We start from the raw sequence: 56,609 nt of genomic DNA, 5'->3' as shown, positions 1-56,609 counted from the left end.
CTGGATGCGCTGGTGCGCGATCGCATCGCCGACCTGGCTTCGCAGATAGAGGCCGGCCGCCAGATGATGATGCACTGCGCCGAGCGCGTGGACGCGGGCGAGACGCCCCTGCACGACGCCGCCGCCAGCAAGGTGTATTCGGGCGAGCTGATGGAGCGATTTGGCGAAACGGCGCTCGACATTCTGGGCATGACCGGCACCTTGTCGGAAGGCGGCCCGGGGGCCGTGCTGCGCGGGCGCATCGAGCAGAACCTGCGCCATTCGCTGATGTGGGTCATCAGCATCGGCACCAACGAAATACAGCGCACGCTGATCGCGCAGCGCGGGCTGGGGCTGCCGCGCTGAACGCAGCTCAGCGCGGTTCAGAGTGGGGCAGAGTGGTTCAGCGCGCGGGCTTCTTGCGCTCCATGTCTTCCAGCAGCAGGTGCAGGGCGGTCAGGTGCTTGGCCAGCGCCGCACTGGCCTTGTCCGCGTCGCGCTCGCGCATCAGGCGCAGCACCTTGCGGCGCACCTGCACCACGTTGCTGTGCGGCGTTTGCAACTGCGCGATGAGGCCGCGCAATATTTCGGAGAGCGCGTCGATCAGCATCACGATCACCTCGTTGTGCGTCGCGCGGCCAATGAGCCGGTAGAACTCGGTGATGAGCCCGCTGTCGCGCACCGGCTTGCCCTGCTTCACCAGCTCGGCAAAGCGGTCGATGTCGGCCTCGATGGCGGCAAAGTCTTCCTCGGTGGCGCGCTCGCAGGCCAGCTTGATGGCCAGGCCGCACATGAGGATGCGCGCCTCGGTCACGTCGGACACGGGCACCTGGTTGAGCGCCACCATGTCGCGCACCGCCTGCGTGATGCCATCGGGGTGCGACTGCTTGATGTAGAAGCCGCCGTTGATGCCGGTGAGCGCCTCCACCATGCCCGCCATCTCCAGGCTGCGCAGCGCCTCGCGCACGCCGCTGCGGCTCACGCCGAACTGCTCCGACAGCTCTTTTTCGCTGGGCAGGCGGTCGCCCGCGGCCAGCAGGCCGTCGGCCACCTGGGCGCGAATCTGGTCGCAGATGGCCTCGAATGCGCGGCGCATGCGCACGGGCACAAACACAGGGGCAGCAGCGGGGGCAAGGGCGGGCGGGGTGTCGGACATGGCTTGTTTCCTCCTCTGGATCACGAACGGCCCGAACGGGTGGACCGGCGCCGGCATGGCGCCGGGGCCAGCGCCAGCAAGCAAGGGCCGCATTCGGTGCCGCTAGTGTGCCCGCCCCGGGCCGGCGCGGATTGACATTGTCTCAGCAATCGTTATGGTTCAACCAATGATAATTTGAAGAACCCCCTGCAGGAGACAAGCCGATGAACCCGACCCGCCGCCACACCCTTGCCACCGGTCTCGCACTGGCGGGCACCGCCGCCCTGCCCGCGCTGCTGATGCAAGCGCACGCCGACCCGGCCTACCCGAGCAACCTCATCAAGTTCGTCATTCCAACGCCGCCCGGCGGCGGGCACGACACCATGATGCGGGTCATCGGCCAGAAGCTCACCGAGGCCTGGGGGCAGCCCGCCATCGTGGAGTCGAAGGCGGGCGCGAGCGGCGCCATTGCGGCCGCCACGGTGGCCAAGGCCGCGCCAGACGGCTACACGCTGCTGGTGAACTACAGCGCCCTCATCAGCAACCTGGTGCTGCAGCCCACGCAGACCTACAAGATGTCGGAGCTGGCGCCCATCAGCATGCTGGCGCTCACGCCCATCGCCATTGGCGTGCGCGAGTCGCTGAACGTGAAAACGCTCAAGCAGCTGGTCGAGCTGGCCCGCAGCAAGCCGGGGCGCATCTCCTACGGCTCTTACGGGCCGGGCTCGGGCGGCAACTTTGTGGGCGAGCTGCTCAACATGGCGGCGGGCATCGACACCGTGCACGTGCCCTACAAGGGCGAGGCGCCCGCGCTGCAGGACCTGATTGGCGGGCAGATCGACACGGCCGTGGTGTCGCTGGGCGGCGTGTCGCGCTACCCCGGCAAGATCCGCGCGCTGGCGGTGGCCAGCCCGACCCGCTTTGCGCTGTACCCCGACGTTCCCACCTTCGCCGAGGCCGGCTTTCCGGAGGTCAACATGCCGGGCTTCGGCGCGCTGTTTGCGCCGGCGGGCACGCCCAAGCCCATTCTGGACAAGCTCACGGTGGAGATGGCGCGCATCGTGAAGCTGCCCGACGTGTCGACCAAGCTGCTGGAGCTGGGCTTCGAGCCCGCGGGCTGGGGGCCGGAGAAGCTCTCTGCCTTTCTTGCGGAGCAGCTCACGCTGACGCAGAAGCTGGTGGCCACCGGCCGCATCAAGCTCTGAGAGCTTCGCGCGACAAGCACCGCGCGCAGATGGGAGGTTGCGCCGATATGATTTGCGCAGCCCGCCGACGGACCTCCCGCGCTTGAACAACAAAAACAACCCCGCCGCCCCCGCAACTTCCAAAGCTCCCCCGCCTTCCATCTGGCGCCCGCTCGAGCACCCGCCCTTTCGCGGCCTGTGGACCGCCGGCAGCCTGTTCTTCGTGGGCAACGCCATGCAGAACATGGCGGCCTCGTGGCTGATGATCGAGCTCACGGCCTCCTCGTTTCTGGCGGCGCTGGTGCAGACGGCCTCGTTCCTGCCGATGTTTCTGCTGTCGTTGCCCGCCGGCGTGCTGGCCGACACCACCGACCGCCGCAAGCTGATGCTGCGCATCCAGGGGGTGTACGCGGTGGCGGCGCTGGTGCTCACCGGGCTGGCGCTGGCCGGCTGGGTGGGGCCGGGCACGCTGCTGTTCTTCACCTTTTTGCTGGGCGTGTGCACGGCGCTGCAGTCGCCTTCGTGGAACTCCGCGGTCAGCGACACGGTCGAGCGCAAGGAGCTGCCCCAGGCCATCACGCTGGTGTCGATGGCCTTCAACGGTGCGCGTGCCGTGGGGCCGGCGCTGGCGGGGTTGATGTTTGCGTTGACCGGCGCCAGCGCGGTGTTCGCTGCGGCCGTGCTCACCGCCATCGGCATGAGCTACGCCACCCGGCGCTGGCCGCCGCGCCCGCCCCTGCCGGCCCGGCTGCCGGCCGAGCGGCTGTGGGGCGGCATGCTGAGCGCGCTGCGCTACGCGCGGCATTCGCCGGCCATCTTCGCGCAGCTGATTCGCACGGCCGGCTTCAGCGGGCTGGGCTCCGCGCTGTGGGCGCTGCTGCCCGTCATTGCGCAGCAGCGGCTGGGCCTGGGCGCGGCGGGCTACGGCCTGCTGATGGCGTGCCTGGGCACGGGCGCGGTGTCGGCGGGCTTCTTCGTCGGGCGCATCCGCTCGCGCTTCGGGCTCGACGCGCTGGCCGCCTGCTGCTGCCTGGTGTTTGCCGGCGCCATGCTGGTGGGCGCGCTGTCGACCTGGCGCCCGCTGGTGTACCTGAGCTTCGTGCTGGGCGGCGCGGCATGGATGACGATGATGTCGACCTTCAACGCCGCCACCCAAACCAGCGCCCCGCCGTGGGTGCGGGCGCGCGCCGCGTCGCTGCACACGCTGTGCTCGCTGGGCGCTTTCGCGCTGGGGTCGGCGCTGTGGGGGGCGGTGTCCAGCCTGCTGGGCCTGCCGGCGGCGCTGTGCCTGTCGGCCGCGCTCATGGTGGCCAGCGTGGGCCTGGCGCGGCCGTACCCGTTGCGCATGGGCGCGGACGACGAGGTGACGCTGGCAGCACACGGCGACGAGTTGCTGCTGGTGAACGAGCCCGAGTTCGAGGCCGGCCCGGTGGCGGTCGAGGTGGTGTATTGCATTCACGAGACGGACGCGCGGCGCTTTCTGGACACGGTGCAGCTGCTGGCCGTGGCCCGTCGGCGCGACGGCGCCACCTTCTGGCGCGTGTACCGCGACCTGGGCGATGCGAGCCGCTATGTGGAGCGCTTCATCGTCACCTCCTGGGCCGACTACCTGCGCCAGCGCTCGCGCGCCACGGTGGCCAGCAACGAGCTGGAGGCGAATGCGCGCAGCTTTCAGCTGGTCGGCGTGCCGGTGGTCACGCGGCACTACCTGGCCGAGCGCAGCCCCTGAACGCAGCCCCTGAAGCGCGGTCGGCTCAGCCCGCTCTGTCGGTCGTCAGTCCACCCAGCGCGAGGCCTCGGCCACCGTGGCGCGCGTGGTGCGGAAGCGGTTGGCCGGATGCGCCGGGTCTTCATAGCCGAACGAAATGCCGCACACCACCTGGCGGTCGTCAGGAATATCGAACCAGCGGTGCAGCAACTTCGCGCGCGACGCAATGGCCGCCTGCGCAATGCTCGCCACGCCGCGCGCCCTGGCGGCCAGCATGAAGTTGCTGACATATGCGCCGCAGTCGAGCACGCCGTAGGTGCCCAGCACCGCCTCGGTGGTGACCAGCGCCATGTGCGGCGCGCCGAAGAAGCTGAAGTTCAGCTGCGCCTGACGCGCCGACGCCTCGCGGTCGCCGTGCGCAATGCCCACGCTGTCGTACAGCTGAAAGCCGCATTCGCGCCGACGCTCGCGGTACACGCCGCGGTACTCGGCCGGCGGTGCGATGTCGAAGGCCTGCTCGGCCGATGCCTCGGGTGCGGCCATGGCCTGGCGCAGCCGCTCGGTGGCCTCGGCGCTGGTGACTGCCACCTGCCAGGGCTGCGAGTTGCACCACGAGGCGGTGCGCTGCGCGGCCTGCAGGATGGCGTCGATCACTTCGCGCGGCACGGCCTGCGGCAGGTAGCCACGGCAGCTGTAGCGTGCGCCTAACACCGCGTCGAAGGCGGTGGCCTGAGGGGTGTCGGAAATGGATGGATTCATGTCGGCTTCAACAGGGGTTGCATGGGTTCGGCGCGCGTGCGCAGAAAGCCCTGAGCGGGCGCGATCCAGTCGATGGGTTCTGGCAGCCGTGCGATGTCGGCGCGCGTGGCATTGCCGCTGAACAGCATTCGCTCCTCTTCGAGCAGCCACGCGTTCACGCCTGACGACTGCACGGCTTTCAACGTCGAGCCGCCAAGGTCAAGCACGTCGCTCGCGCCCTGTGCCGCATCGCCGGTGCGCAGCGTCCAGCGGATTTCTCCGGGCGCCGCCGCATGCACGGCGGCCAAGGCCGCTGCGTCCGCGGGCGGATCGATCAGCGCCCACGCGTTGCCCTCGCCGCCGCCCACCAGGTAGCTGTTGCATTCGGCCTGCGCGCCGGTCGTCACGCGCAGCACATGCGGCGACAGGCGCACCACCAGGCCGGGTTCCAGCGTGTGGTGGCACTGGCCGTGCCCGTCAGGGTCCAGCCGGCCGACCTCCTCATACGCCGGCTCCCACGGGTTGACCGGCTGCCGCCCGGTCTTTCCGTTGGCCACGCGCGGCATGATCATCGGCACCTCGCGCAGCGCCTGCGCGGCGTCGATGCAGGCCTGCGCGGTATCGAAGGACCGCAGCTGCTCCAGGATGCGGCGCGTCACGTTCATGAGCTTCAGCGCGCGCTGCTCGCTCAGCGCCTCGACGGGCGTGAGCCACAGGCATTCGACCGTCTCGCGCGTGTCGGCGCTCGGGGTTTGCGCCTGGGGCGCGAGCGCGACGAAGAAGCGCGTGTCGAAGCGCCGCGGCATGCCCGGCGGCGTGAGCCAGTGGCTGAAGTAGCGCAGCCGGTCGACCGCCAGTTGCCAGCCGCGCTCGCGGCACATGTGCAGCAGCGCGTCGGAGCCCTGCTCGGCGGCGTGGCGCAGGGCGGCGCGCTCGCTGTCGGGCAGCGCGTCCAGCGGCACCAGCGCGCCGGGCACGTCGGACACGTCGGAAGCGAACAGCAGGCCCGCCTCCTCGAAGCACTCGCGCACGGCGGCCACGTAGTAGTCGAGCCCGTTGGCGGGCACGGCCAGGCGCAGGCTCGCGGCCGCGTCGTCCAGGCCGCAGCAACTCGCATGCATGGCGGGGTCGTGCGTGTCGACCGTGCCGCCGGGGAACACGCTGGCGCCGCTGTTCTGGTCGGCCTCTTTCTCGGCCCTGCGCAGCATGAGCACTTCGAGGCCCCGGCCGCTGGCCGCGCCGTCGCGCAGCACGATGAGCGAGGCGGCGGTGCGCACCGGCCGCACGCCCGGCACTGCCGCAGTTTTTGATTGCACCGGCGCTTTCGAACCTGGGTTCATCGTCGTACTTGTCACTGTTGTCGCACTTGTCGAATCGGACATCTATGGTTGATCCATTCTAAAGGTTATTGGCGCGAACGCTTTACACCGCGGCGTGCGCGGCCATAGCATTGGTCCTACCAATCTGGTCATCCAGATTGGCCACACCACATTCTGTGTCCGCGCACACCCACGACCCATCAAGGAAAACGCGCCCATGCTCTCCCACGAAGACAACGAAACCCTGGTCCGCGTCGGCCCCGGCACCCCCATGGGCCAGTTGATGCGGCTCTACTGGATTCCCTTTCTGCCCAGCCGCGACCTGGTGGCCGACGGCCAGCCGCAGCGCGTGCGCCTGCTGGGCGAAGAGCTGCTGGCGTTTCGCGACACCGAGGGCCGCATCGGCTTGATCGACCATGCCTGCCCGCACCGCGGCGCGCCGCTGGTGTTCGGGCGCAACGAAGACTGCGGCGTGCGCTGCATCTACCACGGCTGGAAGTTCGGCGTGAACGGCCATGTGCTCGACACCCCGGCCGAGCCCGCGCAGAGCCGGCTCAAAGACACGGTGCAGATCAAGAACTACCCCTGCCGCGAGCGCAACGGCATCGCCTGGACCTACATGGGCCCCGACCGCGACGCCCTGCCGCCGCTGCCCAACCTCGAATGGAACCTGGTGCCCGAAGAAAACGTGTACCTGAGCTTTCGCGTGCAGGAGTGCAACTGGCTGCAGGCGGTGGAGGGCGAGATCGACTCGGCGCACGCGCCCATCCTGCACGGGCGCATCGACCAGCAGGGCGCCATCAGCGACTGGACCGCCAAGAAAGACCTGCGCCCCACCTTCGAGTGCAAGCGGCAGGACTTCGGCATGAGCGTGGCCTCACGGCGCGTGCTGGACGAGCACACGCACTACTGGCGCGTGAACCAGTTCATGCTGCCCTTCTATACGCTGGTGCCGCCGCAGTCGCAATACCCGGAGCTCAGCGGCCACGCCTGGGTGCCGCTGGACGACCAGCACACGCTGTGCATCATGTTCTCGTACCACCCGACGCAGCCCTTCTACGAGAAGACACGCAAGATCTTCGACAACGGCCATGCGGGGCGCGAGACCGGCCACCCGAGCGTGAACGCCTATGCACCGCGCCCGCCGACCGAGCCCTACGCGAAGTACTGGACCAAGTTCAACCTGCAGAGCGCGTTTCTCTTCAACTACGACGCGCAGACCAAGACGTGGTTCTCCGGCCTGCCCGGCCTGTGGGTGCAGGACGCGGCCTGCCAGTCCGGCGTGGCGCCCATCTACGACCGATCAAAGGAGCACCTGGGCATGAGCGACACCGGCATCGCCATGACACGCCGGTTGCTGCTGGAGACCGTGCGCAACCTCTCCGTGCGCCAGCAGCGCCCGCCACGCATCGACGACCCCGACCTGCCGATGGTGCGCGCGGTGTCGCTCACGCTGCCGGCCAGCGCGGCGTGGAACGAGGCAGGGCGCGAGGCCATGACCGCGCGGCTGGGCGCCGACTTCGGCTACACGCCATGAGCCTGCCCGCCCCCATCGCGCTGCGGCTGCGGCAGATCCGGCTGGAGGCCGATGGCATCGCGTCGTACGAGTTCGTTTCGGCCGACGACGCCGCCCTGCCCGCCTTCACCGCCGGTTCGCACATCGACCTGCACCTGCCGCACGGCATGGTGCGCAGCTACTCGCTGGTGAACGCGCCTTCCGACGGCGGGCGCTACGTGGTGGCGGTGCAGCACGACACCCAGGGCCAGGGCAGCTCAGCGTGGATGCACACCGCGCCGCGCGTGGGCGACCGCATGCAAGCGGCGCCGCCGAGCAACGACTTCGCGCTGGTGGAAGACGCGGCGCAGTCGGTGTTCATTGCAGGCGGCATCGGCATCACGCCGGTGCTGTCGATGCTGCGCCGGCTGCGCGAGCTGGGCCGGCCGTGGCGGCTGCAGTATGCGAGCCGCTCGCCGCGCGAGACCGCCTACGCCGACACACTGCGCGCCATGGCCGGCGATGGCCGCGAGGTCGATTTCTGCTTCGGCTCTTCGCGCACGGACCGGCTCGACATTGCAGCCCTCGTGCGCGATGCACCGGCGCACGCGCACCTGTATTGCTGCGGCCCGGCCCGCATGATCGATGCCTTCATCGCCGCCTGCGCCATGCGGCCGGCGCACACCGTGCACTTCGAGCGCTTCGCCGCCACCAGCGAGGCGGCCACCGAAGGCGGCTACGAGGTGGTGCTCAACCGCAGCGGCGCGCGCTACACCGTGGCCCCCGGCAAGACCATTCTGGACACGCTGCTCGACCATGCGGTCGACGTGCCCTACGCCTGCACCGCCGGCGTGTGCGGCACCTGCCGCACGACGGTGGTGTCCGGCGAGCCCGACCACCGCGACGACTTTCTGAGCGCGCAAGAAAAGCAGGCCAACGACAGCATCATGGTCTGCTGCTCCGGCGCGCGCTCGAAGACGCTGGTGCTCGACCTCTGAGCCGAATGCATGCCATGACGACCACCACCGAAGCGCATCAGGCCCAGGACGGGCACCGGAACGGCCACGGCGCCATCGCCGGCATCCTGGCCTACCTGCGCGACCGCAGCCTGCAGCCCGGCGACCGACTGCCGTCGGAGCGCGACCTGGCCGAGCGGCTGGGCGTGGGACGCAACGCGGTGCGCGAGGCGCTGGCCACGCTGGTCACGCTGCGCATCGTGGAGTCGCGCCCCAACTCGGGCATCTACCTGCGGCATGTGGCGCGCGAGGCCAGCTTCGAGGCGCTGGTGATGCTCACCGACATGGGCGGCACGCCCACGCCGGTCGAGGTGGCGGAGACGATGGAAGTGCGCGGCCATCTCGAAGTGCTGGCCGCGGGCCTGGCCTGCCAGCGCCGCACCGACGCCGACCTGGCGCGCATGGAGGCCGTGCTGCGCCACACCGAAGAAGTGCTCGCGCAGAGCGGCAACATCGCCACGGCCGACACCGACTTTCACATCGCGCTGGTCGATGCCACCCACAACACGGTGCTGGTGCGCGTGCTGCACGCGTTCTACCGTTTCACCGGACGGCGCCGCGAGGCGATGTTCGCGGACACGGTGCAGGGCACGGCCTCGCTGCGCGACCACCAACGGTTGTTCGAGCACATTCGCGCGCGCGATTCGGCCAAGGCGCAGCTGCTCATATTGCGGCACATGGACCGCGCGCGCAGCTACTGGTCGAGCGTGCTCGGCGACTGAGCGAGTGCCAAAAATTAACCCACGCATCCCTACAAGACAACGGAGACAACGCCCCATGAAACGCACGCTCTTGCCTACTCTTCATCGTCGCGCCCTGCTGTGCGCCGCCTGCCTTTCGCTCGCCGCCGGCGCGCTGCCCGCCTTTGCGCAGGGCGGCTACCCGAGCAAGCCGATCCGCATGATCGTTCCCTACGCGGCCGGCGGCAGCACCGACCAGCTCGCGCGCGCCATCCAGCAGTCGATGAGCGAAACGCTGGGGCAGACCGTCATCGTCGAGAACAAGCCAGGCGCGGGCGGCACCATCGGCGTCGACTACGTGGCCAAGGCCGCACCCGACGGCTACACGCTGGTGTTCGGCAACACGGGGCCCAACGCGGTGGTCGGGCTGATGCGCAAGGTGCCCTACGACGAGCTGAAAGACCTGCGGCCCGTGTCCACGGTGGCCATCACGCCGATGATCCTCGCGGTGCCGGCCGAGAGCCCGGCCAGGACGATGAAGGAGTTTCTCGCGTACGCGAAGAAGAACGGCACGTCGCTGAACATCGGCTCGGTCGGCAACGGCTCGCTGTCGCACCTGACGGCCGAATATTTCAACGAGGCGGCGGGGCTCAAGCTGCAGCACATTCCCTACAACGGCGGCGCGCCGATGATGACCGCCTTTGCCGGCGGCCAGCTGCAGGCCGCCTTCGTTACCGGGCTGGACGGCGCCACGCTCGTCAACTCCGGCAAGGTGCGCTACCTGGCGGTGGGCACGCTCAAGCCCACCGACACGGTGCCGGGCCTGCCCGCCATTGCCGACGACGTGGCGGGCTTTCGCAGCTCGGCATGGTTCGGCGTGCTCGCGCCCAAGGACACGCCGCAAGAAGTGGTCGACAAGCTGCACGCCGCCGTGGTCGCCGCGGTGGCACGGCCCGAAGTGCGCAAGATGTTTTCGGACCGCAACGTGGAGGCGCGCAGCAGCACGCCGCAAGAGCTCGAGAAGCTCATTCGCGACGAGATGGCGCAGTGGGGCCCGGTGGTGCGCAAAGCCAACATCCAGATGTGAGAACACGTTCCATGCTCGACAACATTGCAAGCGACTTTCCCGAACACACACCCCGCCCCACCGGCGCGCCCCAGGCGCTCGCAGGCATCAAGGTGGTGGACTTCACGCACTTCATCGCAGGCCCGTTCGCCACAATGATGCTGGCCGACATGGGCGCCGATGTGCTGAAGATAGAAGCCCCCGGGCGCGGCGACGACTTTCGCCAGTACCCGCCGGTGCACCCCGACCTGGCGCAGGGCGCGCCCTTTCTCTGGTCGAACCGCAACAAGCGCAGCGTGGCGCTCGACCTGAAAACGCCCGAAGGCCTGGAGGTGGCGCGCGCGTTGGCCGCCACGGCCGACGTGGTGGTCGAGAACTTTTCCAGCGGCGTGATGGCGCGCTTCGGGCTCGACTACGACAACATCCGCAAGACCAACCCAGAGGTCGTGTACTGCTCGGTGTCGGCCTATGGCCGCGAAGGCGCGTTTGCCGACCGACTGGGCTTCGACCCCATTGCGCAGGCCGAAAGCGGCTTCGTGTCGATGAACGGCTATGCCGACCGCCAAGGCGTGCGCGCGCTGTCGCCGGTGATGGACATCAGCACGGCCATGATGGCGTGCAACGCGATCCTTGGCGCGCTGGTGGCGCGCGAGCGCACCGGCCATGGCCAGTCGATGGAGGTGGCGCTGTTCGACAACGCGGTGCTCATGACCGGCTACGCGACGCTGCAGCATGTGTTCAGCGGTGCCGAGCCCCAGCGGCACGGCAACACCAGCCCCGACACCTGCCCTTCGAGCGTGTTCGAGGCGCAAGACCGCTCGTTCTATATCAACAGCGGCAACAACAAGATCTTTCAGCGGCTGATGGCGCAGGTGGTCGAACGGCCCGACGTGGCGAACGACCCGGCCTTTGCGACGGGCCGCGACCGCTCGGCAAGGCGCGAGGAACTGTTCGCGCTGCTGGGCGAAGCCTTTGCGAAGCAACCGTGGGCGCACTGGCAAGCGCGCATGCGGGCAGCCGGCGTGCCGTGCGGTGAGGTGCGCACGGTGGGCGAGGCCATTCGATCGCCCGAGGCGCGCGAGCGCCAACTGGTCACGCGCATTCCGCACCCCGCGGTGGGCTGGGTGCCCAACATGGCACTGCCCATTCGCTACGCGCGTACGCCCATCGCCGACCCGGTGGCGGCACCCACCGTGGGGCAGCACACGCACGAGGTGCTGCGCGAAGCACTCGGCTACGGCGACGAGCGGCTCGCCGCGCTCGCGCAGGCCGGTGCCTTCGGCCCGCCCGCAGTGCGGCAAGAAACTGCCGGCACGCCCGCATGACCCAACGATCGCTCCGGGGCCGCGTGGCCGTCGCCGGCATCGGCGAGACCACGTACTACAAGCACGGCCAGTCGCCCGACGCGGAGTTCAAGCTCGCGCTGAAAGCCATCCTGGCGGCGTGCGCGGACGCCGGCCTCGATGCGCGCGAGATCGACGGCTTTGCGTCGTACAGCGACGACCGCAACGACGCCTCGCGGCTGGCCGCCGCGCTGGGCACGCACCGCCTGCGCAGCGCCACCATGCAATGGGGTGGCGGTGGTGGCGGTTGCTGCGCGGCAGTGGCCAATGGCGCGGCGGCCATCGCGGCGGGGCTGGCCGATTGCGTGGTGGTGTTCCGCGCGCTGGCGCAGGGTCAGCACGGGCGCTTCGGCCAGGTGACGGGCATCGACACCGTGTCGGGCGAAAAGGCCTACCTGATGCCCTACGGCGTGCTCTCTCCGCCGCAGCGCTTTGCCATGCGCGTGCGCCGCTTCATGCATGAGCACGGCGTGCGGCAAGAAGCACTGCGCGCCATCGCGCTGGCCTCCTACCACCATGCGCAGGCCAACCCGCGCGCGGTGATGCACGGCAAGCCGCTGGACGCCGCGACCTACGACGCCTCGCGCTGGATCGCCGAGCCCTTTCATCTGTACGACTGCTGCATGGAGAACGACGGCGCCGCGGCCATCGTGCTGGTGGCCGCGGAGCGCGCGAAAGACTTCGCGCACAAGCCCGCCTATCTGCTGGGCGCGGCCAGCGGCGCGGGCCACCGCGCGGGTGCCGGCCCCCACAATGCGCCGCGCTATGGCAGCGCGAACTTCGACACCGTGGCGCCCGACCTGTACGCCATGGCCGGCATCGCGCCCGCCGACGTGGGTGTGGTGCAGAGCTACGAAAACTTCACCGGCGGCGTGGCGATGGCGCTGGCCGAGCACGGCTTCTTCAAGCCTGAGGAAGCGAACGACTTCCTCACGCTCGACAACCTCATCGCGCCCTCTGGCCGGTTGCCGCTGAACACCAGCGGCGGCAACCTGGCCGAGTGCTACATCCACGGCTTCGAGCTGGTGCTGGAGGCCGTGCGGCAAGTGCGCGGCACCTCCACCAGCCAGGCGGTGCGCAGCGACGTGGCCCTGGTGATCGGCGGGCCGATGGTGTCGCCGGTGAGCAGTCTCTTGCTGGCATCGGAGAACGTGCTGTGAACGACACGACTGCAACACCCTACCTTCCGACGGGCCTGCCGATTCCGGTACCGGAACCAGATGGCCTGTCCGCGCCTTACTGGTCGGGCCTGCGCGAGGGCCGCCTGCGCGTGCAGCATTGCGCCACATGCGGCACCTGGCAGTTCGGCCCTGAATGGCTCTGCCACCACTGCCATGCCTTCGACCCCGCATGGGAAGACGTGGTGCCGCGCGGCCGCATCTTCAGCTGGGAGCGCGTGTGGCATCCGGCGCATGCGGCGCTGAAAGGGCACGGCGCGTACCTTGTGGTGCTGGTGGAGTTGCCGCACGCCGGCGATGTGCGCATGGTCGGCAACCTGCTGGGCGACCCGATGCAGGAGGTGCGCATCGGAGCGCAGGTCGAAGGCGTGTACGAACACCATGCCGATGCGCAGCCGCCGTGCTCTCTGCTGCAGTGGCGCCTGCACGAGGAGAGCGCGGCATGAACGGACCGCTGAGCGGCCTGAAGGTGGTCGAGTTCGCCGGCCTGGGCCCCGGCCCCTTCGCCTGCATGCTGCTGTCCGACATGGGCGCCGACGTGGTCACCATCGACCGGCCGGGCCGCAAGCTCGGCGACCGCACCGACATCACCGGGCGCGGGCGCAGCGTGGTGCTGGCCGACCTGAAGCAGCCGGCATCGCGCGAAGAGGTGCTGCAACTGCTGGCCAGCGCCGATGTGCTGGTCGAGGGCTTCCGCCCCGGCGTGATGGAGCGCCTGGGCCTGGGCCCCGACGTGGTGGCGGCGCGCAACCCGCGCCTGGTCTATGGGCGCATGACGGGCTGGGGCCAGCACGGGCCGCTTGCGCAGGCGGCCGGCCACGACATCAACTACATCGCGCTGACCGGCGCGCTGCACGCCATTGGCCCTGCGGGTGGCGCGCCGGTGCCACCGCTCAATCTGGTGGGCGATTACGGCGGCGGCAGCCTCTATCTGGTCGTCGGCATCCTCGCGGCCTTGCACGAGGCACGGCAGTCGGGCCGCGGCCAGGTGGTCGATGCGGCGATCACCGACGGCGTGAACTCGCTGATGAGCCTGTGCGCGACCAGCGCGATGCGCGGCACTTTCACCGAGGTGCGAGGCAGCAATGCGCTGGACGGCGGCGCGCCGTACTACGGCACGTACGAAACGGCGGATGCACGGCACGTGTGCATCGGGCCGATCGAGCCGCAGTTCTTTGCCGACCTGTGCAAGCGGGTGGGTGTGGCGCCGGCGCTGCGTGGTGCGCAGCATGACCGCGCGCAGTGGCCCGCGCTGCGCGCCGAGTTGGAGCGCATCTTCCACATGCGCACGCGCGACGAATGGACTGCGTTGCTCGAAGGCAGCGATGTGTGCTTTGCGCCGGTGCTGGCGTTGAGCGAGGCGGCGGCGCATCCGCATCAGCTTGCGCGTGAAGCCTTTGTCGATGTCGAAGGCGTGAAGCATCCGGCGCCCGCGCCGCGCTTCTCGCGCACGCCATCGGCGATTCAGGGGGCGGCGCCTTCGCATGCGCAAGCGGTGGCGGATGTGCTCGGGCGTTGGGGTGGGGTCAGCGGCGCTTGAGCGTGACCGTTTCAAGCACCGGACGAGTTGGCAAATTTGCGGTGTTCGACGGACAGGCCATCCTGACTTCTATCGGATCCGAAAAAATTTGCAGCCAAAGCTCCATTTTTTGCCGTATCCAATAAAACCGGCTTGCGATTCATCCCCCCGAATGGTCAGGCGAATGCGCCGCGAGAAGATCCGCGACCGACAACACGGGGGACGTTTTTACGGGCTGCATTGTTCTAGGCGCTGTTGTTCAGGGCGCGTGCACAGGCCGCCGGGTACTCCCCTCCGCGAATGTCCCCCGGCCTGCGGCCTCCTCCTTTATTTCGCTGCGGGGAGCACCCGACGCCCTGTGCACCTGGGCACGCTCTGGGTGATCGCACGATCAGCCACTGCTCTGTCCAACGCTCACGTCGATGGGGTGCCTTGCGCAGCGAAATAAAGGAGGAGGCCGCAGGCCGGGGGACATTCGCGGAGCAAGGTACCCCGTCGGCGTGGGCGTCGCCCTGAACAGTTCCCGAACAGCGCCCCTGAAAACGAACGAAGCTATGAGCGCTACCGCACAGACCCGAAGGCGCCAACCTGCGACAGTGCGCGCCACACCCCCGCTACCGAAAGATCTTCACGATGTCCGATGCTCCCTACTTTCATGACGCTTCAGGTTCTGTCCGCTTCTGGGTCGGCACCGACGGCGGCCAGGCGGTGAGCGCGAGCATCGGCAGGGAGGCGCTGCGCTACCACTTTCGCACCGCCGAGAGCGCCGACGCGCTGGAAACCTTCGGCCAGCACGTGGCCGAGATCGAGGCCGCGGTACTGCGGCGGCTGGCCACGGGTTCGACGGAACCCGTGATGCTGCGCGAACACGACATGCGCAGCCCCGCGGTCTAGCGCCGCGCCTGCGCACCAAGGCGCGCGGCAACGCCCTCGGCCGAAGGACAAGCAAAAGCTCAAATGCACAACTGGTGCGGCAGCAGCCGGTCGGTCTCGCGCTTGACCACTTCATAGCATTCGCACACCTGGCGCTCGAGCCCCGGCCGGTCGAGCACCGTGATGTGGCCGCGCGCGTACTTGATGAGGTTCAGGCGCTGCAGCTTGCCCGCCGCCTCGGTCACACCCTCGCGCCGCACACCCAGCATGTTGGCGATGAGCTCCTGCGTCATCACCAGCTCGTTGCCCGGCAGGCGGTCCAGGCTCAGCAACAGCCACCGGCAGAGTTGCTGCTCCAGCGAATGGTGCCGGTTGCACACGGCAGTTTGCGACATCTGCGTGATGAGCGACTGCGTGTAGCGCAGCAACAGGTGCAGCAGCGGCCCGCCCTTGTCCGTCAGCGCCTTGATGTGCGTGGCGCCCAGCCTGAAGGCGTGGCCAGCGCTCTGCACCACCGCACGGTTGGGCGTGCTGCCCCCGCCCATCAGCAGCGACACCCCCACCATGCCCTCGAAGCCGACCACCGCGATCTCGGCCGACTGCCCGTTCTCCAGCACATAGAGCAGCGACACGATGCTGTCGGTGGGGAAAAACACGTGCTGCTGCACCACGCCCGACTCATAGAGCACTTCGCCCAACTGCAGCGGCACCCGCTCCAGAAACGGCTGCATCCGGGCCATCACTTCGGGCGGAATGACGCTCAGGAGGCTGTTGCGTGCAACAGCCTCGGGCAAGGAAGACAAACGCGGAGGCAATGCCATGGCGGGGAGCAGTTTCAAAGTTTCCGTGATTCTGCGGCGCAAGCCGGCTTGCGCGCGCTGGCGCCTGGACATGTGTCAAAGTCCGGCCCAGACTCCTGCACCGCCCCCATGGCGAAACTGCCTCGTGCCCAAACGCCCCTCCATCACCTTCAGAACCATGGCCTTCGTGGCCATCGTGTGCCTGAGCCTGCTTGCCCTGGACGCATGGAACAGCTGGCATTCGCGCACCGTGCAGCTCGAGGAGATGCACACCGAGGCCTCCAACCTCGCGCGCGCCATGGCGCAGCAGGCGGACGACACGCTCAAGGAGGCCGACACGGTGCTGGTCGGCCTGGTCGAGCGCATCGAGCATGACGGCACCGGGCCGGACGCGGTGGCACGGCTTCGCACCGTGCTGTCCACGCGCGTGGCCGAACTGGCGCAGCTGGACGGTGTGCACGTGTACGACGAAGCCGGCGAATGGATCGCCAACTCGCGCCACACGACGGCGTCGGAGAACCTGAACAACGCGGACCGGGAGTATTTCGTCTTTCACCGCACCCACGAAGAACGCGGCCCGCACATCGGCATTCCGGTGAAAAGCCGCACCAACGGCAAGCTGCTGGTTCCGGTGTCGCGCCGGCTCAACCACCCGGACGGGAGCTTTGCGGGCGTGGCGCTCGCCACCATCGACCTGGACTTCTTCACCCGGTTCTACGACAGCCTGGACATTGGCGAGGCAGGCGCCGTGGCGCTGGTGCTCGACAACGGCACCATGCTGATCCGTCGCCCCAACACGCCCGGCACGGTGGGGCGGGACATGCGCGGCACCGACCTCTTTCGCGCCTACGCGACGCAGGGGCCGGTCGGCGCCGCCTACATCACGTCGGCGCAAGACGGTGTGACGCGGCTGAACAGCTTTCGCAACCTGGCGCACTACCCGCTGTTCGTGGCCGCGGCGCTGTCCAAGGACGAGATTCTGGCGAGCTGGTGGCGCGAAACGCTGTGGCACTCGGGCGGCGTGCTGCTGCTGGCGGCCATCGTGGGCTTCTTCGGCTGGCGGCTGGTGAAGCAGATCGAGCTGCGCACCCAGACCGAGGCCGAACTGCGCCGCGCCCGCGACGCGCTCGAAACGCTGAACAAGACGCTCAACACGCTGGCCATGGAAGACGGCCTCACCGGCCTGGCCAACCGCCGGCAGTTCGACGCCACGCTGGACACCGAATTCAGCCGCGCGCTGCGCAACGCCAGCACGCTGGCGCTGATCCTGCTCGATGTGGACTGCTTCAAGCAGTACAACGACATCTACGGCCATGCGGCGGGCGACGAATGCCTGCAGACCATCGGCCGCACCATCGCCCACCTGACCCCGCGCCGCCCGGGCGACCTTGCGGCGCGCTACGGCGGCGAAGAGCTCGCGGTGCTGCTGCCCGACACCAACGTGGCGGGCGCGGTGGTGCTGGCCGAACGCATCCGCCGCGCGGTGCGCGACCTGGCCATCGAGCACACCGGCACCGAGGGCGGCTTCGTGACCCTGAGCGCCGGCGTGGACGCGTTCAGCCCGGTGCCGGGCGTGGGCCTGCCCAAAGAACTGATCCGCTCGGCGGACAAGGCGCTGTACGTGGCCAAGACGGCCGGTCGCAACCGGGTGTGCACCAACGACGACGCGACCACGTCTGACGGCTGAACTTTGGCGCCACCCGACGTTGAGGCCACGCTGCCGCCTCAGCGCGGCTGCTGCTGCGTGGTGCAGTGAATGCCGCCACCGCCGGCGGCAATGGCGTCGATGTCCAGCTGCACCACCTCGCGCCTTGGAAACAGGTCGCGCAGCAGCGCACGCGCGTTGCCGTCGGCCCGCGCGTCGCCGAACTGCGGCGCAATGACCGCGCCGTTGCACACATAGAAGTTGATGTAGCCCGCCGCGAACTCACGCGTCTCGAAGGCCTTGCGCACGCTTTCCGGCCCCTTGAGCACCTCCACGCGCAGCCGCTGGCCGCGCGCGTCGGTGGCCTGGCGAAGAATCTCCAGGTGGCGCCGGGTCACGGCGTGGTCGTAGGAGGCGGGGTCGTCGTCCAGGCCCGCCACCACCACGCCGGGCGCGGCAAAGCGCGCATAGAAGTCGGTGTGCCCGTCGGTGATGTCGCGCCCCGCAATGCCCGGCAGCCAGATGATCTTGCGCAGGCCCAGCAGCCGCTTGAGCTCGGCCTCGCAGGCCTCCTTGCGCAGGCCGCGGTTGCGGTTGGGGTTGAGCACGCAGCTCTCGGTGATGAGCGCGGTGCCCGCGCCGTCCACCTCGATGCCGCCGCCCTCCAGCACCAGCCGCGTGCGCAGGCGCTGCACCTCGGCCGCGTCGCTCACGTAGCCGGCCACCTCGGCGTCGTAGCCGTGCGACTGCTTGCCGCCCCAGCCGTTGAAGTTGAAGTCCACGCCGCCCGAGGCGCCCGCGGCGTTGCGCACGAACACCGGGCCGGTGTCGCGCATCCAGAGGTCGTCGATGGGCTGCACCTCCAGCTGCACGCGGCTGCCGCACAGGCGCGCGGCCAGCTCCTGCTCGTCTTCGCGCACCAGCATGCGCACCGGCTCGAAGGCCGCAATGGCGCGCGCAATGCCGCCCAGGTGCTCGCGCGCCGGCCCGAGCAGGCGCTGGCCCCACACCTCCTCGCTGGGGCCGAAGGCCATCCAGGTGGCGCGGTGCGGATCGGCCTCGTCGGGCATGCGCCAGCCTTCGGACGCGGCATCGGTCGTGGCCGCCGAGGCGGTGGGTGCGCCCAGGGAGGCGAAGGGCACCACTGACAGCACGGGCGCCAAGGGTGAGAGCGGCGCCATCGGCGCCAGGCTCAGGCCGCCCAGCAGGCGGCGGCGGGTCGGGGAAAAACGCATCTCGGGCTCCTCGAAGCATGGCGCGTTCATGCGGGCTGCGGCGGCGTCGATGCTATCCCTCCCTCGCGACCATCTGCCCGCCGCCTGCGGTAAGCCGTCCCCGGCTTCGTCGGCTCGGGGTGCGTGTGGACGCAGCTGCCAGCAGGCCGAAGCAGGTGTTTTCGTGCGCTTGAAACAGCTCGGCGATGGCTGAACGCCACACAAACCGACGCGCGCCCCCGTCCGACAACACGTAACAGAAGGCTTGCAGCACAATTCCGGGCTTCGAGAAACTTACACCCCGAGATCGCGATGACCCTGGACGACCTGTTTGCCGACAGCCATTTGCTCCCCACGGTGCCCAAGGTGGTGTTCGACCTCATCGAGTTGCTGCGCGACGAAGACGCCGCCGTCGGCACCGTCGCTCGCAAGATCGAGCTCGACCAGGTGCTGACAGCCAAGGTGCTGCGCCAGGCCAATTCCCCGTATTTCGGCATTCGCCGCAAGATCTCGTCCATTCAGGACGCCATTCAGCTGCTGGGCTTTTCCTCGATCCGCTCGCTGGTGGTGAGCTCGGGCCTCACGGGCACCTTTCAGAAGGTGGAGGGCGTGAACCTGCCGATGTTCTGGTCGCACAGCCTGCGCGTGGCCTCGGTGGCGCGCTATCTGTCGGGCAAGACCCGGCGCGTCGACCAGAGCCTGGCGTTCACCGTGGGCAGCATGCACGCCATCGGCCACCTGATCATGGCCGGCGCCATGAAGGAGCAGATGGCCGCGCTGAACGCCGCGCATCCCTTCGACAGCATGGGCCGCCTGGAGGTCGAACAGCAGGCGCTGGGCTACCACTACGGCGACGTCAGCGCCCGGCTGGCCGCCCGCTGGGACTTTGCGCCCGAGTTCATCAGTGCCCTTTCAGGCTTTGCCGACCCCATGGCGCTGGAGCCGCAAGACCCACTGGCCAATGTGCTGCACCTGGCGGTGTGGCGCGTGGCGCTGGAGCGCGAAGGGCTGGTGATCGGCGAGGCGCTGCACGTGTGGCCGGCCCAGTCGGCAGAAGCCATCGGCCTGTCGGAGGCGGTGGTGCAAGAGATGCCGGCGCCGCGCGAGCTGGCGGCGGACCTGGAATCGATGATCGCCTGATCGCCTGATCGGGCTTACCGCTTTATTGGCCAGGCCGCGGCCATCCCGTTCAAAAGGGTTGCAGCCGACACGACCGACCGAGGTTGCTTTCATACTGTTTTGCCAGCAGAGTAGACGCCCCCGAGGGGGCTGCCCCTCTTTCTGCTCAACGTTGGAGGACAACGCCATGGAATACGACATGGTCAAGGTCGAAGAGGCGCTTCTGGCCTTGCTCGGCGTCTTCGAGTTCGAGAACGGCCGCGTGTGGAAGAAATATGACTTCTCGGTGATGGACGCCCTCCACGACAAAGGCTTCATCACGCAGCCGCACAGCGCAAAAGAGTCGGTCGTGCTGACCGACGAAGGGTTGCGCCTTGCCAAGGAACTCGCGGCCAAATACTTCCAGGTGAATGCGGCGGGGCCCGAGCATTCGTAGCCACGCTGCCGCAAGCGCATTTTTCAAAGTCGCGCTATGGTTCGCTGCCGCCCCACGGCGAACCCCCACATAAAAAGGCACGGCCCATGATCGACCTCCAAATCAACGGCCAGTCCGTTGCCGTCAACGCTCCCGACGACATGCCCTTGCTCTGGGCATTGCGCGATATCGTCGGGCTTACCGGCACCAAGTTCGGCTGCGGCATTGCGCAGTGCGGCGCCTGCACCGTGCACCTCGACGGCCAGCCCGTGCGCTCCTGCGTACTGCCGGTCGGCAGCATCGGCAAAAAAGCCATCACCACCATCGAAGCCATTGCGCAGACACCCGCCGGCCAGAGCATCCAGAAGGCCTGGCTCGACGTCGACGTGGTGCAGTGCGGCTACTGCCAGTCCGGGCAAATCATGTCCGCCGCCGCGCTCATTCAGCGCACCCCCAACCCGAGCGACGCCGACATCGACATGGCCATGTCGGGCAACGTCTGTCGATGCTGCACCTACTCGCGCATCCGGGCCGCCATCAAGCAGGCGGCCACGGGCAAGCCGGAGGTGCTGCAGTCGGTGATGACGATGCCGGCCCGGAGCGCGTCATGAGCGCGGCCACCGGAATCAGCCGCCGCGCCGCACTGCAGGCCGGCGGCCTGGCGCTGGCCTTCACCTGGGTGGGCGGCAGCAAGGCCTTTGCGGCCATCAGCCCGCGCCAGCAACCGGCCGATGCCGCCGCCGCGCTGGCGGACGGCAACCCGGCCTTCGCGCCGAACGCCTTCATCCGCATCGACGCCGATGGCGGCGTGCGCCTGGTGATGCCGATGGTCGAGATGGGCCAGGCCATCTACACCGGCTCGGCCATGCTGCTGGCCGAAGAGCTGGGCGTGGAACTCGACCAGGTGCGCGTGGAGCATTCGCCGCCGAACGAGGCGCTGTACGGCATGCCGCTGCTGGGCGGCCAGATCACGGGCGGCTCGACCAGCACGCGCGGCACCTACGCCGTGCTGCGCGAGGCCGGTGCCGTGGCGCGCACGCTGCTGGTGGCGGCCGCCGCCGCGCAGTGGAAGGTCGAGCCCGCGAGCTGCACCGTGGCGCGCGGCGTGGTGAGCCATGCGCCGAGCAACCGGCAGCTGGGCTTCGGCGCGCTGGCCGGTGCCGCCGCCAAGCTGCCGATGCCCGAGAAGGTGGCGCTGAAGGAGCCGAAAGATTTCAAGCTCATCGGCCAGCCGCTGCGCCGTGTCGATTCGGCCGGCAAGGTCAACGGCAGCACGCAGTTCGGTCTGGACGTTCGCGTGCCGGGCATGAAGGTGGCCACGGTCAAGGCCTGCCCCACGCTGGGCGGCGTGCTGGCCTCGGTGGACGACAAGGCGGCGCGGGCCATTCCGGGCGTGATCGACGTCATTCGCATCAAGGACGCGGTGGCCGTGGTGGGCGAGCATTTCTGGGCCGCCAAGCGCGGGCTGGACGCACTGAAGATCCAGTGGACGCCGGGGCAGAACGCCGCGCTCACCACCCAGCAGCTGCGTGCCTCGCTGACCAACGCGCTGGCCAAGGACAAGGCCATCGTCGGCAAGGAAACCGGCAAGCGGCCCGAAGGCACGCTGGTGCAGGCCACCTACGACCTGCCCATGCTGGCGCACGCCACCATGGAGCCGCTGAACACCACGGTGCATGTGCGGCCCGACGGGTGCGAGATATGGGTCGGCACGCAGGTGCCCACGCGCTGCGTGAGCGTGGCCGCCAAGATCACCGGCCTGGCCGAAGACAAGGTGGTGCTGCACAACCAGTACCTGGGCGGCGGCTTCGGCCGGCGGCTGGAGACCGACTCGGTCGAACAGGCCGTGGCCTTTGCCAAGCAGGTGCCCTATCCGCTGAAAGTGGTGTGGACACGCGAGGAAGACATTCGCCACGACATCGTGCGCCCGATGTACCACGACGACATCTCGGCGGTGGTCGACGGCGACGGGCAAATCCTCTGGTTCGGTGACCGCATTGCGGGGGGCACCGTGCTGGGCCGCTGGGCGCCTGCCTTCATGGGCAAGGACGGCATGGACGGCGACCTGATCGAGTGCGTGGCCGAGCCCTGCTACGACCTGCCCAACCTGAAGGTCGAGTGGGTGCGCCACGACATGCCGGCGGGGCTGAACGTGGGCTGGTGGCGCGGCGTGGGGCCGACGCACAACCTGTTCGTGATGGAGAGCTTCATCGACGAACTGGCGCAGCGCGCCAAGAAAGACCCGGTGGCCTACCGCCGCGCGATGCTCAAGAAGAACCCGCGCACGCTGGCGGTGCTCGACCTGGCCGCTGAAAAAATCGGCTGGGGCAAGGGCACGCTGCCTGCGCGCGTGGGACGCGGCGTGGCCGTAGGCGACCCCTTCGGCAGCCGCGTGTGCGCCATGGTCGAGGTCGAGGTGACGCCGCAGGGCGAGGTGCGCCTGCGCCGCGCGGTGGTGTCGCTGGACTGCGGCATTGCGGTGAACGCAAGCTCCGTCGAAGCGCAGATTCAGGGCGGGCTGCTGTTCGGCCTGAGCGCGGCGCTGTTCAGCGAGATCACGCTGCGCGACGGTGCCATCGAGCAGAGCAACTTTCACGACTACCGAATGCTGCGCATCAACGAGTCGCCACCCATCGAAGTGCACACGGTCAAGAGCGGCGAAGCCCCCGGCGGGCTTGGCGAAGTCGGCACCGCCATTGCGGCGCCGGCGCTGGCCAACGCGATCTTCGCGGCCACCGGCGTGCGCCTGCGCGCGCTGCCGGTGAACCGCGCGCTGCTCGCGCAGGACAAGGAGGCGATGAAGAAAAAGATTGCCGATGCCCCGCAGGCAGCGCAGGACGAAAGGAGCGCGGCATGAAGCGGTTCCTCAAGGTGGTGGTGGCGCTGTTCGTCGTTGGCGTGGCGCTGTACTTCTTTCTCAACCGCACCGACAGCTCCGAGGGCGAGGCGCCGGTGCTGGCCGGCGCGGCGCCCGATGCGGCGCTGCTGGTGCGCGGTGAATACCTCACCAAGGCGGCCGACTGCATCGCCTGCCACACCGTGGCCGGCAAGGGGCAGCCCTTTGCAGGCGGCGTGCCGTTCGTGCTGCCCTTCGGCACGATCTATTCGTCGAACATCACCGCCGATGCGGCCACAGGCATCGGCGGCTGGAGCGACGACCAGTTCGTGCGCGCGGTGCACGACGGCGTGCGGGCCGACGGCAAGCGGCTTTACCCGGCGTTTCCGTACACCTCGTACACGGCGCTCAGCCGCAAGGACGTGCTCGCCATCAAGGCCTACCTGTTCAGCCTGCCGCAGGTGAACCAGCCGAACAAGGAGGCCGATCTGGGCTTTCCGTTCAACCAGCGCTGGGCCATGGGCTTCTGGAACGCGGCCTTCTTCAAGAGCGAACGTTTCGAGGCCGACGCGTCCAAGCCCCTTGCATGGAACCAGGGCAAATACCTGGCCACCGCGCTGGGCCACTGCGCGGAGTGCCACACGCCGCGCAACTTTGCCTTTGCACTGGAGCAAAGCAACAACCTCGCGGGTGAATCCATTCAGGGCTGGCGCGCCTACAACATCACCTCGGACGCGAAGAACGGCATCGGCGCCTGGAGCGACGCCGACATGGCCAGCTACCTCACCACCGGCCATGCAGACGGCCGCGGCTCCGCGTCGGGCCCGATGGGCGAGGCGGTGGAGCACAGCCTGCAGCACCTGAAGCCCGAGGACACCGCGGCGCTCGTGAGCTACCTGCGCACCGTGCCGGCCAAGACGGGCAAGGACCCGATCGATATCGACCCCAAGGCACCCTGGGCCGTGGCGGCCAGCGCCGCGGCGCCCGCGGCCAACACGGCCGAGGGGCACGAGCAGGGGCTGAGGCTGTTCGCAGCCGCATGCGCCAGTTGCCACCAGTGGAACGGGCAAGGCCAGCAGACCAACTTCGCGTCGCTGCTGGGCACGCGCGGCGTGAACGACGCGGGCGGCGCCAACGTGACGCAGATGATTCTGCAGGGCGTGAACATGCGCGTGCACGAGCAGGAGGTCTACATGCCCGCCTTCGGCAAGGCCTACACCGACACCGAGGTCGCGGCGCTCGCCAACTACGTCATTGCGCAGTTCGGCAACAAGCAGGGCACGGTGACGCCGGAGTTCGTGGCCAAGCAGCGCGCGCAATAGCACTCGGGGAAAACGTCATTGCGGCACCGCGCCGCTGCATGCCTCATGCCGGCCGAGTCCCACCCAGGCTCGGCCGTACTTTTTTGCAAAACGATGCGCCTGCCGTCAAGACAGCCGGCGCGCATACGGTGAGGATCGCGCGAAACCGAGGCCCGCCACCCCGCGCGCCCTATCGCTGGAATTAAGTACCTCTATTCGCCCTGCGGCATCTTCTGTCAGAGAATTTGCCTTCCCCTCGCAACAGAAAACCAGGAGTTCCCCCATGAGCAATGAGAAGACCGAAGCCAAGTGCCCCTTCAGCCAGGCCGCCGGCGCCGGCACCAAGAACAGCGACTGGTGGCCCAAGCAGTTGCGCGTGGACCTGCTGCACCAGCACTCCGCCAAGTCCGACCCCATGGACAAAGACTTCGACTACGCCGCTGCCTTCAAGAGCCTCGACCTGGCCGCGGTGAAGCAAGACCTTGCCGCGCTCATGACCGACTCGCAGGACTGGTGGCCCGCGGACTTCGGCCACTACGGCCCCCTCTTCATTCGCATGGCCTGGCACAGCGCCGGCACCTACCGCATCGGTGACGGCCGCGGCGGTGCGGGTCGTGGGCAGCAGCGCTTTGCACCGCTCAACAGCTGGCCCGACAACGTGAGCCTGGACAAGGCCCGCCGCCTGCTGTGGCCCATCAAGCAGAAGTACGGCCAGAAGATTTCGTGGGCCGACCTGATGATTCTCACGGGCAACGTCGCACTGGAAACCATGGGCTTCAAGACCTTCGGCTTTGCGGGTGGGCGTGCCGATGTGTGGGAACCCGACCAGGACGTGTACTGGGGCCGCGAGACCACCTGGCTTGGCGGCGACGTGCGCTATGCGCAAGGCTCGCCGGGCGTCCAGGAAGACCACGCGGTGCTGGTGAAGGACGACGACAGCAAGGTGCCGCACACGCGCGACCTGGAGAACCCGCTGGCCGCCGTGCAGATGGGCCTGATCTACGTGAACCCCGAAGGCCCGGACGGCAACCCCGACCCGATTGCCGCGGCACGCGACATTCGCGACACCTTCGCGCGCATGGCCATGGACGACGAAGAAACCGTGGCGCTCATCGCCGGCGGCCACACCTTCGGCAAGACCCACGGCGCGGCCGAAGCGTCGAACGTGGCGCACGAACCCGAAGGCGCCGGCATCGAGGCGCAGGGCATGGGCTGGCACAACAGCTTTGGCACCGGCAAGGGCGGCGACGCCATCACCAGCGGCCTGGAAGTGACGTGGACCACCACGCCCACGAAGTGGAGCAACAACTTCTTCGAGAACCTGTTCGGCTTTGAATGGGAACTGACGAAGAGCCCCGCCGGCGCGCACCAGTGGGTGGCCAAGAACGGCGCCGGTGCCGGCACCATTCCGCATGCGCACGATGCCTCCAAGCGCCTTGCGCCGACCATGCTCACCACCGACCTGTCGCTGCGCCTGGACCCGGAATACGAAAAGATCTCGCGCCGCTTTCTCGCCAACCCCGACCAGTTCGCCGATGCGTTCGCGCGCGCCTGGTTCAAGCTCACGCACCGCGACATGGGCCCGCGTGCCCGCTACCTCGGACCGGAAGTGCCGGCCGAAGAACTGGTCTGGCAAGACCCGATTCCGGCGCTCGACCATGCGCTGGTGGACGCGCAGGACGTCGCTGCGCTGACGCAGAAGGTGCTGGCATCGGGCCTCGCGCCGGCACAGCTGGTGGCAACGGCATGGGCCTCGGCCTCCACCTTCCGCGGCTCCGACAAGCGCGGCGGCGCCAACGGCGCGCGCATTCGCCTGGCACCGCAAAAGGACTGGGCCGTCAACGAGCCGGCGCAACTGGCCAAGGTGCTGCAGCTGCTGGAAGGCATTCGCGCCGAGTTCAATGCGGCGCAGACCGGCGGCAAGAAGATCTCGCTGGCCGACCTGGTCGTGCTGGCCGGTGGCGCGGGCGTGGAGCAAGCTGCTCGCAACGCCGGCCGTGAAGTGAAGGTGCCGTTCTCGCCGGGCCGCACCGACGCCTCGCAGGAGCAGACCGATGTGGCCTCGTTCACGCCGCTGGAGCCGGCCGCCGATGGGTTCCGCAACTACACGAAGGCGCGCTTCAGCGTGCCGGCCGAAGTGCTGCTGGTGGACCGCGCGCAACTGCTGACGCTGACCGCGCCGGAGCTGACGGTGCTGGTCGGTGGACTGCGCGTGATCGGTGTCAATGCGGGCCAGGGCAAGGACGGCGTGCTCACCGCCAAGCCCGGCACGCTGACCAACGACTTCTTCGTGAACCTGCTCGACATGGGCACGGAGTGGAAGCCCGCCTCGGGCGCGCAGGGCCAGTACGAAGGGCGCGACCGCAAGTCGGGTGAACTGAAGTGGACCGGCACGCGCGCCGACCTGGTCTTCGGCTCCAACGCGCAGCTGCGTGCGGTTGCCGAGATCTATGCGAGCGCGGACGCGCAGGCGAAGTTCGTCAACGACTTCGTGGCCGCGTGGACCAAGGTGATGAACCTGGACCGTTTCGATCTGGCCTGATCGGGCCTTTGCAGCGATTGCCGGGGGCTGCGTTTCCCCCGGCCCACGGGCTCACCAAGAGAGCTCGCCCACCACCCGCCGCACGGTCTGCAACGCGCTGCGCAGAGCCTGCGGCTCGACCGAACCCAGCGCCAGCCGCAACGCATGCGGCACATGCGCCGACGCGGCAAAGGGCTCGGCCGTCGACACCGAGACCCCTTCACGCAACAGCGCCGCCGCCACGCGGTCGGCGCGCGTTTCTTCCGGCAGGGGCAGCCACACGAAATATGACGCCGGATGCCGCACGCACTTGAGCCCGGCCAGCGCTTCGCCGGCAATGGCCTGACGCTCGGCTGCGTCCTGCCGCTTTTGTGCTTCGAGCCTCTCGACCGTGCCGTCGTCCATCCAGGCGCAGGCGATGGCCGTGGTGACGCCCGGCGTGCACCACGTGGTCGCCCGGATCGCCCGTTCCAGCTTTGCCACGGCCGCGTCGGGCGCCACGACAAACCCAACGCGCAGGCCCGTGGCCACGCTCTTGGACAGGCCCGACACATACACCGTGGTCTCGGGTGCCAGCGTGGCCAGCGGCGCGGGCGGCGGCTTGTGCGGGTCGTCGGCCAGAAAAGCGTAGGCCGCGTCTTCGATGATGAGCAACCCATGCCGCCGCGCAATTGCGACCAGCCGGCGGCGGCGGCTCTCGCTCATGACCCAGCCCAGCGGGTTGTGCAGGGTCGGCATCGTGTAGATGGCCTTCACGCGGCGTTGGGCGCACAGCCGCTCCAGCGCGTCGAGGTCAGGGCCCTGGCCCGACGCGGGCAGCGGCGCCAGCTCCAGCCGGTGCGCCTCTGCAAGCACCTTGAAGCCGGGGTAGGTCAAGGCATCGACCGCAACCACGTCGCCCGGTTTCAACAGCGCCATCACCGTCACCGCCAGGCCGTGCTGTGCGCCGTCCACCAGCAGCACGCGCGCGGGCTCCGCCGCCAGGCCGCGCAACACCAGGTGCCGCGCGACGCAAGCGCGCTCGTGCGGTCGGCCGCCATGCGGTGCATAGCGCAGCATGGCTTCGAGTTCGCCACCGGCGGCAAGCTGACGCAACGCGCTGCGCAGCAGGTCGGCCTGGCCGGGCAGCGAGGGGTAGTTGAAGTTCAGGTCCACTAGGCCCGCCGCCACCGCTTGCTGGTCGGCCACACGACCACGCGAGAGCGCGGTTTCGCGCACGAAGGTGCCACGGCCTACCTCCCCGCTGACCAGGCCCATGGCCTCCAGCTCCGCATAGACGCGCGACGCCGTGACCAGCGCCAGGCCGTGCTGCTCGGCCAGCCGCCGGTGCGTGGGCAGGCGCATGCCCGGCGGCATGCTCCCCGTGCGAATTTCCGCCGCGAGCGCGTCGACCAGTTGCTTGTAGCGGGCTTCAGCCATGGCGAGATGTATTCATGACAATCTTTTGATTGTATTGATCAGCCGGCCTACGATGACTGCGTTACAGCCCCCCACATCCCCACTTCAAGCCCGCCATGCACATCGCCATCCTGACCTTCGACGGCTTCAACGAACTCGACTCGCTCATCGCCCTGGGCGTGCTCAACCGCATCAAGAAGCCCGGCTGGCGCGTGACGCTGTGCTGCCCCGGCCCGCAGGTCACTTCGATGAACGGCGTGACCGTGCATGCACAGTCCTTGCTGGAAGAAGCGCGCGACGCCGATGCGGTGGTCGTCGGCAGCGGCATCAAGACGCGCGAGGTGGTCGACAGCCCCGAGCTGATGGCGCGCCTGGCGCTAGACCCCGCGCGCCAGCTGATTGCGGCGCAGTGCTCCGGCACCTTGATACTGGCCAAGCTCGGCCTGGTGCAGGGCGTGCCGGCCTGCACCGATCTCACCACCAAGCCCTGGGTGCAAGAGGCCGGCGTGGAGGTGCTCAACCAGCCCTTCTTTGCCAAGGGCAATGTCGCGACGGCGGGCGGTTGCTTTGCCGCGCCCTACCTGGCCGGCTGGATCATCGCGCGCACCGAGGGGCTGGAGGCCGCGAGCGCGGCGCTGCACTACGTGGCGCCGGTGGGCGAGAAGGAGGCTTACGTGGCCAATGCGCTCAGGAACATCGTGCCGTACCTGCCGCCACAGCGCCTGGCCGCTTAACGCCGCTGCGCCACCGGCACGTGCACGTCCCACTTCTGCGCGGGGTTCACCGCGCGTGCGCAGACCACCGCGATCACGCGGCGGGTGTGCTGCACCACCTCGCCCTTGTGCACGGCGGACCAGCGCAGGGTGTCCCAGCGCGCCTGCAAGGGCACGGCACACCGCGGCACCAGCACCTTCAGGTTCGGCTCGATGGCCTCCCATGTGCTCTGGGTGCGGGCGTTTTCCTGCGCGACGAATTCGCGCGCCTTCTCGCGGATTTCGTAGAGGCCGTGAATGGCGTCGTTGGACCGCATGCTGTCGATGGTCGTGGCGGCAAGGCCGTGGGCCGATGCGGCGAGCAGGAGCAAGGGAAGCAGACGAAAGACGCGGTGATAGGTGGGCATGAGGCTGTGCAAGAAGCTGTGCAGGAGGCGGTTGAAGCAGAGGGACCCTGTGGGCTACATTGCCGAACGATAGCCAAGCAAGGGGGGACGTTCACATGGCCGAAGTCTGGATGGTATTTTTTCGCGCGGGCACTTGCGACCTGGAGGCCGCGGCAACCGCGCTGCGCGACCATGGCCTGCAAGTCTCCCAGGAGCCCGGCCTGCTGATCGCAAGCACCGGCGAGTCTCAGCCCTTTCGCATTCGTCTGTCGAGCGAACCGCATGTTCAGGCGGAGGCCATCGAGATCGGCGCGGGCACGCCGCATGAAGCGGCGCTGCGCGATTTGAACGCGCGCTTCGAGGTGGCCATCGGCGACCTGGACGAAGCGCTCGACGAGATCAACACGCTCATCGAGGTACAGGCCGCGCTGCAGGAGGCGTCGGGCGGCTATTTGTTCCTGCCGTGGAACGGGCACCTGTCGGCGCCTTGAGGCGGGGGTACTCAACCTCGATGCAGAGGTTGCTTTCGCGCTTGTTCCAGTCGTCCGGGTTGGCCTGACCGAGCCCGCCGCCCATGGCGACTTGCTGGTAGTTATCGCGGAATTGCTTCTCGTCCTTCAACCCCAAAGCGGCCATGATCTCGGCGCGACTCATCTCGCCGCCCAGAACCTGCAGCAGACGCCGGACTTCGGGGGTGACTTCGGGGCCACTTCGGGGGTGACTTCGGGGGTGACTTGTGCGCTCACCACCCGCCACACCACCGCCCGGAACTGGTTCGACTGTCGACGGGTGCCGTGAGCTGGCGCCTGCAACGGCGCCCCCAACCCCCACCTAATTCCCCTCCCGGACAATGCCCGGCATGCCACCCCGCCACCGCATCGTTCCGCTCATCGTCGCCTCTCCGCTCTTCCTGCAAAACCTCGACACCTCGGTGATGGCCACCGCCTTGCCGACCATCGCGCACGCGCTCGACGTGAGCGTGCTGCACCTGAACCTGGCGATCACCTCTTACCTGCTGAGCCTGGCGGTGTTCCTGCCCGTGAGCGGCTGGCTGGCCGAGCGCTTCGGGGCCAGGCGAGTGTTCTGCGTGGCGGTGGCGTTCTTCTCGCTGGGCTCCACGCTGTGCGGCGCGGCGCAGACGCTGCCGCAGCTGGTGGCCTTCAGGGTGCTGCAGGGGCTGGGCGGCGCGATGATGCTGCCGGTGGGCCGGCTCATTCTGCTGCGCAGCGTGCCGCCGGCGCAGATGGTGTCGGCCATGGTGTGGTTCACGGTGCCGCCGGCGTTCGGCCGGCTGGCGGGGCCGCTGTTCGGTGGGGCCATCGTCACGCTGACGTCGTGGCGGTGGATTTTTCTCATCAACATTCCGTTCGGCCTGCTGGCCATTGCCGGGGCGCTGCGCTTCATCAACGACACACCCGAAGACAGCACGCGCACGCCCTTCGACCTCGAAGGCTTCGTGCTGCTGGCCGTGGGCCTGACGGCGCTGCTGGGCAGCCTGGAGATGGTGGGCAAGGCGCTGCTGCCGGTGCCGGCGCTGTGGGCGCTGGCGGGCATGGGCGCGCTGGCGTCGCTGGCGTACCACCTGCGCAGCCGCCGCAAGGCGCACCCGCTGATCGACCTGGGCATTCTGCGGTTCTCGGGCTATCGCGCGTCGGTGTTGGGCGGTACGCCGTTGCGCATTGCGATCGGTGCCTCGCCGTTCCTGCTGCCGCTGATGCTGCAGCTGGGCTTCGGTCTTTCGCCGCTGGCCTCGGGCAGCCTCACGATGGCCACCGCGCTGGGCTCGCTGGCCACGCGCACGGTGATGGCAAAGGCGATTCGCGCGGTCGGGTTTCGCTCGCTGCTGGTGGGCGCCACCTGCCTCACCAGCCTTTGCTATGTGAGCTACGGCCGCTTCACGCCGGCCACGCCGCACCTGCAGATCTTCGTCACGCTGCTGTTCGGCGGGCTGGTGAATTCGATGGCGATGGTGTCGCTGCAAACGCTGGGCTTCTCGCAGATTCCCAAGCCTCGCATGAGCCACGCGGCCACGCTGAACAGCATGGCGCAGCAGCTGTCGTTGAGCCTGGGCGTGACGCTGGGCGCCTCGCTGGTCACGCTGGCGGCGTGGTGGCATGGCAGTAGCGCCGACGCGCTGACGGCGGCGGATTTTTCTCCGGCCTTCGGGGTGGTGGGTGCGATGACCTTGCTGTCGCTGCTGTCGTTCACCAAGCTGTCGCGCAGCGAAGGGGCGGCACTGCGCTGACGCCGGGCATGCCGCGACGGCAACCCGCTATCGCGTGCGGCGTGCGGCGTGCGGCGTGCCCGAGAATCCCCGCATGCCCCACGCCGTTTCCCTCTTGCGCGCCGCGCGCCTGGCGCGCAGCGTCAAACCCTTTCTGGCCCGTGGCGGTTTCAAGCGCGAGCGTTGCGGCGGCTGCCGCCTGTCGCCGACCCATTGCATGTGCGCCTTGCGCCCCGCAATGACCACGCGCGCCGGGGTGTGCCTGCTGATGGCCGACATCGAAACGCTCAAGCCAAGCAACACCGGCTGGCTGGTGGCGGACGTGGTGGCCGACACCTTTGCCTTCGGCTGGGCCCGCACCGAAACCGACCCTACGCTGCTGGCGCTGCTGAACGACCCGCAATGGCAACCGTACGTGGTGTTTCCGGGGCAGTACGCGGCGCCCGAGCGGGTGGTGCTGAATGTCGAGCAACCTGCGCCTTCGGAAGCTCAGGAAGCGTCAGTTGCTTCCAGCAGCACGCCACCCGCTAGGCGCCCGCTCTTCATCCTGCTCGACGGCACCTGGGCCGAGGCACGCAAGATGTTCGGCCGAAGCCCCTACCTCGACCGGCTGCCCGTGCTGAGCCTGCAGTCGGACCAGGTCACGCAGTACAAGCTGCGCCGCTCCGGGCGCGACGACCACTTCTGCACCAGCGAGGTGGCCGCCCTGTGCATGTGCCTGGCCGGCGAGCACCTGGCCGCGCAGGCGCTGGACGCATGGCTCGGCGTGTTCACCCACCACTACCTGCGCGCGAAGAACCAGCTGCCCATTGAATGGGAGGGCGACGCGCACCAGCGGCTGCGCGAGGTGGCGCTCATGCTGGCCGCCCCTTGACGGGCGCATGCAGCGCCATCAGCTCGACCACCCAATCGATGAACACGCGCAGCTTGGCGCTCACATGTCGGTTGGGCGTGTACGCCACGTACATCGGCATCGGGTCGAGCTGCCAGTCCTCGAACAGCGGCACCAGCTCGCCGCTGGCCGCATGCGCATCGGCCATGTAGCGCGGCAGCCAGAGCACGCCCAACCCGGCCAGCCCGGCAGCCAGGTAGGCGTTGCCGTCGTCGAACGAGAACACGTAGCGGCCCCGCACTTCGAGGCGCTCCGCGTCGCGCTGCATGGCATACGGAAAAGGCTTGCCGGTGCGTGACCACAAGAAGCCGACGATGCGGTGGTGGGTGTCTTCTAGCGCGCCGGGGTGCGCAGGCATGCCGGCACGCGCCAGGTAGCTGGGCGCCGCATACACGCCAAGCTGCAGGTCGCCCACGCGGCGCGCCATGAGCGAAGGGTCGGTGAGCTCACCGCCGCGCAGCACGCAGTCGACCCGCTCGCCGATCAGGTCGACCATGCGGTCGCTCACACCCATGTCGATCTGGATGTCGGGGTAGCGCGCATGAAACGCCGGCAGCGCGGGCACCAGGATCGTTCGCGCCAGCGGGCTGGGCACGTCGACGCGCAGCCGCCCGCGGGGCGCAGCCGAGGCGGTCGACAGGCTGGTTTCGGCGTCGTCCATGTCGCCCAGCAGGCGCACCACGCGCTCGTAGTAGGCCGCGCCGTCGGCCGTCACGTTCACCTTGCGCGTGGTGCGGTTCAGCAGCTTCACGCGCAGCCGGGCCTCCAGTTGCTGCACCAGTTGCGTCACGCTGGTCTTGCTCATGTTCAGCGTCTCGGCGGCCTGGGTGAAGCTGCGTGTTTCCACCACGCGCGCAAAGGCCTGCATTGCATCGAAACGGTCCATGTCTTCGGTTCCTGGCTTTGGCGATCGGTCGGCAATTGTTTGGGTTCTGCAAACAGTGATTGTTGGCTTTGCCTGTTTATCCGGCGGGCGTGCTTGTCTAAAGTCCCTTCACCGTGACCCACGGGCCGGCTTGCGGCCCATTCCAAAAAAAGGCAGATGCATGACGCAACGCGATGTTGTTTTTCCAGAGGGGCGCCAGGCGCTGTACAACAAGAACCGCTATTCACCGGCGGTGCGCGCCAACGGTTTTCTGTTCGTGTCGGGGCAGGTCGGCAGCCGGCCCGACGGCTCGCCCGAGCCCGAGCTTCAGGCGCAGGTGCGCCTCGCATTCGACAACCTGAACGCGGTGCTGAAAGCCGCGGGCTGCACCTTCGACGACGTGGTGGACGTCACTGTCTTCATCGTCGACCCCGAAAAGAATTTCGAGACCATCTGGAAGCTGGTGCCCGAGTACTGGGGCGCCGCCCCGCACCCGACGCTCACCGGCATCGGCGTGACCTGGCTGTATGGCTTTCAGTTCGAAATCAAGGTGATCGCCAAGCTGCCGCAGGGCAGCTAAACCGACACCGCTCCTAGAACGCTCAGGCCGCCGGCCGCGCCAAGGCCGCCAGCAGGCCCAGCCAGCGTGCCTTCCAGCTCGCTGTGAAGGCGATCACCAAGGCGGCGCCGGCCAGCGTCATGAACCACACCAGCGCGGCCATCGACGCGTGATCGACCGCCAGGCACAGCAGCAACGAAGCCGCCAGGCCCGACACCCCCAGCACGCGCAGCAGCCTCACGGTGCCGCGCGATGCAGGCACAGGCCCGAGCGCCTGTTCCCAATGCACGTCCATGGCCAGGGCCAGCCAGCCCAGGCCGGCGATGTTGGCCGCCACGGCCAGCAGCAGCAGAACGGCGTCAGCCATTGGCGCGCTCCGCACCGGCGGTGGAAGCCGTGGCAACTCCAAGGGGCGATGCCACCAAGGCAGGCGCACCGGCGCGGCGGCCGAGCTTGCGGGCAACAGCCACCGCAATGGCGGCGCTGGCCAGCATGAACAGATCGACACCGGCCACCGGCCAGTAGCGCTCGCCGAGCGTGCGCAGCAGGTGGTCGCCGGTGGTCAGCCAGTTCAGCAGCACGGCGGCCACGGCCATCACGGCCACGGCCCAGCATTGCTCGGCCCAGGCCGGCGCCATGCGCGCCTGCGCCACGGGCGCGGTGCGCCACATGCCGTGCGCAAACGCCAGCAGCCACGCACCCCAGAAGATGTACTGCTCCCAGTCGCCGCGCGCCGGCAGGTCGGTGGGCAGCAGGCGGTTGCCGATGAGCATGGCCAGCGCCGCGATGAGCATGCCGGTCACGGTGGACACCGCAAACGCATCGACCCAGCGCGCGCCGCCGCGGCCCTGTTTGGCGTGCTGGCGCTTGCGCTTTTCCACGAAGAAGATGAAGCCGGTGGCAATGCACACGCAACCCGAGAGGCCGCCCAGCACATACAGCCAGCGCAGCAGCCAGTGCCGAAAGTGCTGCAGGTGCAGCCCGGTCAGAAAGGTGTTGATGCTGGCCACGGGCGTCAGCGGCGGGTCTTCGCGCAGCACCTCGCCGGTCGAGGCCTTGAAGTGAATGCCTTCGCCGGTGAGCGCGATGCGGTCCGTGCCCGCGCGAAACACGCTCACATAGCTGTTGGCGTCGCCCACGTGCTGCACGCTCAGAAGGCCGACGTCGCCGGCCATGTCCTTGGCCGCCCAGCGGCGCCGGGCCTCGGCGACCATGGCGTCGACCGACGCGAGCGGCGCGGCCACGCCCGCGCGGTCGTGCGGCAACCCGGTTTCCAGTGCCTCGTGCTTTTCATGCAGATCGTGCAGTGGCTTGAGCTGGGTGTCGGTCAGCGGAAAGTAGATGCCACCGAAAATCACCAGCCCCGAGAACGCGAAGATGAAGTGAAACGGCAGCGCCACCACACCGGTGAGGTTGTGCAGGTCGAGCGTGCTGCGCTGCGTGTGCTTGCGCGGGCGAAAAGTGAACAGCTCTCTGAAGATCTTGCGGTGCATCACCACGCCGCTGACCAGCGCCACCAGCATCACCAGCGCGGCAAAGCCGACGATGAAGTAGCCCAGGTTCATCCACTCCAGATGCAGGCTGTAGTGCAGCGGGTAGAAGAACTGGCTGCCGATCTTCAGGTGGTCGTCGCTCAGCGACTTGCCGTTGCGCGGGTCGATGGTGCGGTTGCCGAACACGCCCTCCTCGGGGTCCTTGGCGTTGGGCAATTCGTAGCTGGAAAAAAGGCTGAGCACCGGGTCGCGGTGCGTGGTGTACGCGGCCCAGCTCTTGACGACCGGAAAGCTGTCGGCCATGGGGCCGTTCACGCGGCCGCGGGCCTGCTCGATGCTCTCGCGGCTGGGCTTCATGTCCTGAAACACGGGCAGCAGCACCTTGTCGAACGACGGCATGGGCTGCGGCGCGAAGCGCGACGCGGGAATGGCCCAGCGGTCGATCTCGCGGTCGAACACCGACAGCGAGCCGAAGAAGAAAACGACCATCAGCACAAAGCCCAGCACCAGGCAGAACCAGGTGTGGAGCCAGGCCATGGAGAGGCGGAAGTTCTGGAACACGGGGGGAGTCTCCTGGGTACGCAATGTCGGCATCAAAGCAGCGCGCGCTGCACCAGCCAGGCCGCACCGGTCATGAGCGCGCCGCCGCCCGCAAGCACCAGCCACACACGCGCCAGGCTGCGCGCGGCAAAGGCCCAGAGAAACGCGACCAGAAAAACGATGAAGCCCACGATGTAGCTCAGCGCCTCGGCATCGTGGAACGCCATGCGCGCGGCATACAGCAGGCCGATGGCCAGGGCGATGAAGCCCCAGGTGAAGGCGTAGCCGCCGAGCATGCCGGCGGCAATGCGCAAGGCGATGCTCATTGCGAGGCCGCCGTGAAAGTAGTGCCGAAGCTGGGAATCTGCATGCGCTGGACCATGGGTTTGCTCGGTGGGTGTCGTGACCGGGCGCCGGTCACGCCGAAGCCTTCCAAGCCCCGTCAAGCGAGCCTGAGTTGGGGCGGCTGCCGGGCCTGCGTTAGCGCGCAGGTGACGAAAGCGCGCCGATTATAGGAGCCTGGATGCGAATGACTCGCATATAAACAGCCAGCGCGAAGGGCCGTTCAGGACGGCGGCGCGACCTTGTCCGTGTCTACGCCCGGCTGCTGCACCCCCACGGCAATGCCGTAAAGCGCCAGCATGCCCACCACATGCCCGACCGAGACACCGGGCTCGCCGGACTCGATGCGCGCGATGGTCTGCACATGCACGCCCAGCCGGGTGGCGGCCACCGCCTGGCCCTCGCCGGCGTTGTTGCGCGCCAGCTTGGCGGCGGCGCCCAGTGCCTTGATCGCCTGGAGGGCGTCGTCCCCAATGTCGTCGGAAATTCGTTTGCCTTTGGCCATGGCGGCATTGTCACTGCTGGGCGCGCAGGGGCGGTGCAGTGAGGGCCGGGGGCACAATCGGGCGCCCACCCTTGTTGCGCCGTCCATGGCGCCTTCCCTTCCCCTGCCTGCATGCGAATCCACGAACTCAAACGGCGTCTGCGCGACGCCGGCGCGGGCCCCAGCCACGAGCAGCGCATCCTGCGGCTGTGGTCCCACGCGCTGCCCCGCGACAGCGGCCGGCGCCTGCCGGCGAGCTTCTTCCCGTCGTCTTTGATGGAGGCTTTGCCGGCCATCGAGGCCGAGCTGGCGGGCCTGGCGCGCATTCATGCGGTGCACCCCGGTGCCGACGGTGCCGAGCGGCTGCTGGTGGCGCTGGCCGACGGCCAGATGGTCGAAAGCGTGCTGCTGCCGCGCGACGGCCTGTGCGTGTCGTCGCAGGTGGGTTGCGCCGTGGGGTGCCAGTTCTGCATGACGGGGCGCGACGGCCTGCTGCGCCAGGTGGGCAGCGCCGAGATCATTGCCCAGGTGGCCCTGGCGCGCAGTCGCAGGCCGGTGCGCAAGGTGGTGTTCATGGGCATGGGGGAGCCTTCGCACAACCTGGACAACGTGATGGAGGCCATCGAGCTGCTGGGCACGGTGGGCAACGTCGGCCACAAGAACCTGGTGTTCTCCACCGTGGGCGACCCGCGCGCGTTCGAGCGGCTGCACCAGGAGCGCGTGAAGCCCGCGCTGGCGCTGTCGCTGCACACCACCAAGGCTGCGCTGCGCAAGACGCTGTTGCCGCGCGCGCCCCACATGACGCCCGAAGAAGTGGTGGCCGAAGGCGAGCGCTATGCGCGGGCCACGGGCTACCCCATTCAGTACCAGTGGACGCTGCTCGAAGGCGTGAACGACGGGCCCGACGAAATCGACGGCATCGTGCGGCTGCTCTCGGGCAAGTACGGCGTGCTCAACATCATTCCGTTCAACGCGGTGGACGGCGTGGCGTTCAGCCGCCCGTCGTGGGAGCGCTGCAAGGCGATGGCGCGCACGCTGCACGAGCGCGGCATTCTCACCAAGCTGCGCGATTCGGCCGGGCAGGACGTCGACGGCGGCTGCGGCCAGCTGCGGGCACGGGCGCGCTCGGCAGAGGTGCGCATCACGCTGCACCGGACCTGAGGCCCGAGGTCACGCGGTCACGTGGCCTGTGGTCGCGCGGTCATGTGATCGCGAAGGCGCTCGCGCTCCCTGCGCCTCAGCTCACCATGTAGCCGCCGTCCACCGGCAGCACCACCCCGGTCATGAACGACGCAGCTGGCGTGCACAAGAACACCGCCGCGCGCGCCACGTCGTCGGGTGTGCCCCAACGGCCCATGGGCGTGCGCGCGAGGATGGGGCCGGCGCGCGCCGGGTCGTCCTGCAGCGCCTGCGTGAGCGGCGTGGCGATCCAGCCCGGCGCCACGGCGTTCACACGGATGCCGTCCGCCGCGTAGGCGATGGCCAGCGACTTGGTGAGCTGCGCCACGCCGCCCTTGCTGGCCGCATAGGCCGGCACCAGACCACCGCCGAAGAAGCTCAGCATCGATGCCGTGTTGACTATGCAACCCTTGCTGGCCTTCAGCCGCTCGCGCGTGGCACTGCACACGCGCATGGTGCCGGTGAGGTTCACGGCCAGCACTTTTTCGAACACCTCGATGTCGTGCTCCGCGCCGCGCTGCAGGATGCCGGCGCAGTTGAAGACGATGTCGAGCCGCTCGATGTTCGCCAGCGCAGCGTCGAGGCTCGCGCCCGATGCAATGTCGGCCTGCCGCACTTCGACCGCCGCGTCGAGCGTGCCGTCGCCGCCGCTGCGCCCCAGCACCGTGACCTGCGCGCCCAGCGCGGCCAGGTGGTTGGCGATGACGGCGCCAATGCCCTGCGTGCCGCCGGCGACGAGTGCGCGCTTGCCGTTGAAAATTCCTGGCTGGTAGGTCATGGGTGTGTGGCCTCGAAAGATGGGAATGCGGGTGGTGGGAAAGTGGGTGGTGGGAAGGCGGGTGCGCAGTGTAGACAGGCACCACGAAATCATCGGCAAACCAAAAACCACGCGCGCCTCCACAAAGTCTCCTCGATTGGTCGCCATCATTGCCTGGTCCGCTTGATTCCTCCGGCGGACACCTCCCTCCACAGGCCCTTTGCAAGACAGGGGCCATTCAGCCCGCCTTGTGCGGGCTGTTTTTTTGGCCGATCGGGTTTCAGGCCTTCAAGCCCTCAGGCATCCGCCACCGCATACGGCGTGAACCGGCTTTCGTTCTCGTTCACGTCCAGCGGCCGACCGATGAACGGAAACGCCCGCTGCGGGCAGGCCACGCGCTCGCACACCTTGCAGCCCATGCCGATGGGCGTGGGCACCTCCTGGTCGGCCAGGTCGAGCCCCTTGGCATAGATGAGCCGCGAGGCATGGCGAATGTCGCAGCCCAGGCCGATGGAGAAGGTCTTGCTGGGCGACGCAAAGCCGCGCTGCCCGTGCGACACGGTGCGCGCCACCCATAGATAAGTGCGCCCGTCGGGCATGCGCGCGAGCTGCCGCAGCACGCGCCCGGGCTGCGCGAAGGCCTCGTACACGTTCCACAGCGGGCAGGTGCCGCCGGTCTTGGAAAAGTGAAAGTGCGTGGCCGACTGCCGCTTGGAGATGTTGCCCGCGCGGTCCACGCGAATGAAGAAGAAGGGCACGCCGGGCGCGCCGGGCCGCTGCATGGCGCTCAAGCGATGGCAGACGGTCTCGAAGCCCACACCAAAGCGGCGCGCCAGCAGGTCGATGTCGTAGCGCAGCGCCTCCGCCGCTTTCAGGAAGGGGCCGTAAGGCAGCAGCATGGCGCTGGCGAAGTAGTTGGCCAGACCGATGCGGGCGAGCGCGTGCGTCGGCGCATCGCCAAAGTTGGCGCCTTCCACCAGCGACTCGATGGGCTGCGTCTGCTCCAGCAGCGCCAGCTGGGTCGCCAGCTGAAACGCCTGCTGCCCCGGCTCCAGCCGGCCCGACAGGCGCAGCACGCGGCTGGTGGGGTCGTAGCGGCGCTGGCTGTCGACCGCGTCGTCTTCGGTGGGCACCACGCGCACGCCGTGCTGCTTCATGAGCCGCAGCAGGAGCCATTCGGACAGCGGCCCGCCGTGGGCGCGCGCTTCTTCCGCGAGCTGTTCCGCCTGCCGATCGAGGCAGTCGAAGTGGTTCTGATGGGCAAAGAAAAAGTCGCGCACCGCCTCGAAGGGCATGGGCCGCGTGCGGGTGAATTCGCCACGCCCGTCGCCCAACTCCGCGGCCATGATCTCCAGGCGCTCCATGGCCTCCTGGTGGCGGCGGTGCAGCGCCAGCAGCGCGCGCGCCACGGCGGGCATTTGCGAGGCCACCTCGCGCAGCTCGGGCAGCGCCACGGTGTCGCCACCGGGGTTGTCGGCCAGCGCTTCGCGCATGCTGGCCACCAGGCGGGCCTCTTCGTCTTCGGAGAACTGCTGCACGTCGACGCCCAGCGTGCGGCTGATTTTCAGCAGCACCGCCACGGTGAGCGGGCGCTGGTTCTGCTCCAGCTGGTTGAGGTAGCTGGGCGACAGGCCCAGCGCGTGGGCCAGCGCCACTTGCGTGAGGCCGCGCTCGGCGCGCAGCTTGCGCAGGCGCACGCCCATGAAGGTCTTGCTCATCGTGTGGTTCCTGGCGAATGAAGTGGTCTTGCGATATTCGCAATATTTGCAAATCTCGCATTCTTCATTCGCAATGATTGGCTAATTCAGTCCTTCATTATGGGCACGAATTTGCGTAAATTGCGAAGCATGACGCACTCCCACACGGCACTCGAACTCACGGACATCGTGTTCCCCGAGCACGCCAACCACTACGGCACGCTGTTCGGCGGCAACGCGCTGCTGTTGATGTCCAAGGCGGCCTTTTTGGCCGCGCGGGCGTTCGCGCAGTCCGACGTGGTGATGGCCCGCTGCGCGGACGCGCAGTTCCTCGCGCCCGTGCCGGTGGGCAGCGTGCTGCGGCTGCGCGCAACCATCCACCGCGTGGGCCGCACCTCGCTCACGGTCTGCGTGAGCGGCACGGCCGAACAACTGGGGCACGCACCGCAGGCGGTGCTCCAGTCGCAATTCGAGATGGTGGCGGTCGACAAGAACGGCCGGCCCGCGCGCATGCCCCGCGCCGGCCTGAACAACGAGAAAGAAAAGGAAACAGCATGAACGACATCGCCACCCCGCCCTCCCCGCACTCCCCGCCCGCCACCGGCTTCAAGCCCAAGAAATCCGTCGCCCTGTCCGGCGTGACCGCCGGCAACACCGCGCTGTGCACGGTGGGCCGCACCGGCAACGACCTGCACTACCGCGGCTACGACATCCTGGACATTGCCGAGGTCTGCGAGTTCGAAGAAATAGCCCACCTGCTGGTGCACGGCAAGCTGCCCACGGCGGCCGAGCTGCGCGCCTACAAGGCCAAACTCAAGTCGCTGCGCGGCCTGCCCGCAAGCCTGAAGGAAGCGCTGGAGCAACTGCCCGCCAGCGCGCACCCGATGGACGTGATGCGCACCGGCGTTTCCTCCCTGGGCTGCATGCTGCCCGAGAAGGACGACCACAACCTGCCCGGCGCACGCGACATCGCCGACCGGCTGATGGCTTCGCTCGGCTCGATGCTGCTGTACTGGTACCACTGGTCCACCCAGGGCAAGCGCATCGAGGTGGAGACCGACGACGACTCCATCGGCGCGCACTTTCTGCACCTGCTGCATGGCCGCAAGCCCGGCGCGCAGTGGGAGCGCGCCATGCACACCTCGCTCAACCTCTACGCCGAGCACGAGTTCAATGCCTCCACTTTCACCGCGCGCGTGGTGGCGGGCACCGGCTCCGACATGCACTCGGCCATCACCGGCGCCATTGGCGCGCTGCGCGGGCCCAAGCATGGCGGCGCGAACGAGGTGGCCTTCGAGATCCAGAAGCGCTACGACTCGCCCGACGAGGCCGAGGCCGACATCCGCCGCCGCGTGGAGGCCAAGGAGGTCGTCATCGGCTTCGGACACCCGGTGTACACCGTGAGCGACCCGCGCAACGTGGTCATCAAGGGCGTGGCCAAGTCGCTGTCCGAAGAGGCCGGCTCCACCAAGATGTTCGACATTGCCGAGCGGCTGGAGCGCGTGATGTGGGACGCCAAGAAGATGTTCCCCAACCTGGACTGGTTCAGCGCCGTGAGTTACCACATGATGGGCGTGCCCACGGCCATGTTCACGCCGCTGTTCGTCATTGCGCGCACCAGCGGCTGGGCGGCGCACATCATCGAGCAGCGCATCGACAACAAGATCATTCGGCCCAGCGCCAACTACACCGGGCCGGAAGACCTGAAGTTCGCGCCCATCCAGGATCGGAAGTAAAAGAAAAAAGTGCGCGCACCCCGCGTGCGCGCGCACAGCGTTGCCCCATGAATACCGAACACCGCAAGAACCTCCCCGGCACAGCGCTGGACTACTTCGACGCACGCGAGGCCGTGGAGGCCCTTCGCGCGGGCGCCTGGGCCACCCTGCCCTACACCTCGCGCGTGCATGCAGAGAACCTGGTGCGCCGCTGCGACCCGGCCCTGCTGGTGCAGAGCCTCACGCAGATCGTGGAGCGCCGGCGCGAGCATGACTTTCCATGGTTTCCCGCGCGCGTGGTGTGCCACGACATCCTGGGCCAGACCGCGCTGGTCGACCTGGCCGGCCTGCGCGACGCCATTGCCGAACAGGGTGGCGACCCCGCGCAAGTGAACCCGGTGGTGCCGGTGCAGCTCATCGTCGACCACTCGCTGGCGGTGGAGTGCGGCGGCTTCGACCCCAATGCCTTCGAGAAGAACCGCGCCATCGAAGACCGGCGCAATGTCGACCGCTTTCACTTCATCGAATGGACCAAGCGCGCCTTCAAGAACATGGAGGTGATTCCGCCGGGGAACGGGATCATGCATCAGATCAACCTGGAGCGAATGTCCCCCGTGGTGCATGCCAAAGACGGCGTGGCCTACCCCGACACGCTGGTGGGCACCGACAGCCACACGCCGCATGTCGACGCGCTGGGCGTGGTTGCCATTGGCGTGGGCGGGCTGGAGGCGGAGAACGTGATGCTGGGCCGTGCCTCGTGGATGCGCCTGCCGGTCATCGTGGGCGTGAAGCTCGCGGGCCGGCCGCAGCCGGGCATTACCGCCACCGACGTGGTACTGGCGCTGACCGAGTTTTTGCGCCAGCAGAAAGTGGTGGGCGCGTACCTGGAGTTTCACGGCGAAGGCGCGGCCAGCCTCACGCTGGGCGACCGCGCGACCATCTCCAACATGGCGCCCGAATACGGCGCCACTGCCGCCATGTTCGCCATCGATTCGCAGACCATCGACTACCTGCGCCTGACCGGCCGCGACGACGAACAGGTGCGGCTTGTGGAAACCTACGCCAGGCACACCGGCCTGTGGGCCGACGCGCTCACCGATGCGGTGTACGACCGTGTGCTGCCGTTCGACCTGTCGAGCGTGGTGCGCAACATGGCCGGCCCGTCGAACCCGCACGCGCGCGTGGCCACCGCGGACCTGACGGCGCGCGGCATTGCCGCACCGTGGCACAAAGAGCCGGGCCTCATGCCCGACGGCGCGGTGATCATTGCGGCCATCACCAGCTGCACCAACACCAGCAACCCGCGCAACGTGATTGCCGCGGGCCTGCTCGCGCGCAACGCCAACCGCGTGGGCCTTGTGCGCAAGCCGTGGGTCAAGTCGTCGCTGGCGCCGGGCTCGAAGGCCGTGACGCTGTATCTGGAAGAGGCCGGGCTGATGCGCGAGCTGGAGCAGCTCGGCTTTGGCGTGGTGGGCTATGCCTGCACTTCGTGCAACGGCATGTCGGGCGCGCTGGACCCTGCCATTCAGCAGGAGATAGTGGAGCGCGACCTGTACGCGACCGCGGTGCTGTCTGGCAACCGCAACTTCGACGGGCGCATCCATCCGTATGCGAAGCAGGCGTTTCTGGCGTCGCCGCCGCTGGTGGTGGCCTACGCCATTGCAGGCACGGTGCGCTTCGACATCGAGCGCGACGTGCTCACCGTGTTCGACGGCAAGGAGATTCGCCTGAAAGACATCTGGCCGAACGACGAGGAGATCGACGCCATCGTGAAAGCCAGCGTGAAGCCCGCGCACTTTCGCCAGGTGTACGAACCCATGTTCGCGATACAGCCCGACACCGGCGAGAAGGTGGCGCCGCTGTACGACTGGCGCGCCGCATCGACCTACATTCGCCGCCCGCCTTATTGGGAAGGCGCGCTGGCCGGCGAGCGCACGCTGAAGGGCATGCGACCGCTGGCCTTGCTGCCCGACAACATCACCACCGACCACCTGTCGCCGTCCAACGCGATCATGCTGGACAGCGCCGCCGGCGAGTACCTGCACCGCATGGGCCTGCCCGAGGAAGACTTCAACTCCTACGCCACGCACCGCGGCGACCACCTCACCGCGCAGCGCGCCACCTTCGCCAACCCCACGCTGAAAAACGAGATGGTGCGCAACGCGGACGGCACGGTGCGCGCCGGCTCGCTGGCGCGCGTGGAGCCCGAAGGCCGCGTCATGCGCATGTGGGAGGCCATAGAGACCTACATGGCGGGCAAGCAGCCGCTGATCATCGTGGCGGGTGCCGACTACGGCCAGGGGTCGTCGCGCGACTGGGCCGCCAAGGGCGTGCGCCTGGCTGGCGTGCAGGCCATTGCGGCCGAGGGCTTCGAGCGCATCCACCGCACCAACCTGGTCGGCATGGGCGTGCTGCCGCTGGAGTTCAAGCCGGGCGTGAACCGCCTCACGCTGGCGCTGGACGGCACCGAGACCTACGACGTGAGCGGCGAGCGCAGGCCGCGTGGCGACCTGATGCTGGTCATTCACAGGCGCAACGGCGAGCGGCTCGACGTGCCCATGACCTGCCGGCTCGACACGGCAGAGGAAGTGTCGATCTACGAAGCGGGCGGCGTGCTGCAGCGCTTTGCGCAAGACTTCCTGGCGTCGACCACGGCCGTGGCATCGGCCGCAACCGTGCCCGCCTGAAACGAAAATCGCATCACCATGGCCTACGCACCGCAACTCAAGATTCCCGCCACCTACATGCGCGGCGGCACCAGCAAGGGCGTGTTCTTTCGCCTGCACGATCTGCCCGCTGCCGCACAGGTGCCGGGCAAGGCACGCGACGCGCTGCTGCTGCGCGTCATCGGCAGCCCCGACCCCTACGGCAAGCAGATCGACGGCATGGGCGCGGCCACGTCGAGCACCAGCAAGGCCGTCATTCTTTCGAAGAGCGAGCGGCCCGGCCACGACGTGGACTACCTGTTCGGCCAGGTGTCGATCGACCAGCCCTTCGTCGACTGGAGCGGCAACTGCGGCAACCTGTCGGCCGCCGTCGGCCCCTTCGCCATCGGCAACGGGCTGATCGATGCGGTACGCGTGCCGCGCGACGGCATGGCGGTGGTGCGCATCTGGCAGGCCAACATCGGCAAGACCATCGTCGCGCACGTGCCCATGACAAACGGCGCGGTGCAGGAGACCGGCAACTTCGAGCTCGACGGCGTGACGTTTCCGGCCGCAGAAGTGCTGCTCGAATTCATGGACCCCGCGGCAGAGGAAGAGGGCACGGAAGGTGCGAGAGGTGCGATGTTCCCGACCGGTCACCTCGTCGATACGCTCGACGTGCCGGGCGTCGGCACGCTGCAGGCGACGCTGATCAACGCGGGCATTCCCACCATCTTCGTGAACGCCCAGGCCGTTGGCTGCACCGGCACCGAGCTGCAGGACGCCATCAACAGCGACCCCGCCGCGCTCGCGAAGTTCGAGGCCATCCGCGCGCATGGCGCGCTGCGCATGAGCCTCATCGCACACATCGGCGAAGCGGCCGGGCGCCAGCACACGCCCAAGGTGGCGTTCGTGGCCCCGCCCGCAAACTACACCGCGTCCAGCGGCAAGCAAGTTGATGCAAGCGACATCGACCTGCTCGTGCGCGCGCTGTCGATGGGCAAGCTGCACCACGCCATGATGGGCGCGGCGGCCGTGGCCATCGGCACCGCCGCGGCCATTCCGGGCACGCTGGTGAACCTGGCGGCCGGCGGCGGTGAACGCGCGGCGGTGCGCTTCGGCCACCCGTCGGGCACCTTGCGCGTCGGCGCGCAGGCCGAGCACATCGACGGCCAATGGCAAGTGACCAAGGCCGTCATGAGCCGCAGCGCGCGCGTGCTGATGGAAGGCTGGGTGCGCGTGCCCGGCGACGCGGCCTGACCACTTGCCGCCCTTCGTTCCCCAAATTCACTCACAGATCACTTCACACATCCCATCACAGATCCACTCCACGGATCAGTTCACAGGAACCCGCCATGTCCACTCGAAAGACACTCCGCGCCCTGGCCGAGGCACGCCGCGGCGTGCTGGTGCCGGGCGCCTTCAATGCCCTGTCCGCGCGCGTGATCGAAGACCTGGGCTTCGACGCCATCTACGTCACCGGCGCGGGCGTCACCAACATGTGGTTCGGTCTGCCCGACCAGGGCTTCATGGGCCTGCACGAAATTGCCGACCACACCGCGCGCATCCGCGACGCGGTGGGCCTGCCGTTGATAGTCGACGCCGACACCGGCTTCGGTAACGCGCTGAACGTGCGCCACACCGTGCGCGTGCTGGAGCGCGCGGGCGCCGACTGCATTCAGTTCGAGGACCAGGTCGCGCCCAAACGCTGCGGCCACTTCGCGGGCAAGGACGTGATCTCCACCGAGGAGGCCGTGAACAAGATCAAGGCCGCCGTCGATGCCCGCACCGACCCCGACCTGCTCATCATGGCGCGCACCGACGCGGCCGCCACGCTGGGCTTCGAGGCCGCCATCGAACGCGCGCAGCGCTTCAGCGAGGCTGGCGCCGACATCCTGTTCGTGGAAGCCGTGACCACGGCCGAAGAAATTCGCGCGCTGCCGCAGCGCCTGGCCAAGCCCCAGCTGATGAACATGGTGATCGGCGGCAAGACGCCGATCTTCGGCGCCGAGGAACTGGCCGGCCTGGGCTACGGCATCGTGCTGTACGCCAACGCGGCACTGCAGGGCGCGGTCGCGGGCATGCAGAAGGCGCTGACCGTGCTGCGCGAGACCAGGCGCATCGACGAAGACCCCGCGCTGGTCGTGCCGTTCGCGGAGCGGCAGCGGCTGGTGCGCAAGCCGGAGATGGATGCGTTGGAGAAGCGGTACGCGGGCTGAGGCAGGGCGCAGACGGGGGAAAGTTAGCAGGCGATGGGTGCAGTAACCAGTCCGATACCAGAGCGGTATCTGGTGCGAATGACCTCAGGCTTCCCAAAACAAACGGGCATCCCGGGGACGGTCAAGTCCGACGACGAGAACACCTTGTCTCCGAGGAAGCGCCTGAACTCGTTGTTCTGCAAGAGTCGCTCACAGCGCTGCTTGCAGTCCTGTATCGAGCCTTGTATGGCTTTTTTGCGAGCGCCTGGCCATCGGCGAGTCTGGCCGTGTGCCGCTTATCGGCGTTGCACTCTGTGAAGCAAGATCGCCAGCGACCTTTGAGACGATGTCGTCAAGGGCACGCAAAAAGACGCGAGGCTTCGGCGGTGAAGGTCGTGCCGACCCTGCACTGCACCTCGAGCCATTTTCAGGAAATTGCGCGGCCTTGAAACTCGAGTTCAGTTGCACGGGTCAATTCTCGCGCCCACAAGAACCAATTGCAGCGACATATTCAAGTCGCAAAAAACGAAATCGCGGTTCGGAAATTCGGAATCGGGATCCTTTGAGTCTGCAAAGGCGTCCTCTTCGCGAATTGGACCAGCGCTAAGTGTTTTACGTCACCCGGACAAAACCGCTGTTGCGCGTCGCGCCTGTCGCAACACTGTGGCGTGGCCGTCTCCCGAAGCAGTATTGAGCGTTAACCCGCGCTGCGCACGCAGTACGTGCACCTTCCGCAACGCTCGAATATTCCGGCTTTAAGTTCGCATCGCCGAAGATCTTTGTTATTTCTATCTAATAGAAAAACGTTGATATCAATTGCATCGGAAAAAAGAGCGATTGTCAAAGAAGGTTAACATTATTTTTTCAAACCAGCAACTATGCTCTCGGCTCGACCATCTCAAACGGCTTGACGCCATCTGGAAAATGAATCGAGACAAAAATGAAGAGCAAGATGAGATCAGCCTGTTATTCAGAAAACAAGCCAGCACCAATAGCCAAGGCAGATATCTAGGGAACATTCACCTCGCGCGACACGCCTCTTTAGACGTCATTGCAATTTTCGCAATCGCGATCTTAATTTCTTTTGGTCTTTTCGCATACTTCGCAACGTTTCAAAAAAAGGCGCGCTTGCCAGGCTTGGTAATTTTTAACGAGGGCGTAGTAGCAGTCGCGCCCCAGGAATCCGGCACCATCGTCGAAATTCTGGCAAAAGAGGGCGAGGCCTTGGAAGCCGATCAACCCTTGTTTCGAATAACAAGCGACCGTCGCACCGCGAAAGGAGATTTTTCTCTTCTGATGGCAAAGGCTATTGATCGCCGCCGGGAGGCGATAAATGATGAAAGAATTGTCACGAGAGAAATTGCGCAGCATCGAGCAACAGTTCTACACGCCAAGCGCCGAGGAATCGAAAGGAATATCGACGACTCCAAACTCGACCTTGCTAAATCAAATCGAATTGAACAGCATGCTTCCATTCGTATAGGCTGGTACCGCGATCTGGAACAAAAAGGCTTCTTCTCCAAAATTCAAGCACACGAGAAAGAAGAAGAATTTCTCACCATACAAAGCAAGGTGATCGCAGCAAACCGAAACCTGACAAATTCCATTGCAGAGTTCAACGAGGTAGCTTTCGAAATTAAAAACGGCGAAATGCTGCTGAAAAACGCGTTGAATAAGCTTGAAAGAGAATTGTCGGCGTTGGATCAGGAGGGGCTCTTGAATGATCGTGCTCACATGATCATTACTTCTCCCGTGAAGGGTAGCTTGGCAGCACTTCACGTACGTTCTGGCAGCAATGTCCAGGGAGGCCAATCGATAGCTACCGTTCAGACGTTGGGCAAGAACAATAAAAACAAAATTGGCATTGACCTGTATGCCGCATCAAAAAATATTGGATTTGTTGAAAAAGGGCAAAAAATATGGGTCCGGGTAAGCGCTTATCCATATCAAAAGTATGGAATGTTGGAGGGAACCATTGAATCCATAAGCAGCGCACCAATTAATCAACAAGAGTTGCCAATTGGCCTACTTCCAAGCTTGACTTCATTGCAGAGCAACGAGCCGCTCTATAGGGTAAAAGCAATTTTAAAGGAGGGAGAACTGAGCCACGGCACTAATGAATTAAATATTGTGCCTGGCATGTTGGTCGACGCCGACGTTATGAAAGAGCGCCGATCAATATTGGAATGGGCTTTCGAGCCGCTCATTGGAGCCTATAAAAAATCTCGAAATACGGTCAATTAATACAAATATCTAATCATATGTTTATCAGTATTCGAAACAGGACCGTCAACACCTTTTCCTCGATCCCGAATTCTCGGCCTCTATCGCGGGCGGAAGAGTTTTTTGTGGGTGGCGGATTTGATCCCATCAGCGCCGGCGAGATAACCCTTCAGGATATCGTTCAAACCTCAAGCGGTGTTAAGTTTGTCGTTGGAGGAAATATTTATCAAGCTGAGGTCGATGATGCTGCTGGAACAATGACAGGAATCGTAAGGTCTGCCAGCGGCAAAACAGTTAAGACTGTTGTAACCGTGATGGGGGAAAGCATCGTCAATATTACGGTAAATGGAAAAGGCATTGGCTGTTTTAAGATGTTTGCCGGGCCTAGCTCTGATGTCAGCCGCTGGGGCCTGGATGGCGATGAGTAACAGCTTCACCCATCATTAAATAGCCTTGAAAAAGCTAATATTTTCAGGTGCGCTCGCCATGTACATGGCGGGTACTCTCGGCCAATCGATAGGGGCCGCGCACATCTCTCCCAATACCTACATGAAAAGGTACGTTCCACTTGTATCCACGGACGATTTCTCAAACACCGGGATGGTGGAAATCTCCGCTGAAAATGCAGCCAGATTGATCGGCAAAAGCCCCCGTATCACATTCATTGGAGCTGTCGTACCGGAACTCAATGCCAATTCGGTCAGGATATATCAGATAAACAAGGCCGGACACAAAAGAAAAAACGTCATAGAAATATTGCAATTTGGGATAGAGGCAGCGATTCCTAAATATTTTTTAGACGAGAGCAACTAATGAGGCCATTATCGACGCAATGCAATCGACAGGAATTCCTGTCAGATTATTTTGAGAAGCAACCGCTATTATTAAAGGGCGCGGCGCTGGGCTCTTCGTTTTCGATCCACGATTTGGAATCGATACTTCATTCGATTAATGCCAAGCCGCCGCGAGTGAACGTATTTCTGAACGGACCACTTCACTGGTCATATTACGCACAATCAAGAGGCGATCCAGATACAGCTTCAGAATGTCGTTTTGAGTCTGGAAAATTAAGGGATTTGCTCAATCAAGGAGCGACTGTTTCTCTCGACAAAATCCATCAACTCTCCCCAGCAATCGCCGCGCATTGTGGGGAAGTCAGTGCGTTACTCGACCAGTCGCCTGTTGTCGCCAATGGCTACCTTTGCATGGGAGGAGAGGGTTCATTTGGCGCTCACTGGGACACCCATGACGTTTTCGCTGTTCAATTGATTGGCCGCAAGCGATGGCAGGTATTCGAGCCTACATACCCCTTACCGCTGAATTTTCAATCGAGCCACATGCAAAAGGACCGTTGTCCAGCAACACCGCTCATGGATTTTATTCTCGAAAAAGGGGATATTTTCTATCTTCCAAGAGGCTGGTGGCATGAAGCGCAACCCCTGACTGACACCAGCTTCCACATTTCAATTGGGGTTCATTCGCAAAAAGCAATTGACTTTGCGAGTTGGGTGTGTGAAGTAAAACTCCCTGCCCATATTTGCGCCCGAAAAACCTTCCAAAACAACGGCAAGTTGAGGGAAGTTGGCGAGATATTGTCTGATTTGATTGCCGACCCCACTGTTCAGGGCGAATATTTGCTTTCCATTCAAAAGCAGCGAAGGTCCAGCTCGCCTTTCGATTTGAGCTATTTATCAAATCAGAGCGAAAAGCAATTTCAGGACCCACCGCTTTACCTGAATTCAACCTATTTCAAAATAGACGATGACACCGCAATCGTCAATGGGAACATCGTCGGAATAGACAAGGATGCAGACAATGTTTTAAAAATTGTCAGAGATAACCCAGGAATTCGGGCTGTCAAGATTTGCGGCATGCTCGGTATTGGTGGCCGCGATCTGGATTTTTATATCTCCAGTTTGATCGGAGCAGACATTTTGAACACCGGTATCCCTGACGTCACAAATAAAAAATGAAAGTGATTTTGCAAGAGCAGGCTGCCGAGTGCGGCCTCGCCTGTCTCGCCATGATAAGTTCGCGTTATGGGCTTGTCGTTGATCTGCGCACGCTGCGGTTGTCGTTTCCTGTTTCCTCACGAGGTAGCACCCTCAACCAGTTGATTGATGTCGCGGAGCAACTCAATTTCGTCACACGGTCTCTTCGAGTCGATATGGAAAGCCTGAGCCTTCTCAAGCTGCCTTGTATTCTGCACTGGGATTTCAAGCACTTTGTTGTTCTTAAATCTGTTCGACGAGGCAAAGCAACGATTTTCGATCCAGCAATAGGCGAAAGGAGAATTAGCATTAAAGAGGCTGCTTTGCATTTTACCGGCATTGCATTGGAACTGATTCCTGGGCCTCTTTTTCAGCCTCAATCGATTTCCCCAAAATTAGCGCTGTCAAGTATTACAGGGAAAATATTCGGGCTCAAGCGCACGCTTATTAAAATATTTTCGCTTTCACTGACGCTGGAAATATTTGTCCTGGCCGCTCCGTTGTTTCAACAATTGGTTATTGATCAAGCGGTCTCCTCAGGCGACTACGATCTATTATCAATTCTAAGCGTGGGTTTTTCGCTTCTTTTGGGCGTCCAAATTCTGATTGGAATTTTTCGCTCTTGGACTTTACTTGTAATTTCCCAATCACTCGCACTGGTGTGGTCCCGGAAATTATTCAGTCATACACTGAAGTTACCGGTTTCTTTTTTTGAACGACGGCACGTAGCGGACGTAATTTCCAAGTTTGGTTCGCTTGGTGCCATTCAAAGCTTCATGACCAACTCTGCTGTAGAAGCGATTCTCGACGGCGTGATGGCTTTGGCAACCCTGGCAATGATGTTTGTATATTCTTCGCCAATGATCGTTCCTACGCTCGTCGCGGTTTTTCTATACGCTTCGATCAGATCGATATTCTTTTCTCCATTGAAGCTTGCGGCAACAGAAAAACTGGTTCTGTCGGCTAGAGAAAGTGCGCATTTCATGGAGAGCTTGCGCAATGTTCTCTCAATCAAAATTTTTGGCAAGCAAGGTGATCGAGAACGTCAATGGCAGAATCTTGTTATTGATGTTCAAAACAGGGACATCAAAACAGCGAAGTTATCAGCAACGTTCTCTTCTTCAAGAACGCTTATTTTTGGCTTGGAGGGAATATTTGTATTTTGGCTTGGTGCCAACGAAGTCATGCAAGCCGGAAAAGATGGCAACTCGCTTTCAATTGGCATGCTCTTCGCATATTTTTCTTATAAGGCGATTTTTACAGGCCGCGCTTCGAAACTGATAGATTATTTCTTTGATTTGAAAATGTTAAGTGTGCATGCCGAGCGACTTGCTGACATTTCACTCAGCGCGCCAGAATATCTAGATCATCCAAGGGGCGCAAGCGGACTAAACGGAATTGTCGATTCGATCGAGGCAAGAAATCTTGGGTTTTTCTACGGCGAGGCGGGCAGCCAGGCGTGGGTTTTTCGTAATGTGAACTTTGTTTTTTCAGCAGGAGAGTTTGTAGCTTTTTCTGGCCGTTCTGGGGCGGGGAAAACAACATTGCTAAAAATTATTGCAGGCTTGTATTTTCCGACCGAAGGGGAACTGCTGATCAATGGACGAGTGCTGGTAGCTCAAGACCTTCCACGCTATCGCAACTCTATTGCTACCGTTATGCAAGACGAAATGCTTTTCAGTGGAACGCTGGCAGAAAACATTTCGTTTATGGACGAGGCTGTCGAGCAGCACAAGATCGAGTCGTGTGCAAGATCAGCGGGGATTCATGACGATATCTGCATGATGCCCATGGGCTACCATACTTATATTGGCGATATGGGGGCCGGCATTTCAGGCGGGCAAAAGCAACGTATTTTGATTGCAAGAGCGCTTTACAAAGCACCTTCCGTTCTGCTTCTCGATGAAGCCACGAGTCATCTTGATGAGACTACAGAGCAAAGCATCGTCGAGTCGCTGAGTGCCTTATCGACCATAAGGATTGCAATCGCCCATCGGCCAAGTACGTTGCAATACGCAGACAGACTTTTTATTTTTGAAAATGGCGAATTTATAGAAGCCAAGAATGGCAGGTAAAAATCCAATTTCCCTTGAATGGAACCTGCCGGGTGAAAAAAGTGCATGGGGCGCGCTACCTGCGGCTGTATCTCTCTCAACGTCGTCGAGACTTTTGGCGGTTTGGCCACCGCAAGCTCGGCCAGGTCAATGTCGATTTGGCCAGGGTCAAGATGATGAAATCTTGGGCACAGGGCACTTGTGTCAGCAGCGCCTCACTTTCTCGTCGCGCTGGTTGGGTTCAAAGCGCTGGCACATCTGAAAAAAGTGGCGGACGCGCCTGTTCAATCAGGCGCCCCACTTCGACAAAAGCAGGCCCAAGTTTGTTCGACGCAACTCAACCCTTGCACATCTTCAAATTGAAGCGCGTCGCCTTCACGATCGGCAAATAGTCTTCGGCATCGGCTGGCGGATAGGCCTCCTTGATGCCGGCGTCCGTCTTCGCCGCGTCTTCTGCCAACGGCTGCAGCGTCTTGAGACACGCGGCCTTGTCGCCGAGCTTGTACTGCGCCAGCGCCAGGTCGTTGCGGATGCGGCCGGCGGTGAGCCAGTCGAGCGTTTTTTCACAAGCCGACAGCACGCCCGACAGCGTGCCGCGGGCTGCGTCGTAGCCCTTCGCGTCGTACTGCTGCTTGAAGCGCTTTCTGGCGCTTCGCACGGCGTTGTCGGTGCAGGCGGGGCTGGTGCGGGTGTAGGTGCCTTCGAAGGTGGCGCGCGCGCCGCAGTTGTCGCGGCATTGCTCCACACCGTTGGTCGTGACCACCACGGTGTCGGCGGCGGTGGCGAAATTCACCACGCAGGTGCTGTCGCGCAGCTTGGCCTTGCCGCCCACGATGCGACCGTCGACCTCGCACAAGTGGGCGTTGGCGCCGATGGTGTTCAGATTGAAAGCGCCGTTCGGCTCGACGCGCATCGTGCCGGCGCCGCGCTCGAAGGTGTACTCGCCGGCCGGCGGGTTCGTGCCCTGCGCGGCGGCAAAGGCGGCGCACTGGCACAGCACAAGAGAAAGAAGAACGTGTTTGAGCGACAAAGGAGGGGCTCCAGGAAATGAGGAAGGGCCAAGGCGAAAGCAGTCTATTTCAAGGCCTCGCGTTCGCACGGTGTGCCCGAAGCGCGACGCGCAGCCGGAGAGCGCCTACAAAATTCCGATCGTACGGGGCCGTTGAAGCTTGCTTGGCAGAATCGCGCGGTTCGCTCACCCACCCAAGGAGATGCCATGACACCCAGCCACCCGCATGCACCGGCCGCAGGCCTCGCACCTGCACAGCGCGCCCGCGCGCCGTGGCGCTGGACACTGGCGGTGCTGCTTGCGGTGCTGCTGCCGCTGGCACCCCTGTGGGCCCACGCCCAATGGCTCCCCTCCTCCGCGGAAGAACAGGCGCTGGACGCAACCGCCTTCCAGGGCATGACCGACACCATCGGCGAGCGCTTCACCGGCGTGCAAAGCGTGGTGGTCGCACTGCGCGGGCGCATCGTCTACCGGTACTACCGCGACGGCCAGCCGGACACGCTGCGCGATGTGCAGTCGGTGCAGAAGAGCGCGGTGTCGGCCTTGGCGGGCATTGCTCTGGGGCAGGGCCGCCTCGCCAGCCTCGACCAGCCGGTGCTGGCGCTGATGCCCGAGTGGGCGGCCCTGAACACCGATGCGCGCGCGCAGGACATCACCGTGCGCCACCTGCTCACGATGAGCGCGGGCTTCGCGGTGGACGACCCCTCCGGCACCAAGGCGCCCGGCCGGCCGCGCGACGCATGGGCGCGCCCCATGGCAAGCGCGCCGGGCCAGTCCTTCGCCTACGACAACGCGCTGGTTCCCATGCTGATGGCCGTGCTGGAGAGAGCCGTGGGCATGCCGCTGGCCGACTACGCACGCGAGCAGCTGGTGGCGCCGCTGGGCATGCACGAGCCGTCTTACCAGCGCGGGCTGCAGTTGCGCACCGAAGACATGGCCAGCCTGGGCCAGTTGTTTTTGCAGAACGGCGTTTGGGCGGGCCGGCAGATCGTTCCGGCCGCGTATGTCGACGCGGCCACCACGCCGCAAATGGCGGGCGGCCTGCCGGTCTCGCTGCCCTATGGCTACATGTGGTGGGTGTCGTCGGTGAAGACGCCGCGCCGGGCCTTCATGGCCATCGGCTACGGTGGCCAGTTCATCTGGGTGTATCCGCCCACGGGGCTGGTGATTGCCGCCACCTCGACGGTGCCCGCGCGCGGGCCGGACCGGGGCCAGGCGCTGCAGCTCATCCGCAACGCGTTGTTCACCGCGGCGCAGAAGCGCTCGGCAGGCGCCGAGCGCTGAACACGACCGCTGAAGCCTATTGCCCCTGCTTCGGCAGATTCAGGCTGCGCAGCATCGGCACCCAGCGCTCGAACTCCGTCTGCACGAACTTGCCCAGCTCTTCCGGCGTGCCGCCGCGCGGCTCCATGCCCATGGCACGGGCGCGGGTGACGAAGTCGGGCTGGGCGATGACCTCGTTCACCGCCTTGTTCAGCCGCTGCACCGACTCGGCCGGCGTGCCGGAGGGCACCGACAGCGAATACCACAGCACGGCCTCGAAGTCGTAGCCCTGCTCCTTGAAGGTCTGGGCGTCTGGCACCTGCGGCAGGCGCTTGTTGTCCATCACGCCCAGCACGCGCAGCTTGCCGGCCTGAATCAGCGAGAGCGAACCCGTGAGCGACGTGCCGTGGATGTCGATGGTGTTGCTCAGCAGCGCCTGCACCGCCGGTGCGTCGCCATTGAAGGGCACATGCGTGGTGGTGAAGCCCTGGCTCTTCTCGAAGTTCAGCGGCGCCAGGTTGGTCAGAATGGCCTCGCCCGGCGAGCCCCGGTTGATCTTGCCCGGGTGGGCCTTGGCATAGGCCACCATCTCCTTGATGTTCTTGTACGGCAGATCGACGCGGCCCACGATGATCGCGGGCTGGTAGCCGATCTGCGAGACCGGCGCAAAGTCCTTCTTCGGGTCGTAGGGCAGCTTGTCGTACAGCACCGTGTTGTTGGCCAGCGTGCCCAGAGAAGACACCAGCACCGTGAGTCCGTCGGGCTTGGAGCGCGCCACGTAGTCGGCGGCCACGATGCCGCTGGCGCCGGGCTTGTTCTCCACGATGATCTGCGTGCCCTTCTTCGCCAGCTCGGAGGCCAGCAGGCGCACGTACTGGTCGGTGCCGCCGCCGGCCGC

At 66.0% G+C, this 56,609-nt stretch carries 52 protein-coding genes (2 of these 52 running past the window's edge); 35 read left to right on the top strand and 17 right to left on the bottom strand.

Features of this window, described 5'->3' with window-relative positions:
* On the top strand, nt 1-345 hold the final stretch of the coding sequence (locus VLK31_RS16310) for an acyl-CoA dehydrogenase family protein (protein ID WP_409169457.1). The gene continues 1,905 nt to the left of window position 1, outside the view; the window shows 345 of its 2,250 coding nt (coding positions 1,906-2,250); the start codon falls outside the window, past its left edge; its stop codon occupies nt 343-345.
* 37 nt (nt 346-382) lie between these two features.
* On the opposite strand, the gene VLK31_RS16305 is transcribed toward VLK31_RS16310, so the two are convergent.
* Nucleotides 383-1,135, bottom strand: a complete 753-nt coding sequence (locus VLK31_RS16305; protein WP_409169456.1) for a FadR/GntR family transcriptional regulator — start codon at nt 1,133-1,135, stop codon at nt 383-385.
* Nucleotides 1,136-1,338: 203 nt separating this feature from the next.
* On the opposite strand from VLK31_RS16305, the gene VLK31_RS16300 reads away from it, so the two are divergent.
* Nucleotides 1,339-2,319 carry a Bug family tripartite tricarboxylate transporter substrate binding protein gene (locus VLK31_RS16300; protein ID WP_409169455.1) on the top strand — a complete coding sequence of 327 codons (981 nt, stop codon included), beginning with the start codon at nt 1,339-1,341 and terminating at the stop codon, nt 2,317-2,319.
* 82 nt (nt 2,320-2,401) lie between these two features.
* Entirely contained in the window at nt 2,402-4,027 is a 1,626-nt protein-coding gene (locus VLK31_RS16295; protein WP_409169454.1) for an MFS transporter, read from the top strand.
* Between the two features lie 45 nt (nt 4,028-4,072).
* On the opposite strand, the gene VLK31_RS16290 is transcribed toward VLK31_RS16295, so the two are convergent.
* Both VLK31_RS16290 and VLK31_RS16285 read right to left on the bottom strand, forming a co-directional pair.
* Nucleotides 4,073-4,765: a nitroreductase gene (locus VLK31_RS16290; protein WP_409169453.1), complete on the bottom strand. Its 693-nt coding sequence runs from the start codon at nt 4,763-4,765 to the stop codon at nt 4,073-4,075.
* Complete coding sequence (locus VLK31_RS16285) at nt 4,762-6,084, bottom strand: NUDIX hydrolase (RefSeq protein ID WP_409169452.1); 1,323 nt, start codon at nt 6,082-6,084, stop codon at nt 4,762-4,764. Before VLK31_RS16285 ends, VLK31_RS16290 begins: the two co-directional genes overlap by 4 nt.
* Before the next feature lie 196 nt (nt 6,085-6,280).
* Between VLK31_RS16285 and VLK31_RS16280 the strand changes: the two genes are divergently transcribed.
* The 9 genes from VLK31_RS16280 to VLK31_RS16240 all read left to right on the top strand — a co-directional run bounded on the left by VLK31_RS16280 (nt 6,281) and on the right by VLK31_RS16240 (nt 15,254).
* Nucleotides 6,281-7,600 (top strand): Rieske 2Fe-2S domain-containing protein, encoded by a 1,320-nt coding sequence (locus VLK31_RS16280; RefSeq protein ID WP_409169451.1) that lies wholly within the window; start codon nt 6,281-6,283, stop codon nt 7,598-7,600.
* Nucleotides 7,597-8,556 carry a PDR/VanB family oxidoreductase gene (locus VLK31_RS16275; RefSeq protein WP_409169450.1) on the top strand — a complete coding sequence of 320 codons (960 nt, stop codon included), beginning with the start codon at nt 7,597-7,599 and terminating at the stop codon, nt 8,554-8,556. Before VLK31_RS16280 ends, VLK31_RS16275 begins: the two co-directional genes overlap by 4 nt.
* A 14-nt stretch (nt 8,557-8,570) precedes the next feature.
* On the top strand, nt 8,571-9,296 hold the full coding sequence (locus VLK31_RS16270; protein WP_409169449.1) for a FadR/GntR family transcriptional regulator: 726 nt from the start codon (nt 8,571-8,573) through the stop codon (nt 9,294-9,296).
* Between the two features lie 55 nt (nt 9,297-9,351).
* Nucleotides 9,352-10,341 carry a Bug family tripartite tricarboxylate transporter substrate binding protein gene (locus VLK31_RS16265; protein ID WP_409169448.1) on the top strand — a complete coding sequence of 330 codons (990 nt, stop codon included), beginning with the start codon at nt 9,352-9,354 and terminating at the stop codon, nt 10,339-10,341.
* 11 nt (nt 10,342-10,352) lie between these two features.
* Nucleotides 10,353-11,645, top strand: a complete 1,293-nt coding sequence (locus tag VLK31_RS16260; protein WP_409169447.1) for a CaiB/BaiF CoA transferase family protein — start codon at nt 10,353-10,355, stop codon at nt 11,643-11,645.
* Nucleotides 11,642-12,823 carry a thiolase C-terminal domain-containing protein gene (locus tag VLK31_RS16255; protein ID WP_409169446.1) on the top strand — a complete coding sequence of 394 codons (1,182 nt, stop codon included), beginning with the start codon at nt 11,642-11,644 and terminating at the stop codon, nt 12,821-12,823. The genes VLK31_RS16260 and VLK31_RS16255 overlap by 4 nt, the downstream gene beginning before the upstream one ends.
* Entirely contained in the window at nt 12,820-13,287 is a 468-nt protein-coding gene (locus VLK31_RS16250) for a Zn-ribbon domain-containing OB-fold protein (protein WP_409169445.1), read from the top strand. The genes VLK31_RS16255 and VLK31_RS16250 overlap by 4 nt, the downstream gene beginning before the upstream one ends.
* The gene (locus VLK31_RS16245; protein WP_409169444.1) at nt 13,284-14,381 is read left to right on the top strand and encodes a CaiB/BaiF CoA transferase family protein; all 1,098 of its coding nucleotides are present in this window, start codon (nt 13,284-13,286) and stop codon (nt 14,379-14,381) included. Before VLK31_RS16250 ends, VLK31_RS16245 begins: the two co-directional genes overlap by 4 nt.
* A gap of 612 nt (nt 14,382-14,993) precedes the next feature.
* Nucleotides 14,994-15,254 (top strand): DUF1488 family protein, encoded by a 261-nt coding sequence (locus VLK31_RS16240; protein WP_409169443.1) that lies wholly within the window; start codon nt 14,994-14,996, stop codon nt 15,252-15,254.
* Between the two features lie 59 nt (nt 15,255-15,313).
* Here VLK31_RS16240 and VLK31_RS16235 read toward each other — a convergent pair whose 3' ends face one another.
* Nucleotides 15,314-16,054: a Crp/Fnr family transcriptional regulator gene (locus VLK31_RS16235; protein ID WP_409169442.1), complete on the bottom strand. Its 741-nt coding sequence runs from the start codon at nt 16,052-16,054 to the stop codon at nt 15,314-15,316.
* A 124-nt stretch (nt 16,055-16,178) separates the two neighbouring features.
* Here VLK31_RS16235 and VLK31_RS16230 point away from each other — a divergent pair, with 124 nt between their 5' ends.
* Nucleotides 16,179-17,720, top strand: coding sequence for a diguanylate cyclase (locus VLK31_RS16230; RefSeq protein ID WP_409169441.1), 1,542 nt, complete (start codon nt 16,179-16,181; stop codon nt 17,718-17,720).
* Nucleotides 17,721-17,758: 38 nt separating this feature from the next.
* On the opposite strand, the gene VLK31_RS16225 is transcribed toward VLK31_RS16230, so the two are convergent.
* A complete protein-coding gene (locus VLK31_RS16225) occupies nt 17,759-18,748 on the bottom strand; it encodes an agmatine/peptidylarginine deiminase (RefSeq protein ID WP_409169519.1) in 990 nt (329 codons plus the stop codon).
* A gap of 456 nt (nt 18,749-19,204) precedes the next feature.
* Here VLK31_RS16225 and VLK31_RS16220 point away from each other — a divergent pair, with 456 nt between their 5' ends.
* The 6 genes from VLK31_RS16220 to katG all read left to right on the top strand — a co-directional run bounded on the left by VLK31_RS16220 (nt 19,205) and on the right by katG (nt 27,105).
* Nucleotides 19,205-20,032 carry an HDOD domain-containing protein gene (locus tag VLK31_RS16220; protein WP_409169440.1) on the top strand — a complete coding sequence of 276 codons (828 nt, stop codon included), beginning with the start codon at nt 19,205-19,207 and terminating at the stop codon, nt 20,030-20,032.
* A 166-nt stretch (nt 20,033-20,198) separates the two neighbouring features.
* A complete protein-coding gene (locus VLK31_RS16215) occupies nt 20,199-20,447 on the top strand; it encodes a DUF6429 family protein (RefSeq protein ID WP_409169439.1) in 249 nt (82 codons plus the stop codon).
* Nucleotides 20,448-20,533: 86 nt separating this feature from the next.
* Nucleotides 20,534-21,037 (top strand): (2Fe-2S)-binding protein, encoded by a 504-nt coding sequence (locus tag VLK31_RS16210; protein WP_409169438.1) that lies wholly within the window; start codon nt 20,534-20,536, stop codon nt 21,035-21,037.
* Complete coding sequence (locus VLK31_RS16205; protein WP_409169437.1) at nt 21,034-23,283, top strand: molybdopterin cofactor-binding domain-containing protein; 2,250 nt, start codon at nt 21,034-21,036, stop codon at nt 23,281-23,283. Before VLK31_RS16210 ends, VLK31_RS16205 begins: the two co-directional genes overlap by 4 nt.
* Nucleotides 23,280-24,584, top strand: coding sequence for a c-type cytochrome (locus tag VLK31_RS16200; RefSeq protein WP_409169436.1), 1,305 nt, complete (start codon nt 23,280-23,282; stop codon nt 24,582-24,584). The genes VLK31_RS16205 and VLK31_RS16200 overlap by 4 nt, the downstream gene beginning before the upstream one ends.
* Before the next feature lie 262 nt (nt 24,585-24,846).
* Nucleotides 24,847-27,105: a catalase/peroxidase HPI gene (gene katG, locus VLK31_RS16195; RefSeq protein ID WP_409169435.1), complete on the top strand. Its 2,259-nt coding sequence runs from the start codon at nt 24,847-24,849 to the stop codon at nt 27,103-27,105.
* Between the two features lie 51 nt (nt 27,106-27,156).
* Here katG and VLK31_RS16190 read toward each other — a convergent pair whose 3' ends face one another.
* Nucleotides 27,157-28,503, bottom strand: a complete 1,347-nt coding sequence (locus VLK31_RS16190) for a PLP-dependent aminotransferase family protein (RefSeq protein WP_409169434.1) — start codon at nt 28,501-28,503, stop codon at nt 27,157-27,159.
* A gap of 95 nt (nt 28,504-28,598) precedes the next feature.
* Here VLK31_RS16190 and VLK31_RS16185 point away from each other — a divergent pair, with 95 nt between their 5' ends.
* Nucleotides 28,599-29,216, top strand: coding sequence for a DJ-1/PfpI family protein (locus tag VLK31_RS16185; RefSeq protein WP_409169433.1), 618 nt, complete (start codon nt 28,599-28,601; stop codon nt 29,214-29,216).
* Here VLK31_RS16185 and VLK31_RS16180 read toward each other — a convergent pair.
* On the bottom strand, nt 29,213-29,602 hold the full coding sequence (locus tag VLK31_RS16180) for a hypothetical protein (RefSeq protein ID WP_409169432.1): 390 nt from the start codon (nt 29,600-29,602) through the stop codon (nt 29,213-29,215). The genes VLK31_RS16185 and VLK31_RS16180 overlap by 4 nt on opposite strands.
* Before the next feature lie 95 nt (nt 29,603-29,697).
* Here VLK31_RS16180 and VLK31_RS16175 point away from each other — a divergent pair, with 95 nt between their 5' ends.
* Nucleotides 29,698-30,072: a hypothetical protein gene (locus tag VLK31_RS16175; RefSeq protein WP_409169431.1), complete on the top strand. Its 375-nt coding sequence runs from the start codon at nt 29,698-29,700 to the stop codon at nt 30,070-30,072.
* Here VLK31_RS16175 and VLK31_RS16170 read toward each other — a convergent pair.
* Nucleotides 29,990-30,217: a hypothetical protein gene (locus VLK31_RS16170; RefSeq protein ID WP_409169518.1), complete on the bottom strand. Its 228-nt coding sequence runs from the start codon at nt 30,215-30,217 to the stop codon at nt 29,990-29,992. The genes VLK31_RS16175 and VLK31_RS16170 overlap by 83 nt on opposite strands.
* Nucleotides 30,218-30,440: 223 nt before the next feature.
* Between VLK31_RS16170 and VLK31_RS16165 the strand changes: the two genes are divergently transcribed.
* Entirely contained in the window at nt 30,441-31,826 is a 1,386-nt protein-coding gene (locus VLK31_RS16165) for an MFS transporter (protein ID WP_409169430.1), read from the top strand.
* 73 nt (nt 31,827-31,899) lie between these two features.
* Entirely contained in the window at nt 31,900-32,679 is a 780-nt protein-coding gene (locus VLK31_RS16160) for a tRNA-uridine aminocarboxypropyltransferase (protein ID WP_409169429.1), read from the top strand.
* On the opposite strand, the gene VLK31_RS16155 is transcribed toward VLK31_RS16160, so the two are convergent.
* A complete protein-coding gene (locus VLK31_RS16155; protein WP_409169428.1) occupies nt 32,660-33,583 on the bottom strand; it encodes a LysR family transcriptional regulator in 924 nt (307 codons plus the stop codon). The genes VLK31_RS16160 and VLK31_RS16155 overlap by 20 nt on opposite strands.
* A 160-nt stretch (nt 33,584-33,743) precedes the next feature.
* On the opposite strand from VLK31_RS16155, the gene VLK31_RS16150 reads away from it, so the two are divergent.
* Nucleotides 33,744-34,142 carry a RidA family protein gene (locus VLK31_RS16150; RefSeq protein ID WP_409169427.1) on the top strand — a complete coding sequence of 133 codons (399 nt, stop codon included), beginning with the start codon at nt 33,744-33,746 and terminating at the stop codon, nt 34,140-34,142.
* Nucleotides 34,143-34,164: 22 nt separating this feature from the next.
* Here VLK31_RS16150 and VLK31_RS16145 read toward each other — a convergent pair whose 3' ends face one another.
* The 4 genes from VLK31_RS16145 to VLK31_RS16130 all read right to left on the bottom strand — a co-directional run bounded on the left by VLK31_RS16145 (nt 34,165) and on the right by VLK31_RS16130 (nt 37,001).
* Nucleotides 34,165-34,488, bottom strand: coding sequence for a DUF3325 family protein (locus VLK31_RS16145; protein WP_409169426.1), 324 nt, complete (start codon nt 34,486-34,488; stop codon nt 34,165-34,167).
* Nucleotides 34,481-36,175, bottom strand: a complete 1,695-nt coding sequence (locus VLK31_RS16140; protein WP_409169425.1) for a PepSY-associated TM helix domain-containing protein — start codon at nt 36,173-36,175, stop codon at nt 34,481-34,483. The genes VLK31_RS16145 and VLK31_RS16140 overlap by 8 nt, the downstream gene beginning before the upstream one ends.
* A gap of 32 nt (nt 36,176-36,207) precedes the next feature.
* A complete protein-coding gene (locus tag VLK31_RS16135) occupies nt 36,208-36,480 on the bottom strand; it encodes an iron uptake protein (RefSeq protein WP_409169424.1) in 273 nt (90 codons plus the stop codon).
* Nucleotides 36,481-36,719: 239 nt separating this feature from the next.
* A complete protein-coding gene (locus VLK31_RS16130; RefSeq protein WP_409169423.1) occupies nt 36,720-37,001 on the bottom strand; it encodes a helix-turn-helix domain-containing protein in 282 nt (93 codons plus the stop codon).
* 111 nt (nt 37,002-37,112) lie between these two features.
* Between VLK31_RS16130 and VLK31_RS16125 the strand changes: the two genes are divergently transcribed.
* Nucleotides 37,113-38,141, top strand: coding sequence for an RNA methyltransferase (locus tag VLK31_RS16125; RefSeq protein WP_409169422.1), 1,029 nt, complete (start codon nt 37,113-37,115; stop codon nt 38,139-38,141).
* 76 nt (nt 38,142-38,217) lie between these two features.
* Here the strand turns inward: VLK31_RS16125 and VLK31_RS16120 are convergent, their stop codons facing one another.
* Nucleotides 38,218-38,937, bottom strand: coding sequence for an SDR family NAD(P)-dependent oxidoreductase (locus VLK31_RS16120; RefSeq protein WP_409169421.1), 720 nt, complete (start codon nt 38,935-38,937; stop codon nt 38,218-38,220).
* Nucleotides 38,938-39,212: 275 nt separating this feature from the next.
* On the bottom strand, nt 39,213-40,634 hold the full coding sequence (locus VLK31_RS16115; RefSeq protein ID WP_409169420.1) for a short-chain fatty acyl-CoA regulator family protein: 1,422 nt from the start codon (nt 40,632-40,634) through the stop codon (nt 39,213-39,215).
* Between the two features lie 129 nt (nt 40,635-40,763).
* On the opposite strand from VLK31_RS16115, the gene VLK31_RS16110 reads away from it, so the two are divergent.
* The 9 genes from VLK31_RS16110 (at nt 40,764) to VLK31_RS16070 (ending at nt 53,460) form a co-directional block, all read left to right on the top strand.
* Entirely contained in the window at nt 40,764-41,171 is a 408-nt protein-coding gene (locus tag VLK31_RS16110) for an acyl-CoA thioesterase (protein ID WP_409169419.1), read from the top strand.
* Nucleotides 41,168-42,349, top strand: coding sequence for a 2-methylcitrate synthase (gene prpC / locus VLK31_RS16105; protein WP_409169418.1), 1,182 nt, complete (start codon nt 41,168-41,170; stop codon nt 42,347-42,349). Before VLK31_RS16110 ends, prpC begins: the two co-directional genes overlap by 4 nt.
* A 47-nt stretch (nt 42,350-42,396) precedes the next feature.
* Entirely contained in the window at nt 42,397-45,015 is a 2,619-nt protein-coding gene (gene acnD, locus VLK31_RS16100) for a Fe/S-dependent 2-methylisocitrate dehydratase AcnD (protein ID WP_409169417.1), read from the top strand.
* Between the two features lie 18 nt (nt 45,016-45,033).
* Entirely contained in the window at nt 45,034-46,233 is a 1,200-nt protein-coding gene (prpF, locus tag VLK31_RS16095; protein ID WP_409169416.1) for a 2-methylaconitate cis-trans isomerase PrpF, read from the top strand.
* A gap of 95 nt (nt 46,234-46,328) precedes the next feature.
* Nucleotides 46,329-47,192 (top strand): oxaloacetate decarboxylase, encoded by an 864-nt coding sequence (locus VLK31_RS16090; protein WP_409169415.1) that lies wholly within the window; start codon nt 46,329-46,331, stop codon nt 47,190-47,192.
* Between the two features lie 903 nt (nt 47,193-48,095).
* Entirely contained in the window at nt 48,096-49,415 is a 1,320-nt protein-coding gene (locus tag VLK31_RS16085) for an HlyD family efflux transporter periplasmic adaptor subunit (protein ID WP_409169414.1), read from the top strand.
* 17 nt (nt 49,416-49,432) lie between these two features.
* The gene (locus VLK31_RS16080; RefSeq protein WP_409169413.1) at nt 49,433-49,822 is read left to right on the top strand and encodes a hypothetical protein; all 390 of its coding nucleotides are present in this window, start codon (nt 49,433-49,435) and stop codon (nt 49,820-49,822) included.
* A 384-nt stretch (nt 49,823-50,206) separates the two neighbouring features.
* Nucleotides 50,207-51,367, top strand: a complete 1,161-nt coding sequence (locus VLK31_RS16075) for a cupin domain-containing protein (RefSeq protein ID WP_409169412.1) — start codon at nt 50,207-50,209, stop codon at nt 51,365-51,367.
* Nucleotides 51,364-53,460 carry a peptidase domain-containing ABC transporter gene (locus VLK31_RS16070; RefSeq protein WP_409169411.1) on the top strand — a complete coding sequence of 699 codons (2,097 nt, stop codon included), beginning with the start codon at nt 51,364-51,366 and terminating at the stop codon, nt 53,458-53,460. Before VLK31_RS16075 ends, VLK31_RS16070 begins: the two co-directional genes overlap by 4 nt.
* A 316-nt stretch (nt 53,461-53,776) precedes the next feature.
* Here VLK31_RS16070 and VLK31_RS16065 read toward each other — a convergent pair whose 3' ends face one another.
* Nucleotides 53,777-54,469, bottom strand: coding sequence for a hypothetical protein (locus tag VLK31_RS16065; protein ID WP_409169410.1), 693 nt, complete (start codon nt 54,467-54,469; stop codon nt 53,777-53,779).
* 186 nt (nt 54,470-54,655) lie between these two features.
* Here VLK31_RS16065 and VLK31_RS16060 point away from each other — a divergent pair, with 186 nt between their 5' ends.
* The gene (locus VLK31_RS16060; protein WP_409169409.1) at nt 54,656-55,732 is read left to right on the top strand and encodes a serine hydrolase domain-containing protein; all 1,077 of its coding nucleotides are present in this window, start codon (nt 54,656-54,658) and stop codon (nt 55,730-55,732) included.
* A gap of 16 nt (nt 55,733-55,748) precedes the next feature.
* Here VLK31_RS16060 and VLK31_RS16055 read toward each other — a convergent pair whose 3' ends face one another.
* Nucleotides 55,749-56,609, bottom strand: the 3' portion of a protein-coding gene (locus VLK31_RS16055; protein ID WP_409169408.1) for a Bug family tripartite tricarboxylate transporter substrate binding protein. It continues 99 nt past the right edge of the window; 861 of the gene's 960 nt are visible here — the last part of the coding sequence; the start codon falls outside the window, past its right edge; its stop codon occupies nt 55,749-55,751.

Origin of the sequence: Variovorax sp. H27-G14 (assembly GCF_046156345.1) — a bacterium.
Lineage (GTDB): Bacteria > Pseudomonadota > Gammaproteobacteria > Burkholderiales > Burkholderiaceae_C > Variovorax.
This window is presented reverse-complemented; position numbering and strand designations above follow the sequence as displayed.

Coding starts and splice junctions, on each gene's coding strand:
- VLK31_RS16305 (WP_409169456.1), bottom strand. CDS start 1,135: ATGTCCGACACCCCGCCCGCCCTTGCCCCCGCTGCTGCCCCTGTGTTT.
- VLK31_RS16300 (WP_409169455.1), top strand. CDS start 1,339: ATGAACCCGACCCGCCGCCACACCCTTGCCACCGGTCTCGCACTGGCG.
- VLK31_RS16290 (WP_409169453.1), bottom strand. CDS start 4,765: ATGAATCCATCCATTTCCGACACCCCTCAGGCCACCGCCTTCGACGCG.
- VLK31_RS16285 (WP_409169452.1), bottom strand. CDS start 6,084: ATGAACCCAGGTTCGAAAGCGCCGGTGCAATCAAAAACTGCGGCAGTG.
- VLK31_RS16280 (WP_409169451.1), top strand. CDS start 6,281: ATGCTCTCCCACGAAGACAACGAAACCCTGGTCCGCGTCGGCCCCGGC.
- VLK31_RS16275 (WP_409169450.1), top strand. CDS start 7,597: ATGAGCCTGCCCGCCCCCATCGCGCTGCGGCTGCGGCAGATCCGGCTG.
- VLK31_RS16270 (WP_409169449.1), top strand. CDS start 8,571: ATGACGACCACCACCGAAGCGCATCAGGCCCAGGACGGGCACCGGAAC.
- VLK31_RS16265 (WP_409169448.1), top strand. CDS start 9,352: ATGAAACGCACGCTCTTGCCTACTCTTCATCGTCGCGCCCTGCTGTGC.
- VLK31_RS16260 (WP_409169447.1), top strand. CDS start 10,353: ATGCTCGACAACATTGCAAGCGACTTTCCCGAACACACACCCCGCCCC.
- VLK31_RS16255 (WP_409169446.1), top strand. CDS start 11,642: ATGACCCAACGATCGCTCCGGGGCCGCGTGGCCGTCGCCGGCATCGGC.
- VLK31_RS16245 (WP_409169444.1), top strand. CDS start 13,284: ATGAACGGACCGCTGAGCGGCCTGAAGGTGGTCGAGTTCGCCGGCCTG.
- VLK31_RS16240 (WP_409169443.1), top strand. CDS start 14,994: ATGTCCGATGCTCCCTACTTTCATGACGCTTCAGGTTCTGTCCGCTTC.
- VLK31_RS16235 (WP_409169442.1), bottom strand. CDS start 16,054: ATGGCATTGCCTCCGCGTTTGTCTTCCTTGCCCGAGGCTGTTGCACGC.
- VLK31_RS16225 (WP_409169519.1), bottom strand. CDS start 18,748: ATGCCCGACGAGGCCGATCCGCACCGCGCCACCTGGATGGCCTTCGGC.
- VLK31_RS16220 (WP_409169440.1), top strand. CDS start 19,205: ATGACCCTGGACGACCTGTTTGCCGACAGCCATTTGCTCCCCACGGTG.
- VLK31_RS16215 (WP_409169439.1), top strand. CDS start 20,199: ATGGAATACGACATGGTCAAGGTCGAAGAGGCGCTTCTGGCCTTGCTC.
- VLK31_RS16210 (WP_409169438.1), top strand. CDS start 20,534: ATGATCGACCTCCAAATCAACGGCCAGTCCGTTGCCGTCAACGCTCCC.
- VLK31_RS16205 (WP_409169437.1), top strand. CDS start 21,034: ATGAGCGCGGCCACCGGAATCAGCCGCCGCGCCGCACTGCAGGCCGGC.
- VLK31_RS16200 (WP_409169436.1), top strand. CDS start 23,280: ATGAAGCGGTTCCTCAAGGTGGTGGTGGCGCTGTTCGTCGTTGGCGTG.
- katG (WP_409169435.1), top strand. CDS start 24,847: ATGAGCAATGAGAAGACCGAAGCCAAGTGCCCCTTCAGCCAGGCCGCC.
- VLK31_RS16190 (WP_409169434.1), bottom strand. CDS start 28,503: ATGGCTGAAGCCCGCTACAAGCAACTGGTCGACGCGCTCGCGGCGGAA.
- VLK31_RS16185 (WP_409169433.1), top strand. CDS start 28,599: ATGCACATCGCCATCCTGACCTTCGACGGCTTCAACGAACTCGACTCG.
- VLK31_RS16180 (WP_409169432.1), bottom strand. CDS start 29,602: ATGCCCACCTATCACCGCGTCTTTCGTCTGCTTCCCTTGCTCCTGCTC.
- VLK31_RS16175 (WP_409169431.1), top strand. CDS start 29,698: ATGGCCGAAGTCTGGATGGTATTTTTTCGCGCGGGCACTTGCGACCTG.
- VLK31_RS16170 (WP_409169518.1), bottom strand. CDS start 30,217: ATGGCCGCTTTGGGGTTGAAGGACGAGAAGCAATTCCGCGATAACTAC.
- VLK31_RS16165 (WP_409169430.1), top strand. CDS start 30,441: ATGCCACCCCGCCACCGCATCGTTCCGCTCATCGTCGCCTCTCCGCTC.
- VLK31_RS16160 (WP_409169429.1), top strand. CDS start 31,900: ATGCCCCACGCCGTTTCCCTCTTGCGCGCCGCGCGCCTGGCGCGCAGC.
- VLK31_RS16155 (WP_409169428.1), bottom strand. CDS start 33,583: ATGGACCGTTTCGATGCAATGCAGGCCTTTGCGCGCGTGGTGGAAACA.
- VLK31_RS16150 (WP_409169427.1), top strand. CDS start 33,744: ATGACGCAACGCGATGTTGTTTTTCCAGAGGGGCGCCAGGCGCTGTAC.
- VLK31_RS16145 (WP_409169426.1), bottom strand. CDS start 34,488: ATGGCTGACGCCGTTCTGCTGCTGCTGGCCGTGGCGGCCAACATCGCC.
- VLK31_RS16135 (WP_409169424.1), bottom strand. CDS start 36,480: ATGAGCATCGCCTTGCGCATTGCCGCCGGCATGCTCGGCGGCTACGCC.
- VLK31_RS16130 (WP_409169423.1), bottom strand. CDS start 37,001: ATGGCCAAAGGCAAACGAATTTCCGACGACATTGGGGACGACGCCCTC.
- VLK31_RS16125 (WP_409169422.1), top strand. CDS start 37,113: ATGCGAATCCACGAACTCAAACGGCGTCTGCGCGACGCCGGCGCGGGC.
- VLK31_RS16120 (WP_409169421.1), bottom strand. CDS start 38,937: ATGACCTACCAGCCAGGAATTTTCAACGGCAAGCGCGCACTCGTCGCC.
- VLK31_RS16115 (WP_409169420.1), bottom strand. CDS start 40,634: ATGAGCAAGACCTTCATGGGCGTGCGCCTGCGCAAGCTGCGCGCCGAG.
- VLK31_RS16110 (WP_409169419.1), top strand. CDS start 40,764: ATGACGCACTCCCACACGGCACTCGAACTCACGGACATCGTGTTCCCC.
- prpC (WP_409169418.1), top strand. CDS start 41,168: ATGAACGACATCGCCACCCCGCCCTCCCCGCACTCCCCGCCCGCCACC.
- acnD (WP_409169417.1), top strand. CDS start 42,397: ATGAATACCGAACACCGCAAGAACCTCCCCGGCACAGCGCTGGACTAC.
- prpF (WP_409169416.1), top strand. CDS start 45,034: ATGGCCTACGCACCGCAACTCAAGATTCCCGCCACCTACATGCGCGGC.
- VLK31_RS16090 (WP_409169415.1), top strand. CDS start 46,329: ATGTCCACTCGAAAGACACTCCGCGCCCTGGCCGAGGCACGCCGCGGC.
- VLK31_RS16085 (WP_409169414.1), top strand. CDS start 48,096: ATGAATCGAGACAAAAATGAAGAGCAAGATGAGATCAGCCTGTTATTC.
- VLK31_RS16080 (WP_409169413.1), top strand. CDS start 49,433: ATGTTTATCAGTATTCGAAACAGGACCGTCAACACCTTTTCCTCGATC.
- VLK31_RS16075 (WP_409169412.1), top strand. CDS start 50,207: ATGAGGCCATTATCGACGCAATGCAATCGACAGGAATTCCTGTCAGAT.
- VLK31_RS16070 (WP_409169411.1), top strand. CDS start 51,364: ATGAAAGTGATTTTGCAAGAGCAGGCTGCCGAGTGCGGCCTCGCCTGT.
- VLK31_RS16060 (WP_409169409.1), top strand. CDS start 54,656: ATGACACCCAGCCACCCGCATGCACCGGCCGCAGGCCTCGCACCTGCA.